48 protein-coding genes (2 of these 48 only partly in view) are annotated in these 57671 nt (G+C 65.1%); 25 read left to right on the top strand and 23 right to left on the bottom strand.

The genetic code is table 11. The features are described 5' to 3' along the window. The 6 genes from AC1C2N_RS08875 to AC1C2N_RS08850 form a co-directional block, all read left to right on the top strand. Positions 1-198, top strand: partial view of a WecB/TagA/CpsF family glycosyltransferase gene (locus tag AC1C2N_RS08875; protein ID WP_483405945.1) — the 3' end only. It extends 651 nt beyond the left edge of the window; only the last 198 of its 849 coding nucleotides appear in the window; its start codon lies off the left edge, out of view; it ends in the stop codon at positions 196-198. Then, positions 195-1169 carry a glycosyltransferase family 2 protein gene (locus tag AC1C2N_RS08870; RefSeq protein ID WP_495433705.1) on the top strand — a complete coding sequence of 325 codons (975 nt, stop codon included), beginning with the start codon at positions 195-197 and terminating at the stop codon, positions 1167-1169. The genes AC1C2N_RS08875 and AC1C2N_RS08870 overlap by 4 nt, the downstream gene beginning before the upstream one ends. Continuing rightward, positions 1169-2008, top strand: a complete 840-nt coding sequence (locus AC1C2N_RS08865; RefSeq protein WP_495433704.1) for a glycosyltransferase — start codon at positions 1169-1171, stop codon at positions 2006-2008. The genes AC1C2N_RS08870 and AC1C2N_RS08865 overlap by 1 nt, the downstream gene beginning before the upstream one ends. A 174-nt stretch (positions 2009-2182) precedes the next feature. Next, positions 2183-3985 (top strand): DUF4082 domain-containing protein, encoded by a 1803-nt coding sequence (locus tag AC1C2N_RS08860; protein WP_495433703.1) that lies wholly within the window; start codon positions 2183-2185, stop codon positions 3983-3985. Next, positions 3982-5379 (top strand): O-antigen ligase family protein, encoded by a 1398-nt coding sequence (locus AC1C2N_RS08855; RefSeq protein ID WP_483405949.1) that lies wholly within the window; start codon positions 3982-3984, stop codon positions 5377-5379. Before AC1C2N_RS08860 ends, AC1C2N_RS08855 begins: the two co-directional genes overlap by 4 nt. Beyond that, positions 5376-6194: a chain-length determining protein gene (locus tag AC1C2N_RS08850; protein ID WP_483405950.1), complete on the top strand. Its 819-nt coding sequence runs from the start codon at positions 5376-5378 to the stop codon at positions 6192-6194. The genes AC1C2N_RS08855 and AC1C2N_RS08850 overlap by 4 nt, the downstream gene beginning before the upstream one ends. Positions 6195-6207: 13 nt before the next feature. Here the strand turns inward: AC1C2N_RS08850 and AC1C2N_RS08845 are convergent, their stop codons facing one another. From AC1C2N_RS08845 to pip, 13 genes are all read right to left on the bottom strand, one after another. Next, complete coding sequence (locus AC1C2N_RS08845; protein ID WP_495433702.1) at positions 6208-7119, bottom strand: DUF6492 family protein; 912 nt, start codon at positions 7117-7119, stop codon at positions 6208-6210. Further along, positions 7116-8123, bottom strand: a complete 1008-nt coding sequence (locus tag AC1C2N_RS08840; protein WP_483405952.1) for a glycosyltransferase family protein — start codon at positions 8121-8123, stop codon at positions 7116-7118. The genes AC1C2N_RS08845 and AC1C2N_RS08840 overlap by 4 nt, the downstream gene beginning before the upstream one ends. Positions 8124-8281: 158 nt before the next feature. Continuing rightward, positions 8282-9550, bottom strand: coding sequence for a glycosyltransferase (locus AC1C2N_RS08835; RefSeq protein ID WP_495433701.1), 1269 nt, complete (start codon positions 9548-9550; stop codon positions 8282-8284). Beyond that, positions 9547-11061: an oligosaccharide flippase family protein gene (locus AC1C2N_RS08830; protein WP_483405954.1), complete on the bottom strand. Its 1515-nt coding sequence runs from the start codon at positions 11059-11061 to the stop codon at positions 9547-9549. The genes AC1C2N_RS08835 and AC1C2N_RS08830 overlap by 4 nt, the downstream gene beginning before the upstream one ends. Further along, positions 11058-12176: a DegT/DnrJ/EryC1/StrS family aminotransferase gene (locus AC1C2N_RS08825; RefSeq protein WP_495433700.1), complete on the bottom strand. Its 1119-nt coding sequence runs from the start codon at positions 12174-12176 to the stop codon at positions 11058-11060. The genes AC1C2N_RS08830 and AC1C2N_RS08825 overlap by 4 nt, the downstream gene beginning before the upstream one ends. Next, positions 12173-12871 carry a NeuD/PglB/VioB family sugar acetyltransferase gene (locus AC1C2N_RS08820; RefSeq protein ID WP_483405956.1) on the bottom strand — a complete coding sequence of 233 codons (699 nt, stop codon included), beginning with the start codon at positions 12869-12871 and terminating at the stop codon, positions 12173-12175. The genes AC1C2N_RS08825 and AC1C2N_RS08820 overlap by 4 nt, the downstream gene beginning before the upstream one ends. 3 nt (positions 12872-12874) lie before the next feature. Beyond that, complete coding sequence (locus AC1C2N_RS08815; protein ID WP_483405957.1) at positions 12875-14050, bottom strand: DegT/DnrJ/EryC1/StrS family aminotransferase; 1176 nt, start codon at positions 14048-14050, stop codon at positions 12875-12877. After that, on the bottom strand, positions 14047-15042 hold the full coding sequence (locus tag AC1C2N_RS08810; RefSeq protein WP_495433699.1) for an NAD-dependent epimerase/dehydratase family protein: 996 nt from the start codon (positions 15040-15042) through the stop codon (positions 14047-14049). The genes AC1C2N_RS08815 and AC1C2N_RS08810 overlap by 4 nt, the downstream gene beginning before the upstream one ends. Continuing rightward, a complete protein-coding gene (locus AC1C2N_RS08805) occupies positions 15039-16103 on the bottom strand; it encodes a Gfo/Idh/MocA family protein (protein ID WP_495433698.1) in 1065 nt (354 codons plus the stop codon). The genes AC1C2N_RS08810 and AC1C2N_RS08805 overlap by 4 nt, the downstream gene beginning before the upstream one ends. 56 nt (positions 16104-16159) lie before the next feature. After that, positions 16160-20614 (bottom strand): DUF4082 domain-containing protein, encoded by a 4455-nt coding sequence (locus tag AC1C2N_RS08800; RefSeq protein WP_495433697.1) that lies wholly within the window; start codon positions 20612-20614, stop codon positions 16160-16162. Between the two features lie 404 nt (positions 20615-21018). Then, on the bottom strand, positions 21019-22143 hold the full coding sequence (locus AC1C2N_RS08795) for an acyltransferase family protein (RefSeq protein WP_495433695.1): 1125 nt from the start codon (positions 22141-22143) through the stop codon (positions 21019-21021). 173 nt (positions 22144-22316) lie between these two features. Beyond that, on the bottom strand, positions 22317-23210 hold the full coding sequence (gene ypfJ, locus AC1C2N_RS08790) for a KPN_02809 family neutral zinc metallopeptidase (protein ID WP_495433693.1): 894 nt from the start codon (positions 23208-23210) through the stop codon (positions 22317-22319). Positions 23211-23273: 63 nt separating this feature from the next. Continuing rightward, positions 23274-24230, bottom strand: a complete 957-nt coding sequence (gene pip, locus AC1C2N_RS08785) for a prolyl aminopeptidase (protein ID WP_495433692.1) — start codon at positions 24228-24230, stop codon at positions 23274-23276. Positions 24231-24394: 164 nt separating this feature from the next. Here pip and AC1C2N_RS08780 point away from each other — a divergent pair, with 164 nt between their 5' ends. Together AC1C2N_RS08780 and AC1C2N_RS08775 are read left to right on the top strand one after the other, a co-directional pair. Then, a complete protein-coding gene (locus AC1C2N_RS08780; RefSeq protein ID WP_495433690.1) occupies positions 24395-25399 on the top strand; it encodes an aldo/keto reductase family protein in 1005 nt (334 codons plus the stop codon). A 62-nt stretch (positions 25400-25461) separates the two neighbouring features. Further along, positions 25462-26124, top strand: coding sequence for an SDR family oxidoreductase (locus AC1C2N_RS08775; protein WP_495433688.1), 663 nt, complete (start codon positions 25462-25464; stop codon positions 26122-26124). 135 nt (positions 26125-26259) lie between these two features. Here AC1C2N_RS08775 and AC1C2N_RS08770 read toward each other — a convergent pair whose 3' ends face one another. Then, positions 26260-27030 (bottom strand): TetR/AcrR family transcriptional regulator C-terminal domain-containing protein, encoded by a 771-nt coding sequence (locus AC1C2N_RS08770; RefSeq protein ID WP_483405964.1) that lies wholly within the window; start codon positions 27028-27030, stop codon positions 26260-26262. A 77-nt stretch (positions 27031-27107) separates the two neighbouring features. Between AC1C2N_RS08770 and AC1C2N_RS08765 the strand changes: the two genes are divergently transcribed. Both AC1C2N_RS08765 and AC1C2N_RS08760 read left to right on the top strand, forming a co-directional pair. Then, complete coding sequence (locus AC1C2N_RS08765) at positions 27108-28097, top strand: ATP-binding cassette domain-containing protein (RefSeq protein WP_495433685.1); 990 nt, start codon at positions 27108-27110, stop codon at positions 28095-28097. Then, complete coding sequence (locus AC1C2N_RS08760; RefSeq protein WP_495433683.1) at positions 28094-28936, top strand: ABC transporter permease; 843 nt, start codon at positions 28094-28096, stop codon at positions 28934-28936. The genes AC1C2N_RS08765 and AC1C2N_RS08760 overlap by 4 nt, the downstream gene beginning before the upstream one ends. Positions 28937-29010: 74 nt before the next feature. On the opposite strand, the gene AC1C2N_RS08755 is transcribed toward AC1C2N_RS08760, so the two are convergent. From AC1C2N_RS08755 to AC1C2N_RS08740, 4 genes are all read right to left on the bottom strand, one after another. Next, positions 29011-31101: an acyl-CoA dehydrogenase family protein gene (locus AC1C2N_RS08755; RefSeq protein WP_483405967.1), complete on the bottom strand. Its 2091-nt coding sequence runs from the start codon at positions 31099-31101 to the stop codon at positions 29011-29013. 478 nt (positions 31102-31579) lie between these two features. After that, positions 31580-33436, bottom strand: coding sequence for a DNA helicase RecQ (gene recQ / locus AC1C2N_RS08750; protein WP_495433745.1), 1857 nt, complete (start codon positions 33434-33436; stop codon positions 31580-31582). Between the two features lie 503 nt (positions 33437-33939). After that, entirely contained in the window at positions 33940-34659 is a 720-nt protein-coding gene (locus AC1C2N_RS08745; protein ID WP_495433682.1) for a copper resistance CopC family protein, read from the bottom strand. A 205-nt stretch (positions 34660-34864) separates the two neighbouring features. Next, positions 34865-35503, bottom strand: a complete 639-nt coding sequence (locus tag AC1C2N_RS08740) for a hypothetical protein (protein WP_495433681.1) — start codon at positions 35501-35503, stop codon at positions 34865-34867. A gap of 120 nt (positions 35504-35623) precedes the next feature. On the opposite strand from AC1C2N_RS08740, the gene AC1C2N_RS08735 reads away from it, so the two are divergent. From AC1C2N_RS08735 to AC1C2N_RS08705, 7 genes are all read left to right on the top strand, one after another. Beyond that, positions 35624-36502, top strand: a complete 879-nt coding sequence (locus AC1C2N_RS08735; protein WP_495433679.1) for an EamA family transporter — start codon at positions 35624-35626, stop codon at positions 36500-36502. A 154-nt stretch (positions 36503-36656) separates the two neighbouring features. After that, the gene (locus tag AC1C2N_RS08730) at positions 36657-36971 is read left to right on the top strand and encodes a GNAT family N-acetyltransferase (protein ID WP_483405972.1); all 315 of its coding nucleotides are present in this window, start codon (positions 36657-36659) and stop codon (positions 36969-36971) included. Beyond that, the gene (locus AC1C2N_RS08725; RefSeq protein WP_495433677.1) at positions 36968-37924 is read left to right on the top strand and encodes a pirin family protein; all 957 of its coding nucleotides are present in this window, start codon (positions 36968-36970) and stop codon (positions 37922-37924) included. Before AC1C2N_RS08730 ends, AC1C2N_RS08725 begins: the two co-directional genes overlap by 4 nt. Positions 37925-38001: 77 nt before the next feature. After that, the gene (locus AC1C2N_RS08720; RefSeq protein ID WP_495433675.1) at positions 38002-38601 is read left to right on the top strand and encodes an ECF transporter S component; all 600 of its coding nucleotides are present in this window, start codon (positions 38002-38004) and stop codon (positions 38599-38601) included. Between the two features lie 8 nt (positions 38602-38609). Beyond that, complete coding sequence (locus tag AC1C2N_RS08715) at positions 38610-40340, top strand: ABC transporter ATP-binding protein (RefSeq protein WP_495433674.1); 1731 nt, start codon at positions 38610-38612, stop codon at positions 40338-40340. A 28-nt stretch (positions 40341-40368) separates the two neighbouring features. Beyond that, a complete protein-coding gene (locus AC1C2N_RS08710; protein WP_495433672.1) occupies positions 40369-41139 on the top strand; it encodes an energy-coupling factor transporter transmembrane component T family protein in 771 nt (256 codons plus the stop codon). 158 nt (positions 41140-41297) lie between these two features. Beyond that, on the top strand, positions 41298-43439 hold the full coding sequence (locus AC1C2N_RS08705; protein WP_495433670.1) for an intein-containing Rv2578c family radical SAM protein: 2142 nt from the start codon (positions 41298-41300) through the stop codon (positions 43437-43439). A 112-nt stretch (positions 43440-43551) separates the two neighbouring features. Here the strand turns inward: AC1C2N_RS08705 and AC1C2N_RS08700 are convergent, their stop codons facing one another. Together AC1C2N_RS08700 and AC1C2N_RS08695 are read right to left on the bottom strand one after the other, a co-directional pair. Then, positions 43552-43980, bottom strand: coding sequence for a GNAT family acetyltransferase (locus AC1C2N_RS08700; RefSeq protein WP_495433668.1), 429 nt, complete (start codon positions 43978-43980; stop codon positions 43552-43554). A gap of 100 nt (positions 43981-44080) precedes the next feature. Beyond that, a complete protein-coding gene (locus AC1C2N_RS08695) occupies positions 44081-46348 on the bottom strand; it encodes a DEAD/DEAH box helicase (protein ID WP_495433666.1) in 2268 nt (755 codons plus the stop codon). 372 nt (positions 46349-46720) lie between these two features. On the opposite strand from AC1C2N_RS08695, the gene AC1C2N_RS08690 reads away from it, so the two are divergent. From AC1C2N_RS08690 to AC1C2N_RS08680, 3 genes are all read left to right on the top strand, one after another. Beyond that, the gene (locus tag AC1C2N_RS08690) at positions 46721-46996 is read left to right on the top strand and encodes a GlsB/YeaQ/YmgE family stress response membrane protein (protein WP_483405980.1); all 276 of its coding nucleotides are present in this window, start codon (positions 46721-46723) and stop codon (positions 46994-46996) included. A 159-nt stretch (positions 46997-47155) separates the two neighbouring features. Next, a complete protein-coding gene (locus tag AC1C2N_RS08685; protein WP_483405981.1) occupies positions 47156-47440 on the top strand; it encodes a Fe-S cluster assembly protein HesB in 285 nt (94 codons plus the stop codon). Between the two features lie 158 nt (positions 47441-47598). After that, complete coding sequence (locus tag AC1C2N_RS08680; RefSeq protein WP_495433663.1) at positions 47599-48240, top strand: DedA family protein; 642 nt, start codon at positions 47599-47601, stop codon at positions 48238-48240. A gap of 16 nt (positions 48241-48256) precedes the next feature. On the opposite strand, the gene AC1C2N_RS08675 is transcribed toward AC1C2N_RS08680, so the two are convergent. Beyond that, positions 48257-51739, bottom strand: coding sequence for an efflux RND transporter permease subunit (locus AC1C2N_RS08675; protein ID WP_495433661.1), 3483 nt, complete (start codon positions 51737-51739; stop codon positions 48257-48259). Positions 51740-51920: 181 nt separating this feature from the next. Beyond that, on the bottom strand, positions 51921-53351 hold the full coding sequence (yczR, locus tag AC1C2N_RS08670) for a MocR-like transcription factor YczR (RefSeq protein ID WP_495433660.1): 1431 nt from the start codon (positions 53349-53351) through the stop codon (positions 51921-51923). 62 nt (positions 53352-53413) lie between these two features. Between yczR and yczE the strand changes: the two genes are divergently transcribed. Further along, a complete protein-coding gene (yczE, locus tag AC1C2N_RS08665) occupies positions 53414-54067 on the top strand; it encodes a membrane protein YczE (RefSeq protein ID WP_483405985.1) in 654 nt (217 codons plus the stop codon). Between the two features lie 90 nt (positions 54068-54157). Here the strand turns inward: yczE and AC1C2N_RS08660 are convergent, their stop codons facing one another. Next, positions 54158-54901, bottom strand: a complete 744-nt coding sequence (locus tag AC1C2N_RS08660; protein ID WP_495433658.1) for a MerR family transcriptional regulator — start codon at positions 54899-54901, stop codon at positions 54158-54160. Between the two features lie 144 nt (positions 54902-55045). Between AC1C2N_RS08660 and AC1C2N_RS08655 the strand changes: the two genes are divergently transcribed. From AC1C2N_RS08655 to AC1C2N_RS08640, 4 genes are all read left to right on the top strand, one after another. Beyond that, positions 55046-55345, top strand: a complete 300-nt coding sequence (locus tag AC1C2N_RS08655) for a rhodanese-like domain-containing protein (protein WP_483405987.1) — start codon at positions 55046-55048, stop codon at positions 55343-55345. 140 nt (positions 55346-55485) lie between these two features. Continuing rightward, the gene (locus AC1C2N_RS08650) at positions 55486-56403 is read left to right on the top strand and encodes a DUF4097 family beta strand repeat-containing protein (protein WP_483405988.1); all 918 of its coding nucleotides are present in this window, start codon (positions 55486-55488) and stop codon (positions 56401-56403) included. Beyond that, the gene (locus AC1C2N_RS08645; RefSeq protein ID WP_483405989.1) at positions 56400-57029 is read left to right on the top strand and encodes a PadR family transcriptional regulator; all 630 of its coding nucleotides are present in this window, start codon (positions 56400-56402) and stop codon (positions 57027-57029) included. Before AC1C2N_RS08650 ends, AC1C2N_RS08645 begins: the two co-directional genes overlap by 4 nt. Before the next feature lie 119 nt (positions 57030-57148). Continuing rightward, positions 57149-57671: the beginning of an APC family permease gene (locus tag AC1C2N_RS08640; RefSeq protein ID WP_495433656.1), read on the top strand. The gene runs 1523 nt beyond the window's last position; only the first 523 of its 2046 coding nucleotides appear in the window; it begins with the start codon at positions 57149-57151; the stop codon falls past the right edge of the window.

Genomic DNA, 57671 nt, shown 5'->3' with positions numbered 1-57671 from the left:
GTACGGCGAGCGCCGAAGTGGGTGTCATCGGCGGGACTCGAATGGGCATGGCGCCTCGTACTCGAACCACGCCGTCTCGGGCGACGTTATCTCGTCGAGGGGCCGACCGCGCTGCTCAGGATCATGGCATCCGGGGCCGCACCGGGTCTTCCGGTGAGAGCGGATACCGCCGTACCGCCGCCGGGCGGTGAGACATGACGCTCACCAACGGCGTGACTCCGCTCGGTTCGACGGCAGACGCAACGTTCGCGGGCCCCGGCACGCGGGCCGACGTCGCCGTCGTCATCGTGACCTACAACAGTGCCGCTGACATCGACCGCCTGATTTCGAGCCTGCGCCACGAAGCAGAGCACTCGCGTCTCAGGGTCATCGTTGCCGACAATCATTCCGTCGACGGCACGCTCGAGATGGTGGCGCGTCATCCGGACGTGATCGCGTTTCGAACGGCGGGCAACGTCGGATACGCGGCGGGCATCAACGCCGCCCGCGAGCACGTGGGAGACGCGGAAGCGATTCTGGTGCTCAACCCCGACCTCGAGGTTGAGCCCGGTGCCATCCGGACACTGCTCGCCCGCGTCGAATACTCGGCCGCCGGTGTCGTCGTGCCGCGCATTCTCGAGGACTCCCGCGTGACCTACGAATCACTGCGCCGGGAACCGACACTGTCCCGGGCGATCGGTGACGCCCTCTTCGGCAGCCGCTGGGCCACTCGACCCGGCTGGCTCTCGGAGATGGTCTATGGCCCTGCGCCGTATCGCCGGGCTCACACGGTGGAGTGGGCAACCGGCGCAGCGCTTCTCATCCGGGGCGACGTCGCCAACCTCGTCGGTGGCTGGGATGAACGGTTCTTCCTTTACTCGGAAGAGGTCGACTACTTCCGGCGAGTCCGCGACGCGGGTGAAGTGGTCTGGTTCGAACCGGACGCCGTCGTCCGGCACAGCCAGGGAGGGTCAGGGACCTCGTCAGACCTCGTGGCACTCATGACCGTCAACCGCGTCCGGTACGTCGAGAAAGGGCACGGACCCGGATATGCGGGCGCGTACCGCCTCGCAGTCGTCCTGCACGAACTGCTGCGCTTCTCACAGCCGGACCACCGTCGATCGCTGCGCTTTGTGATTCGCAGGAAATCGTGGCAGTCCCTTCCCCGCGCGACAGGAGCATCCGAGTAATGGTTCTCACCGAATTCCCGTCTGGCGCGATCCTTATCCCCGCTCACAACGAGGCCTCGGTGATCGACCGCACACTTCGGCACCTCGCGCCCATTGCCGAGTTCGACAACGTCGAAATCTGTGTGATCTGCAACGGGTGCACCGACGATACGGCCGAGCGTGCTCGCAAGCACACGGGGGTACACGTTCTCGAAATTTCCGAAGCATCGAAGACGGCGGCGCTCAACGCCGGCGACGCCTGGGTCACCCGATGGCCACGGCTGTACCTTGACGCCGACATCGAAATCGAGCCGGATGCCGTCGCGCGGGTATTCCGCACGCTCACCGGTTCGGTACCCGCTGCCCGACCGATCTACCGTTACGACACCAGCGGAGCATCCGCGCTCGTCCGCGCCTACTATCGAGCGCGCAGACGGATGCCGTCGACGCGGTTCGCGTTGTGGGGCGCCGGGGTCTACGCGCTCAGCGAGTCCGGGCATGAACGTTTCGAGTCATTTCCCGCTGTGACCGCGGACGACCTCTACGTCGATCGCCTGTTCGCGCCGGAAGAGAAACACATAGTGACGACCGTCCCCGTGCGCGTTCGAACCCCGCGGACGACAGCGGCACTGCTCTCGATCCTGCGCCGCAACCAGCGGGGGGTCTCGGAGTTCAGCGGCACGTCTCCGTCAACGAGCCTCAAGGAACTCGTCCTCAGCATCCGCGGGATCGCGAGCGCCCTCGACGCGCTTGCCTATACCTTTCTCGCCATGGTTTCGCGTTTTCCGCCGCCATGGTCAGGTCGCGGCGGCGCGCCCGGCGCCTGGGAACGGGACAGCACGAGTCGACAGTCGCCATGAGGTACACGCCTTCTCAACCTGAGAATATGTCGACAAAGCCCCCCGTATGGGGGACTATCGAGTGGAGGGAACCCGAATATCTCTTTCGCACGCACCAATTCAGAAGGTCGGATCATGTCTTTATTTCATCGCGCCCGCCAGCCCGAAAAGCGCCGCGCCACCAGCCGATTCCGAGTGACAATCTCATCGGTGGTCGCCGTGCTTCTGGCTCTGGGCTCCTTCCAGGCGGCATACGCGGCGAGCCAGACGGCCCTGGATCCGGCCGTGTCCCCACGCACCATGACTGACCCCGATACCGCCCCTGTCGAGCTTGGAATGAAATTCAGCAGCACAACAGACGGCTCGGTGGACAGCATCCGATTCTACAAATCACCGCTGAACACGGGCTTGCACACCGGCTCGCTGTGGACAGGGGAAGGCGTGCTGCTGGCGCAAACGACATTTGCGAGCGAGTCGACATCGGGGTGGCAAACCGCGACCCTGGCGTCACCGGTGAAGATCCGAGCCAATGAACCATACGTGGTCTCGTACCACGCGCCCGGCGGACACTATTCGGTCACGATCGGCGATTTCGACTCTCCGACGACCCGGGGAGATCTCGCGCTTCCCGCCGGTGCCGGCGTCTACAGTTACGGCGAGTCAGCATTTCCCACGGACAGCTGGGAAAACTCCAACTACTTCGTCGACGTCAGCTTCACACCGTCGCTCGCTTCACAGCCCCAACCGAGCGAACCAGCGACGCCACCGATCGTGACGCCACCGGCAGAGCCGGGCGACCCGACAACGTCCGTCGGCACACTGCGCCAGGTCGACGGCGGCCCGGACTACTTCGACCAGTTCTCCAACTCCCTGCCGACCGACGCGAGCTTCTTCCCGGTCGGCGTGTGGTACGAGAGCATCCTGACTCGTCGCGATGTCCAGCGTGATCGAGACGCCGGGCTCAACCTGTATGTCGAGCTGACGTCAAATTCAGACACGTCCTTGCTGGGTCCGACCGGCCCATACGCCATTACCGGCAATGACATGCCAGGCACGGCCGGGCGGCTCACGACCGATGAAGCGGATATGTGGGGCGGTCCGGGAAGCGCCGCGTGGACCGGAAACGACCCGGGGCAGGGACCGATCTGCGCTCCGGCTGGCGCACAGTGCGGTTACACCATCATGGACACTCTCCGCAGGCAGATCGGTCCGGGCATCCTGGCCTACACGAACTACGGAAAGGGTGTGACTTTTTGGCAGACAGACGACGAAGCAGCTCGATTTGTGAACGACTATCAGGATGTGGTTTCGGTCGACAACTACTGGTTCACTGACCCGAATATCTGCGGCCCGTCCGAGGGCGGCCAAATGGTCGGCGGCCGGTCATTGACCCAGGCCGAATGCCGCCTGGCGAGCAATTACGGGTGGACTGTCGACCGCGTGCGTTCGCTGGTCGAGCCGACGGGGAGCAAGCCCGTGTGGGCTTTTGTTGAAGTCGGCCACCCGTTTAGTGAAAGTTACGCGCCAACGATCACAGGGCCCCAAATCCGCGCGGCCGTCTGGAGCAGCATCATCCATGGCGCTCGTGGCGTTGTGTACTTCAATCACAATTTCGGGGGAAGCTGCCTGTCACAACATGTACTCCGTGACGATTGTGGCTCAGCGGTACGACCGACGGTCACCGCGGTAAACGCCCAGATCGCGAGCCTGGCACCGGTGCTGAATGCACCCTTCCTTGACGGCGTCACCACCTCCGCCGGGGGCGTAGACCACATGACCAAGGTGCACGACGGTCGCGTGTATGTCTTCGCCGGATCGACGCAGCAGGAGGCACAAACGGTGACCATCACGAATGCCTGCGTGGGTACTGGCCCCCTGACGGTGATTGGCGAAGACCGCATTGTGTCCGCAATCAACGGCGCATTCAGCGACGGCTTTGAAGACGGAAACGCGGTCCACATTTACAGTGCCCCGGCAGATCCACGGTGCCTCGAGTGAGTCTGCCTCAGCCGCGCGCAGGAGAAGCGCGTCGGCGTACGTCGCCGCCGCTCTTGCTCCGCTTCGCGGCATTCAGCATCTTCTTCTTCCCCGCGAGCATGATCCTCGAGCCGTTGGGGGCGGCGGGTACAGTTCCGCTGCTTCTCGCCCTGACCCTGTTCGCGCTGTGGTTGGCGTCATGGCTGTTCGGCCTTCATGACCCAGTCGTCTTTCGCCACCCCGGGCGCATCGGGCTCGCACTGCTGATCCTGGGCACCTGCGCGTCGTATGTCGCGCTTTATGCGGGCTGGGTGGGCGAGAGCACCATCGCCGGTCGGGCGTCGGCCGACCGGTGGCTCCTGTTGCTCTTCGCGAGCGCCGGCCTGATCCTGGTCATCACAGAAACCGTTCGCACGATCGACGACGCACTCGTTGTGGTCAGAGCTCTTCTCGCCGGCGGAACGTTCTGCTGCCTCGTGGCGGTGACCCAGTTTTATCTGCACATCAATCCTGTGGAGTGGATTCAGCAAGCCATGCCAGGGTTCGTGTACAACGGCGGTGACACGACCTTCCAAGTGCGTGGTGCCCTGATCAGGGTCGCGGGCACGACCTTTACGCCGATCGAACTGGGCGTCGTCTGCTCGATGCTTCTCCCGATCTCCATTTGGAGGGGGCTACACGATCCGAAGGGCAAGAAGATCGTCCATTGGGCAGGAACCCTCCTGCTTGTTTTCGCCGTTGCGACGACAATCTCCCGCTCAGGTGTCCTCGGAGCGGTTGTGGGCATCCTGACCTTTCTCCCCTTTCTGCCCCGGGCCGCACGGCAGTGGGCACTGGTGCTCTCGCCAGCGGCCATCGTCGGCCTTTTTCTCGGAGTACCTGGGCTCGTCAGCACGCTCACCGGCGCCCTCACCGCAGACGCAAGCGACCCCTCAATCAGCACCAGGACCAACAACTACCCCCGAGTAGCGGAGATGGTGGAGGCCCATCCACTCGTCGGCACCGGCCCTGGGACTTACCTGCCGACAAACGCTCTGCAGATTCTCGACAACCAGTATCTGACCACCCTGGTATCGATGGGGCTTGTCGGACTGGCATGCCTGATCGCCTATCTGACCATCCCAGCCTTCGCCACCCTGGCCGCGGCCAGACGGGCGCAGAGTTCCGAGCTTCGCACCCTCGCCGGGGCCGTTGCCGCGGGCGGGATGGTCGCCGCCGCGTGCTCCGCGACCTTCGATTCCCTGTCATTTCCCGTCTTCGCGCTCCTCTACCCCGTGTTTGTGGGTCTAGGCGGTGCCATTTGGATCATGGTAAAAAAGGAGTATTCCTCAGATTTGGTAACGGCGAGGCCGACCGTCGCTGGAACGTCCACGCGATCCGGAGAACATGATGGAGGCACCCTGTGGACCCGATGAGTGTCTTGAAGACGGTGTGGCGACACAAAGCGTATGTCCTCCCGGTATTGCTCCTCACCCTCCTTGCAGCAGGCTACGTATTCCAGTTCGGCCCGCGGTCCTACGAAGCCAACATGAGCTTCGCAATGGTCAATCCCCGGGTACCAACGGAAACGGAACTCCTCGAGCACCCTGAGCTCGCCGAGCTGAACTCCGACAATCCATACCTGCGCTCGTCCGACCCTGCGCTCATCTCGGACGTCCTGATCACTCGGTTAGGCGACAGGTCGATGATGGAGTCTCTGGAGGACGCGGGCCTCAGCCCTGACTACACGGTGGCCCGCAGCGCAAATGGAAACGGGTTCGTCATCGATATAGTGGGGGTTTCAACGGCGCCCGAAGACGCCGTCGCGACCACGCGGGCGTTGGGCGATGTGCTGGTCAGCGAGTTACGCGCGATACAGACCGTCAATGGGGCGGATGAAACCTACCTCTTCACGGCTCTGGCAATATCGTCGCCAGACCGGGCGGAGGAGCAGTTCTCCAGCCGCCTCCGGTCGGTCATCCTGGTAGCACTCGGCGGCGGCGTGCTCCTGTTCGGAGCCATTTCTCTCGCCCGTTCGCTCGAAATGAGCGGCAGCCGGCCCGCGCCGGGCTCACCGGCCCCTGGCCCAGGCACAGGCGGGCCAGGCGGCAGTGGCGGCACAGGCGGCACTGTTTCCCCGAACCAAATTCCCTACAGGGCGAGGAAAGTGACGAGCGTCCGTCAACCCTCAGAGCCAGACCGCGCCCGCCCGGGTGTTTCCCACCCTGTCGCTTCCACGAAAAGCCACTGACCCCTTCTGGTTGTCAACCGGCCGCCGGCGCCTCAAAGTCTCTGAACGCAGCGCGCCGAACCTCCAACGCGGTACCCGACTTTGCCGAAATCATGACCGCTATATCCGACGGTCGGGTATGTGCAAGCAAATCACCCAACTCTTCTTGGGTCAGCGGTGTCTCTTCGTAATGGTTGACACACCTCATGTCGCCCGTCGACGGACGCAGGCGGTCGCGATCGAAAATCTCATCCACGTACACCCCGTAGAGGATCATTTCGGAGAAGTGGAGTTCCCGCGCAACGGCCGTTTGCCACTGACGGCCAGTAGTAGCCTCGATCCGCCGGAGCATGGACCGCACGATCGTGGGACTCCATGCACAAGGACAGCAGATGTAATCGGGGAGCGGGCCAGGTGGAGTCGCTGAGAGCCCGAGCAGCCGACGAGCGGCGTCATGCCACAGACGATGGCGTGGCAGGGTCCCGTCGATACCCTGTGGCACGCGAAACAAGGCAACAGTACCGTCGGCGCCAAAGGTCTCACCGGTGATCGGACGGATGAGCACCAGGTCGGAGTCGATCAGCAGAACGACGTCGGTCGTCATCGAGGCTGCGACCGCCAGTTTGAGAATCTGCTGGGTGATCCACCCTCTCACAGGCGGATAGGGTCGGCGGAAATTGATCCAGATATTCGCCCGAGGCACCTTGAGGAAGTTTCTCGGCAGATACGCATCTGCTGGCTCGATGACGGTCCGGCGGCTCGCGAGGCCCCGAAACGTCCCGAGGTCCTTCTGCGGAACAATCACGTGATGAACGACCGTGTCGCCGGTATTCCGTAACACACTGGCGACGAGATCAACACAGAGCTCCTTGTCCGGGCGGTAGCTCGGTGTGACAACACTGAGTGACAGGCCCTGGCTCTCACCAGCGGGAAGCGGCCCGGTCACGACAGGTTCCTCTCTCGGGCAAGGTTCCCGCCGTCCCCGCTTGGAGACGGGGAAACCTGTTGGTCCACGAGTTGGAGGAATTGTTTGGCGCGCGCATCCCAGCTGTGCAGTCTGGCAAAGTCCTGGCGCGCCAGGGCCGCGGCGGTATCCTCCGGCTGCTGGAGCGCGGTCTCTACCGCACGCGCGAAGTCGGAAGGCTCGGAACAGAGGGTGATATGAGGGGTGTTCAGCCAACGGGAAGACGGCAGATCGGTTGAAACCACCGGAATTCCCGCTGCGAGATACTCAAGAGTTTTCAGCGGGAAGCTTGCGCGGTTGAAGGCCGAATTCACATAGGGCGTCAGCCCGAGGGCGAGCCGCGACAGGTGCTCCTGCACCTCGCCGCCCGGTACAGCACCGGCCCACTCGACATTGGGTGAGGCCAGGAAGCGGTCCAGCCGCCGCTCAAAGCCGGCGCTTCCGTGCGATCGCGGCCCGATCACGCGGATTGCTACCCCGGTATCCCGCACAGCTTCGAGGACCCCGAGGTCAAGCCGCTCATTGAGCTGTCCAACGAGCCCCACAACGCGATCTCGCACGGCTGGCCGGTAATCGCTGACAGGGAGCGGACTCCCGTTGGGGAGAACAACCGATTCACCCCGATGGTCGACAAGAAGCGATAACTGCTCAAGAAGTTGCGGCGAGACGGCCGCAACAAAGTCCGCTCTCTGGAGATTTTTCGTGAGGATTCTCTTCACCGACGCTCGGGATAGGCCCATGAGCCGAGCCCCTGCTAACCAGTCGTCCGTAACATAGAGCACTCTGATCCCGCCGATGCCCTCGGGAAAGCGAGCCAGAGGGAACGCCACAACCGTTGCAACGACGTGAGCGCTCCTCGCGGCCACAAGCTTCCGGATCTGGTCGCTGAGAAGCCACGACGTTGCGCTTCGGATTACAGGCCTGGTCACGCCCGGCAGGGTCGTGATCGTCAGGCGGGTCACGCCGGGCAGCACGTCTCGCGCCATGAGCCTGGGCTGAGCTCCGCCTAACGGATTCCATCCGACCGGAGGGTCCACCCAGATCACGTGAACAGAGTCAGCGATGGCAAGTACCATTCGCTGGTCTGTTCCGGGAACGTCGTCCCAGTTCGTACCGGAAATCCAGACCACCGTTGCTTCCGCGCTCATCGCACCGCTCCTGTCCATCGCGCGCTATCCAGGGGTGAGGCCCCCGCCACCGGCGCTGAGTTGAAATCGTCACTTTTGAGGGTGCCTTTTACGCGGTCGGCCACCCTGCCCAGTTCGTATCCCGCGAACGCCCGGATGGCACGGACATCGTCACCGACCCGACGGATCCGCCGCGCCGTCGACACCTCGTCATAGATCTCCAGTTGACGGCGCGCCGCCCCCTCGAGTGAGAACCTCTCTCCCACGGTCTGGAGGCCGAATAGTCCGAGCTCGCGTCGCAATACTTCGTCGCTGAGCAGGTCTCGAAGGATTGATGCCAGCACTTCGGGCCCCCGGAGGGCGTCCTGTCCGATCCCATACCAACCGCGCCAGAGGAACTGCGAAAGCGACGACGGCGTCAACAATTCCCAGTATCCCCGCTCCCCTTGAACCACCAACGGCTTTCCGAAAGCGAGGGATCGAAGCGCGGAACCTCCCATACCGAGCGCGATGTCGGCCACCGCATACGCGGCGCGCGGGTCGTCAAGCTGCCCGGTAACGACGACCGTTCCACTGCCCCTCGCGCCATTCACCTGTGCTGCCTCGCGCTCCACACGGGCTCTCGCTGGTCCGTCGCCGACGATAAGGAGGCAGACCGGAAGGTTCACCGATAACTCCCCAATGGCGGCGATGGCGGCAAGCACCCCTTCCAGCTTCAACTCGTCGGCCAGGCGCGTAACGAGCGAAACAACCAACCTGCCGGGGGCAAGCCCCCATGTCGTCCTGAACTGTTCCTGGCCGAAGTCGCCGTCCGGTCGATTCTGTTCCAGATCCACCGGGGGCTCGATGAGCGCAACGGATTCCCGCCCGAAGCCTCGTTCAGCGTGGGCAATTTGATCGGTGCCGACGATCAACGGCATGTATTTCGGAATGAACGGCGCAACCGACATGGACATCACCGTCGCTACCGCCGACCCTCTCCCAGCGGACCGAATCGCTGCGAGGCCCTCGAGCGCTGGCGGCCATTCGTACCCGTGGACGATGTCCACAGCGCGGCCCCTCACCAATTTGGAGAGTGCGAGCACGACGTTGGGAGAAGGCCTTCGGTGAGGCCTCGGTGACTCGATGAATTCGAGACCGTTGCGGTCAATTTGCTGCACGAGAGGCCCGGGACGGCCGAACACAACCACGTCATGCCCCAGGCGCTGGACCGCCCCGGCTATCTCGATCGCATTGATCTGGCTTCCGCCGATCCCCAGGTCATGGGGGTAAACGAGAACTCTCACTTCGCCATCTCCTCGTCCGACGTCGGACTACCTGCCCCGCTGCGCCCTGCGCTACCCGCACGACCGATAGCTCGCAATATCTGAAGGTCTGCGCGGCGCCGATACACCATCGCCAATGAAACCGCTCCGGCCAGCGTCAGTCCCGACATAAGAGCAACGAGTGGGCTCTCGATTCGGGAGGAGAGAAACCAGACAGCGACGCCGACCAGGGCCGCGAGGCTGATCGGCATCCAGACGGCACCCAGCAACCGACGAACCGCGATACCACTGCGCGAGAGGCGCCACGCGTAAAGCGGCAGAATCAGGATGAGTGATGTGATTGCCTGCGCTGCCGCCAACCCCGCCAAACCGTTCGTGAGTGCACCAGCGGTCAAAGCCGGAATCAAAACCACCAGACTGCCGACCTGCACGGAGAAGACCGTGCCCGACTTCCCCTTAACCACGAGGTAGTCGTATGCCAGCTCGCAAAACACCCTGCAGGTAGCACCAAGGACGAGCCAGGAGAGCGCGCTCGCTGCCGGGATCCACTCGCTCCCGTAGACAAAGCTGACCAAAGGTACGGCCGCCCCGGCGATGAACGCGATGAGAGGAAGGATCGCAGCGGCAACGATGCCAACGAGTGACACCAACGCTCCCTGCATTTCTGTCTCCCGGTGTTGCAGCGAAGAGAATGCCGCAGGGGCGACCCGCCGCAGCGGCTGCGACACGATACTGACCGGCCAGTTCGACAGGTTGAAGGCCAGGACGTAGAACCCCAGGTAGACGCCCCCGAGGACGCTCCCAACGATCAACTGATCGGCGTAGCCGACCACGAAAACGATGATGCTCGTGCCGGCGAGCGGCAACCCGAAACGCAGCAAAGGCCCGACGACTGCCCGGTCGAGTCCGAAGCGGTACGGCATCGGCGAAACGACCAAAAATAGCACTGCCGCGATGACGCTGCCCACAAGTCGCCCTATTGCCAGCGACATGGCGCCCATACCCGCGAGCGCGAGAACGACCGAAAGCACCGACCCTCCCCAGACGTTGATCTGATCGATGATCATGCGGGGCTTTTCCCTGAACTCACGCTGGAGAAGCGCGGCAGGTGACGCCACTATGCCGTTGACGAGAACACTGATTATCAGGACGCGTACCACGTCCGTGGCCTCAGGATCTCCCATAGCAGCGGTGAAAACGGGAGCGGCCGCAAAGGCTGCGGCGCAGAAGACCGCACTGCCCAACACAGAGATCGTGTTAACGGTTGGCACGATCCTCTTCGGATCGTCTGGCCATCGCACGATCGCCAGGCTGACCCCCAGCTCATTGAAGCTGAGGACCGCCATCAGCGCGATGAGAGCGACGGCAAAGGTGCCGAAGGATTCGGGGCCAAGCACGCGAGCGAGAACAATACCGATCCCCAGGGTTGCAACCCTGGACACCAGCGTATTTGCCAGGCTCCAGGCGAATGCACTCGAAGCGCCCTGCTGGGCGCGACGGCCGGCGGGATCGCTCCGGGAAGACCTGGTCACTGCTGCAACGCATTCACCAGATGGCGCACCACGTAGCGCTGCTGCTCACGAGTGATGTGCGGGTAGATAGGAAGGGAGAGCATCGTTTCGGCTGCGGCTTCCGTCACGGGAAAGGCGCCGGCACTGTAGCCGAGGTGTTTGAAAGCGCGAGTCCTGTGCACAGGCACCGGGTAGTGGACTCCCACCCCGACGCCGGCTTCTCCGAGCACTCGCATGATCCGATCGCGCTCCGCTACCCGAATGACGTAAAGATGCCACGCGTCGACGTTCCCGGCAGAAGTCTGGGGCAATGTAACCGGGTCGACATCGGCAAGCAATTCGGCGTAGTAAGCAGCCGCCGTTCGACGAGCCTCGTTCCACCCTTCGAGACGGCGTAGCTTGGCGTTCAGGACGACGGCCTGGACCGTGTCGAGGCGCGAGTTCATTCCGATAACGTCGTGTTGGTATTTGACGGCGCTTCCATGGGCGCCGAGGAGTCGGACATGCGCCGCAACCTGGTCACTGCTCGTCGTCACAGCGCCGGCGTCGCCTGCGGCTCCCAGGTTCTTGCCCGGGTAGAAGCTGGTACCTGCCGCCACACCCAGCGAGCCGGCCGCCTTGCCGTGCCTGGTTGCGCCCTGCGACTGCGCCGCATCTTCCACGATCACAGCGCCGCTCGCGAGCGCGATCGGCGTCAGGAGTTCGACCGGGGCGACCTGCCCGAAAAGATGCACGGGAACGATCGCCTGCGTCAGGTCGGTCACGGCCTCCGCGACACGACTCGGGTCGATGAGCAGATGCGTCTGGTCGACATCGACAAGAACCGGTCGCGCACCGATCCGTGAGACGGCTTCGGCTGTCGCGATGAATGTATTCGCCGGCAGAATCACCTCTCCGCCCGGCGTGACCCCGGAAGCCCGGAGCGCAAGCTCGAGAGCGTCTGTGCCGTTGGCAACCCCGACGCAATGGACGGTGCCAACCAGCCGGGCATACGCCTTCTCGAATTCGCCTACTTGCGGACCACCGATGAACGCGGTGTTGTCAAACACATCCCTCAAACCCGCGTTGATCTCTTCACTCACTTCCGCCTGCTGCGCGCCCAGGTCCACGAGCGGGATCCTCTGGAGAACGTTCATGATGACCTTTCGGTTGTTGGTGCCGCACCAGCCGCTGGCGGGATTGGAGTGATGATCTCAGGCGGTGCACCAAGAGCCCTGGCCGGTATTCCGGCCCACGTTTCTCCGTCAGGAAGGTGTTGGAGCAGAACTGCTCCCATCCCGAGCACGGCGTATTGACCGACGTTCAGGCGCTGTCTCACCGAGGCGTTCATCCCGATATAGGCGCCTCGTCCGATTCGTACGTCGCCACCAAACGTCGCTCCCGCCGCTATGGTTCCGAAGTCCTCCACCGTGTCGCCGTGGGTCAGGGTGACGTTCGGCATAACGACGACGTGACTGCCGATCGAGACATCGGCGGTGAGAACGGCGTGTGCCAGCACTATTGATCCGGGCCCCACGGTGGCGCCGCCGTTGTTGCTCACGCTCGGATCCACGAGCGTTGTGTACGCATCCCGCTCAACCCCGAGCAGTGCAAGTCGGTCGACAATCGCTTCCCTGACAGCTCCAGCGCCAACGCAAACGAGGAGCTTGGTGTCGATGTAGTCAACGGCTCGTTCAATGGCACCGAGAACGGGCAGTCCGGCGAAGGACTCGCCCATATCCGCCCAGCCGTCGTCGAGTATCCCGAACACCGTGTGGGATGAGCCAGCCCGTGCCAACGCGAGCGCTTCGCGAGCTAGCCCGCTGGCCCCGATCAACAGAGTTTTCTCCATCCGTCACCTCCTCGCGTCAACGTGACCTCGATCGGCCATCCGGTGACCTGCCGGTTCCTTGATCGCGTCGACCACCCGCCCGATTTCGTCCGGGGTGATCTGATGGAACACCGGCAGAATCAGGGTCGTGTCCGTGAGCAGTTCCGTCACAGAAAGGTCAGCTGAGCCGGTATCCCGACCTCGGTAGGCGGGCTGGCGGTGAGACGCCATAATGCCGCGGCGGGCAGAGATGTCAGCAGCGGCGAGGTGCTCCAGGAGCCCGTCCCTGGTCAGGGGATAGCCGGAACCAACTTCCAGCCACAGGGATTGGAAGTTGCTCGTTCCCCACGGAGGGTCGGTTACGACCCGGATTCCGTCGACATCGGCGAGGGTCTCAGCATAAGTTGCCGCCACCTCCCGTCGTCGCACGACGATCTCGGCCAGTCGACCGAGCTGAACGATACCGACAGCTGCCTGAAGATCGGTCATGCGGTAGTTGAAGCCGATCTCGCTGTACTCCTCGGGCGGAGCAAGCACGCTCGAGTGACGCGCGGTGGCAGACACACTCATCGAGTGCTCCCGAAGTCGCCGCGCTCGATCGGCCCAGGCCTCCCTGTTTGTCGTGAGCATCCCGCCCTCACCCGTCGTGAGAAGTTTGCGGGGATGGAACGACCAGGCCGCGATATCAGCCCCCGCCCCGACCGGGGCACCCCGATAGGTCGATCCCGCGCCGCAAGCGGCGTCCTCGATAACACGAATGCCGCGCTCATCGCAGAGAGCACGGATGGGATCGAGGTCAGCGGGGACGCCGCCCTGATCGACGACGATAACCGCGGTTGTCCGTTCGGTGAGGGCTTCGGCAATCGTGGTTGCTGTCACGTTTCCGGTGTCTCTGTCGACATCGGCGAAGACCGGTCGCGCGCCGACGTATGTCGGCGCATTCGCCGTCGCGATGAACGAGAACGACGGCACGACAACGTCGTCACCGGCACGGACGCCTGCAACCACCAGGGCAAGGTGCAGCGCAGTCGTGCAATTGGACGTTGCGACCGCGAACGACGCGTCCATGGCATCCGCGAAAAGCGTTTCGAAACGCGCGACCTGCGGCCCCTGAGCGACCCAGCCGGACTCGAGAACCGCGGTGACCGCCGCGATCTCTTCCGCGCCGAGCCAGGGCTTCATCACGTTGATGCGGGTCATGCCGGTACCGCCGACTGCGTCGTTGAGATCTCGTCGCGCAGCGGCTGCCACCACGCGACGAGCTGACGGAGACCGTCCTCGAGCGGAACTGTGGCGTCGAACCCCAGGTCCCGGCTGGCGGCCGACGTGTCTGCGAGGCGGCGGGCCACGCCATTAACGGCGCGTTCAGGGCCATGTTCGACCTCGAGGTCAGAGTCCATCGCCCGCAACAGCGTTTCGGCGAGATCGAGAAGACTCGTCTCGGTTCCACTCGCAATGTTGTAGACGCCATCGGTGGTCCCCGACGCTGCGGCGAGCAGGTTTGCCCTGGCGATGTCGGTAGTGAAGACGAAGTCCATGGTCTGCCGACCATCGCCGAAGATCAGCGGCGGCTTGCCGTCGGCGATCCGCTCCATCCAGCGCACAAGCACTTCGGTGTACACACCGTGCACATCCATGCGAGGTCCGTAAACGTTGAAGTAACGCAGGAGGGTGAAGTCGAGTCCGTACATCGCACGGAAACTCCGCAGCATCCCTTCGTTGAACGACTTGGCCGCTCCATAGAACGTGTCGTTGTTGTGGTGGTGGTGGCGTTCCGTGGTGGGGAACTGCTCGGCCATGCCATAGACGGAAGCGCTCGACGCCGCGATGACCTTATCGACGGATGCCTCCACCGCTGCTTCGAGAACGTTGAAGGTACCGTCGACGAGCACCTCGAGCGCCAGTCGCGGGTCTTCGGCGCACTGTGTGATGCGGATCGCCGCCTGGTGAAAGACCAGATCTTTGCCACGCGTGACGTCGTGGACCAGGTCACGGTCGCGAATGTCACCCTCGACGAGGGTGACCCGTCCGGACTGAATGGCACCGTCGAGATTCGCCCTGCGCCCTCGAACCAGGTTGTCGAGCACATCGACATGATCCACCCCGGCCTCGAGAAGCTGATCTACGATGGTCGACCCAATCGTGCCTGCTCCGCCGGTGACCAGAACCTGTGCTCCGTGCAAATCACTCATCGCGCCGTCTCCATCTGTTCGCCTCGTATAGGGATTACCGCGGCTCCGGATTGGGCCAGGCTTCGAGTTGCCGCTTCGAGCACCGAGAGAACCCGAAGCCCGGCTTCTCCGTCAGTGCGGGAGGGCCGGCCGGACCGGATGCTGGAAGCGAACTCCGCCGCCATGGTCGAGAGCGCTTCTCGCTCGGGAAGGGCGGGAGACCAGGTGTCACCGAGTCGGTAAGAAATGTTCGCGTCCCTCTCGTCGGAGCGCCCGGCAGATTGCTTACCGAGATCGACGCCACGGTCGTACACGCTGAGCCGCTGTTGCGGATTGAGGTCGTCCCAGACGAGCGTGCGCTTGCTTCCGCCGATCACCATCTGACGGATCTTGGTTGGACTCAGCCAGTTCACGTGCACGTGGGCGATCGCGCCGCTTTCCAGCGGGAGCGTGAGGTAACCGATGCAGGATCTCCCTGCCCCGAGCGGGTCTGCTCCCTGCGCAGCCACCGCCGTTGGCCTGAGGCCGCCAGGAAGGACAAAATCGAGGATGGAAAGGTCATGCGGGGCGAGGTCCCAGAACACGTCGACATCGGGTTGGATCAGGCCAAGGTTGATGCGTACCGAGTCGATGAAGAGGATTTCGCCAAGTTCTCCATCGGCAATCAGGTCTCGGATTTTGAGGACCGCCGGTGTATAGCAATAGGTGTGATCGGCCATGAGGATGAGGCCGCGGGTGGCCGCTTCGAGGACCATCGCCTGGCCATTACCGCCGGAATCTGCGAGCGGCTTTTCCACGACAACGTGTTTGCCAGCGGCGAGCGCCTGCATGGCAATCGGATAATGCGTTCGCGCCGGAGTGGCGATCGCGATCGCGTCGATAATGTCGGATTCCAGCAGTTCGGTCAGGGACGTGACCACTGACACCTGGCCAGACTGCTCGGCTAGTCGACTGGCCCTCTCCCGGTCCAGGTCGCAGATCGCGACGAGCTCCCACTCGGGGCTTGCCGAGAAATTGCGCGCGAGATTCGGACCCCAGTAGCCAGCGCCGACAACGGCGATCCGGAGTTTCTCCTGTGACATGTGTTCCCCTTCGGGGTGGTGTGGTTTGTGGGTCAAGCCGTGGGCGGAGAGTGCGGTCATGGTGAGGCCCTGAACATCGCGTCGACCCAGAAGTTGTGCTTGATCGGCGCGGTCGGCGCTTCCGTGGAGTAGGAGTATCTGCCGCCGTTCCACACGCTTGTCAGTGGGCCGTTGACCACTTCGCTCTGGAGCCCGTTCGGTGTCACGGAGTATCGACCGTGAGGGGCGAGATAACTGACGGTGTACACGGTTCCCGCCTGCACTGGGACAGGAACGTCGAACACGGCGAATTGCCAACCGCTCGCACTCTCCTGAGTAAAAGTGGTACTCGCGAGCTTGTTCCCGGTGGGACCCCACAGGGCGCCTGTGTGTTCGCCGGTATCGAGAGTGCCCTTATAGAAGCGCACTCCCAGGATTTCGCCGTCGACCGCCGAGGTGAACGACATTCCGACCTGGACCGGGTCAAAATCCTCCCAGTTGGTCGCTGCGGGTTCGCTGTCGGGATGGAAGAGGGAGGTGACTCCCGGCTGGGTAAGCGGGTCGACCGCGGGCTCAGCCGGTGGTGTGGGTGTGGGCGTCGGTGTGGGCGTCGGCGTAGGTGTCGGCGTCGGTGTCGGTGTCGGTGTCGGTGTCGGTGTCGGTGTGGGAGTGGGAGTGGGAGTGGGAGTGGGAGTGGGAGTGGGAGTGGGAGTCGGAGTCGCGGCCAGGGCCGTGAACTCCAGATCCACGAAATAGTTCGTGGCGTTGAAAGAATGGATCGGGAACCCTCCGGCGCTGCCATAGAGGAATCGGCCGGCGACCCCGGTCAGCGGTCCGGATGTGCGCGGAGTCTGGAAATAGGCGCCCGTGTACGAGTAGTGCCCCGTGGGTGCGAGGTACGAGACGACGTATTCCTGCCCGGCGGTCAACGGGACGGGCGCCGGCAAGGACGCGGTCTGCCAGCCTGTGCTTGACTCGGCCTGGAATGTCACTGTTGCGAGTCGTTCACCGGCCGAGTTCCATAGTGATCCAGTGTGAGTGCCGCCGTTTCCCTGGCCTTTGAAGAAACGGATCGCGGTCACCGAGCCCGCTTCACTGGCAGTGAACACCATGCCAAGCTCGACGGGCGATGAATCGTCGGTGGCCGACACAACGACCGGTGTCTCATTCCCGAGGAGCGTGTATCTGGCACTGGTTGCGCCGTCTTCCGCCGTGTGGAAAGTCCACAGGTGATTCGCCAGGGCGATCCCTCCGGTCGAGCGGATCCCTGAGACCTCGACATCGAGATCCTGGTCAGCGGGCAGATCATCGTCCGGAGTGAAGACGATGGTCTTGCGGTTGACACTGACCGAAGCCACTCCACTGATCTCATGCTCGCCAGCCGACACCGTCATGTCGAATCCGTCGCTGATCGCCGTGGAGAAAGTGATGGAGATGCTGGTGTCTCTGGCGACATCGACAGCTCGATCTGCGGGGAGTGTGCTCTGGACAACCAGCGGATCCGGTGTTGTCTCGAAAACCACGTCCACTGAATACGAGGTTGACGTTGCCCGATCGGGAAATGCACTGGTATAGCTGTACAACCCTGAGCTGGCCGAGGTTCGAAGCGGCCCGTTGGCAAACCCTGCTCCGTACGCTCCCGCGGTGGCGGAATAGCGCCCCGAGGGTGCCAGGTAGGACGCCACGTATTCGGTTCCAGGGGTAATCGATACCGGCTGGGCGAAATATGCCGTCTGCCAGCCCGATGAGCTCTCTTCGCTAAAGATCGCTGTCGCGAGCGAGTCGCCCCCCGCGGACCACAGGGAACCAACATGCATCCCGGTATTCCCCGTCGCCTTGTAGAAACGAATTCCCCGGATAATTCCCGGCGCGGTCGCGGAGAAGCGCACGCCGAGGGTCACCGAATCCGGGTCGCCCACCTCGATGATCCCTGGCAGCTCGCTGTCGTTGTACAGGCTGCACGGGCATATCCCCGGCTCCGCGTTTGGTTTCGCTGTGCTGAACGACCAATCGCCACCTGAGACTGGCTCTGCGCCCGCTACACCCCAGACCTTCAGGGAAACGGAATACGTAGCGGAATTGGCGAGGGGAATGGCCGGGGTGAACGTTGCGGTGCGCGTGTCCGGGTTGTACGCGGTGCCGCCGCTCAGCTGGGCGCCCAGGCTGTCCGTCACGGATATGTCGACGGACTCCGCGGCCACGTCCTTCGACAGCACCGCGCGGATGGGCGTTGTCGTTGACACGCTTGACGATCCGGGGTGGGGCGATTGCTGCATCGCTACGAGTGGCGATGTGTCAACCGTGTCGAAGACCACATCAACGAAGTAATTTCCTCGACCAAAGCTTCTCGTTGGATACGTTCCCTCGGTGCTGTGCACTCCCGCAGCGGATGATCCATATCCCCCGTTGACCTTCAGCGGATGGCGGTCGATCGTGGCGTAGTCGCCAAAGTTTGACTCCGCGGCATAGTGCCCGTTCGGTGCAAAATACGACACCACGTATGTTCGGCCCGCCGTTACCGGAACGGCGCTGGCGAAAGTAGCCAGTTGCCAGCCGGACGGACTCTCGTCCGAGAACGTTGTTGACGCGAGCCGAACGCCGTCGTCCCGCCAGAGCGATCCCGTGTGAGTACCGGTATTTGCGCTGCTCTTGTAGAAACGAACGCCGGTTACGAACCCGCCAACTGCCGGCGTGAAGCGCAGCCCGAGTTCTACCGCGGATGAATCGCCCGAGTCGGCCGTGGCAGGGGTTGTGTCGCCGAAGAACGAATATGGGCCGGTGACCTGAATAGTGTGCGACGCTGGTGAACTCGGGTAATTGGCACTGTCGTCGATCGCCCGCACCAGGGTCGGCGTCGCAGCCATGCCCTTCTGCACGTAGCGATATGACCACTCGCTGGTACCTGTCGCGGGATGCCAGGTGGCCCCCTGGTCGGTCGACACTTCGACCCCGGCGACCTCGCCGCCCACGTCTGCAGCTGTGCCTGTCACTTCGACAATCGATCCGCTGTAGACGGTCGCGCCGGGCGAAGGGCTGGTGATAACCACCGTAGGAGCCGTCGTGTCCGCGCTCGCTGTCGCTCGTACAAGCGCCGGATCAAGGGAGGCCGGCTGCGCTCCCATGTCTGCGAGTAGATTCACCTGCGCCTGCTGCATCCGGGGATCGGCAGATGCGCCGTCTCCGTCGTGCTCATCGTCCAGGCCCCACGCCCACTGCACGCTGCCAGCCGAGAATACGAGTGCACCGCTCGGCGCGCGGTACAGGGTGAGGTGATGCTTCGTCGTGCCGGCCTTCACCGTGTTGCCGTAATCCTGAAGATATTCGGGAACGTCGCCTGTCGTCGTTGACAGGCGCACGAGACCGGCTGGGCGGAAGCCGTTGTCCACGTCTTCGTTCGACTCGTAGCCGACAGTGTGCGGGGCCAGTGACGCCGTCGAGCCCGGGGGCAGATTCGCCAGACTTGTGTTCCGCCAGAGACGCAACTTACCTTCGCGTGAGGAAACTGAGACCGGCAGGTCGGAATAGTTCACCTGATAGAGGGTGCCGATCAGTTTGTTCTCGGGCTGGCCTGCACCCGAAGACGCCGGCGCATATCGAGGGTCGCGCCAGGTCCCGGTCCACTCGTCTTTGGGGTCGATCTTCTGGTAGCTCCACGTCTCCTTGTAACTCACGAGCGTGCGGTATGCGGTGGCACCAGCGTCTGCGGACGGTTCGTAGCGTGTGCGCCAGTATCCTTCGTTGCCCGCGAGGAACTGAAGGTTCACACCGGCGTCGCGGGCGGCCTCGATGTTCGCTTTCTGCGCGCCCGACCAGTATTCGTCGTGGCCGACCGAGAGGAAGACGCGGTGGTTGGTGAGGAGGGAGCCGTAACGGTCCGTGTCGATACCACTGAAGTAGCTGACGTCGTACCCGTTCTTCTCCATGAATCGAACCTGTGCGTATTCGCTTGAGAAATAGAAGTCACGGCCTGCCATGTCCGCGCGGGTGTTGAACGGCCGGTTATAACTGACCTTGAACGCCCGCCCGTTGTTGGCGCCCTGATAAAAGTCACTGCCGCCATAGGTGTTGTACGCGTGCCACGTAGGGTCAGACGTTTGGAAAAGCACGTCGGAGGAGCTGTCCTCGTCTCTGACGATGAAGATGATGTGGCTTGAGCCGCCGGTATCGACTCGGGTCAGGAGTGCAATGTAAACGCCGGATACTGCGTCGGGAGGCACGTCCCACGATGCGGACACGTCCCACGTACCGCAGTCGTAAAGCTCCGTCGCTTCGTCAGTGATGCACTCGTCCTGGTGCTCTGCACGGTTAGGGGCAAGAATTGCGCGCTCAATGAAGCGAGCGCCGAGACCCTGGTAATAACCCGTGCGGTAGACGTCGACCGTGTAATCGAGAACCTCGGAATCAATCTTGAAGTCGACGCGAGTGCCCACATTGACGCTGATATCCGTGGCGAATCCCTGGATGCTCGCGTCTCCCGCACGATCGATGTCCCAGATTTCCGGGGCCGTACCCGGCTTTGAGTTCTCGCACACAATGGGATTCGAACCGGGAGCGCACGGCTCTGCGGCGTGTGTGGCCCCGGCACTGAGCGGAACGGCCAGAGTGGCGAGAATGGTAAAGACCGCTGCGAGCGCGACCGACCTGTTCGAGTCGAAAACGCTTGGCCGGGAAGCCGGCTTGCTCGGACGGGGCACTTCAGCACTCTTCTCACCGAAAACGGACCGCGAAAGTCACCACCGCCTGTCCGTGGGCAAGGGAGGAGGAAGGACGGCTCAGCGTGGCCGTAGAACACCGAACGTGATGGAACTTCACGTTCTGTCCTGAAAGAGTAACCCGGAGCAGGTGGCGAGCGATCCCCCCTCTTCGGGTGAGAATTACTCACTTTTGGCTCGCCACGGTGCTGTGATCGACTATCCGCCCTCCGCGGCGCCTACGACTATCCGCCCGCCGCAGTGGGACGCGGCTCACTACCCTGATCCATCACCACAACCCTTCGCGGCGAGAGCACTCGCGCCAGCCACCGATCGCCCACGATGGAGACCGCAATCAGGAGCACGAGGGCAAGGATGAACCCGAGTGGCGACCGCGCAAGCGCCGACTGCATCAGCAAGGGAAAATGAAACACATACAGGCCATACGAGATCGATGCGACGTAAGCGGCGACCGGGGCAGTCGGAGCAAAGAGTCGAGCGAACGCCCGAGCCAGCCCCGATCCGGCGACCACAACGCTTCCGAGGGCGAAAACGAAGAGCGTGAGCGTCAGCGCGAGGATCTGTGACATTGCCGCTCGCTGGTTGAGTAGCACGGCAAGCCCGGTGGCCGCGCAGAGGGCGCAGAACCATCCGAGTAACGGAAACAGGGATCTGACGCAAAGTTCGTCCCGCGCATAGAGGTCGGCAATGACAGCTCCCGCCCACCAGGTGAGCAAATAGGCGAGCACGAGCGAGAAGTGGTTGGGAATGAGGAGGTACGTCAGCAGACCTGCGATACTCGACGCACCCACCGATGCAAGCGCGAGCCAGCGCCCTTTTCGGTAGACCACCATAAGCAGCGGGAAGACCAGATAGAACGCAACTTCGTAGGAGAGCGACCACAGCGGCCCATTCCCGAGAAACGGCAAGACAAGATTTCCCGGTTTAAAGTCGAGATCTTGAAGCGACGCGAGATTGAGAATGAGCGACCACGGGTCGAAGCGGGCAACAAGAGACCCATCGAGAAGAGCCAGTACCGCAGACAGGGCGAATGCGACAAGGAGTGTCGGATAGATTCGCCGTAGACGCCGGGTGTAATAGCCAGCGAGGTCGTTCTGGACCCGGTGCTTCTCGTTGTGAAAAATCACGAACCCGCTCAGGACGAAGAACACCATTACCGCCTCAGGTCCCCACTTGAAAACGAGGTAGACCGGGCCGGCTATCTGGTTGTGAACGACTACGTGGTGCACAACCACGTACACGGCGGCAGATGCGCGGATGACATCCAACGCCGAGCGCATTCGCGGGCTGAGCCGACGACCCTGCGGTGCGTCCGCCGCCGCCACGGGGAGTTCGAGATGGCCCGCCATAGAGCATGATTATGGCCCAGAACCTGAGGAATCCTCACCCCTCGTTCGGGGTGCATTTTGCATTTTGACCGCACCCCCGAAGAGCGCCCGAGCCGAAGCAGTCAGACGAATCCCTCACGGTGCACGAGAATCACCACGTGCACCGGCCCCGCACCTCGAACCTCGGTGCTGATCTAGAGCTGGGAGCCGTCCACCGCGAAGGTATCGCAAGCGCCGGGTCCACCCTCGCGACCGGCGTTGAACCAGCGCTGGCGCTGTTCGCTCGACCCGTGGGTCCACGCTTCGGAGTTCACGCCCTGGCCTGAGCCCGCCTGGATGCGGTCGTCACCGACCGCGGCGGCGGCATCGAGTGCGTCCGCGATCTGCGCCGCTGTCGGCCGCTCGAGGAATGTCACGCCGTTCTTGTCTTTCGTCTCGCTCGCCCCGGTTACCCAGGCGCCCGCAAAGCAATCGGCCTGGAGCTCGATGCGCACGGAATCGGAGTCGGGACCGGTTCCCGTGCGGTCGGCGGACTCCATGATTCCCGAGATCGCCTGGATGTGGTGCCCCCACTCGTGTGCCGCAATGTACAACTGGGCGAGCGGACCGCCCGTCGTGTCGAACGGCGGCTGGCGCAACTGCGCGAAGAATGAGGTGTCGACGAAAATCGTCTCGTCGCCGGGGCAGTAGAACGGCCCGGTCGAACTGGATGCCGCTCCGCACGCGGTGGTCGTCGATGACTCGAAGAGGTCGAAGCCTGGCGTCCGGTACGCGCCGCTTGCGACGGTGCTGTAGTTGTCAATCCAGAAGTCATCGATCGACGACCCCGCCCCTGCCATGAGGCACTCGATGTTCTCATTGGCGTCCTCGCCCGTCTTGCACTGCTCGCTGAGGGACGTGGCCGATGGCGCCGAACCGCCGGCTTCTCCGCCTCCCCCGATGAACCCGCTCAGGTCGATCCCGGCGAACTGGGCGATGAGGAAGACCGCCACGACAGCGAGTCCACCACCGCCCACGCCGATCGCTGTTCCACGACCGCGCTTGCGTACATTGCTGCCGGAGATGTCAGAGTCTGGATTGAAGGTCACCGGGATAACTTACCCGCACCCGATCGCACCCGCAGAACCGCTTGCGCGGCACGAGCGTCATCGCTAGGAGGCGAACCGATCGGTCGCTTCGATGAGGGCATCCAGGATTCCTGGCTCGTCGAAGGCGTGACCGGCATCCGGAATCATCTTCAGCTCGGCGTGCGGCATCCCTTCGGCGAGCGCCCACGCCGTCATCGGCGGCGTGCACATGTCGTACCGACCCTGCACGATGACGGTGGGGATGCCGGCGAGCTTCGGAGCATCCCGAATCAACTGGCCTTCCTCCCACCAGCCGCCGTTCATGAAGTAGTGGTTCTCGATGCGGGCGAACGCAACGGCGTAGGCGGGTTCGGTGAAGCGCGCAACGGTCGCCTCGTTGGGGAGAAGGGTGATGGTCGACGACTCCCAGCGCGACCAGGCAACCGCCGCCGGCTCGTGCACGGCCGGGTCCGGGTCGTTGAGGAGCGTTGAATACGCACGGATGAGATTGCGGCGCTGGTCGACCGGCACCGGTTCGAGAAAACCCTGCCACAGGTCAGGAAAGACTGCGGATGCGCCGCCCTCGTAGAACCAGTCGAGTTCGACCTGGCGCAGGGTGAAGATGCCGCGGAGGACGAGCTCGGACACCCGATCGGTGTGGGTCTGGGCGTACGCGAGGGCGAGCGAACTGCCCCACGACCCGCCGAAGACCTGCCAGGTGTCCACACCGAGGTGTTCACGCAGCTTCTCGATGTCGCCGACCAGGTGCCAGGTGGTGTTGGACTCGAGGTCCGCCTCCGGCGCGCTCGCGTGCGGCGTGCTCTTGCCGCAGCCGCGCTGGTCGAAGAGAACTATGCGGTACCTTTCCGGGTCGAAGAGGCGCCGCTGGCTCGGGGTCGTTCCACCGCCGGGCCCGCCGTGCAGGAAGACGACGGGTTTACCGTCCGGGTTTCCGCTCGTCTCCCAGTAGATCAGCTGGCCGTCACCCACGTCGAGGTGCCCTGTGTCATACGGTTCAATCTCCGGATACATCTCGCGCATACCTCGACAGTATCCCTGTCTGCGCGGTGCGACAGGGGGTCCAGCACCTTCTCTCGAAGCCGCATCGCGGCATCCGCCAGAGAACCTGTGGCACAGAACGCGAGCTGGTGCAAGGTCTCGAACTTCTGTGGCCTCGAACCGCCGGCTGGGCGTAGCGTGGCCGCATGGACAATCGCTATCTCGGCAATTCAGGCCTGAAAATCTCCGAAATTATCTACGGCAACTGGCTGACCCACGGGTCACAGGTTGAGAACGACACAGCGAAACAGTGCGTCGCCGCGGCTCTCGAGAGCGGCATCACGACGTTCGACACGGCCGACGCCTACGCGAACACCGCGGCGGAAACCGTGCTCGGCGAGGCGCTCGCCTCCGAACGGCGCGAGTCGCTCGAAATCTTCACGAAGGTGTACTGGCCGACCGGACCTAAGGGACCCAACGACTCCGGCCTCAGCCGCAAGCACATTATGGAGTCGATCAACGGGTCGCTGACCCGGCTCGGCACCGACTACGTCGACCTCTACCAGGCGCACAGGTACGACCACCACACCCCCCTCGAAGAGACGATGCAGGCCTTCGCCGACATCGTCCGCCAGGGAAAGGCGCTGTACATCGGCGTCTCGGAGTGGAACGCAGACCAGCTGCGCCGTGGCTCTGCGCTCGCGAAGGAGCTCGGCTTCCAGCTCATCTCGAACCAGCCCCAGTACTCGATGCTGTGGCGGGTCATCGAGGAAGAGGTCGTGCCGGCCTCCCGCGAGCTCGGCATCTCGCAGATCGTCTGGTCCCCCGTTGCCCAGGGCATTCTCTCGGGCAAGTACCTGCCGGGCCAGCCGCTGCCGGAGGGCTCCCGCGCCACAGACGCGAAGGGCGGCGCCGACTCGGTGAAGGTGTTCCTCCGCGACGAGGTGCTCACCGCCGTGCAGAACCTCAAGCCCATTGCCGAGGAGCACGGCCTGAGCCTGGCGCAGCTTGCCGTCGCGTGGGTGCTCGCCAACGACAACGTGGCCGGCGCCATCATCGGCGCTTCCCGCCCCGAGCAGGTGCGCGAGAACGTGAAGGCGTCCGGCGTCAGCCTCTCGAAGGAGACCCTCGCGAGCATCGACGAGGTCCTCGGGTCTCTGCCCGAGACCGACCCCGCGAAGACGAAGTCGCCTGAGGAGCGTCCGTCCTGACCGACGGCGCCACCGCTACGACTTCTACGACCGTCACGACTTTTACGACCAGGGAGAAAACAATGAGCCGAATCGTCATCATCGGAGGACACGGCAAGATCAGCCGCATCCTCACCTCACAGCTCGTCGAGAACGGCGACGAGGTCGTCAGCGTCTTCCGCAACGCTGACCACTCGTCGGAAATCAGTGCTCTCGGTGCAGAGCCGGTCGTCTGCGACATCGAGACGGCGAGCGTCGACGACCTCGTCCCGATCCTTGACGGGGCGGATGCTGTCGTGTTCGCCGCGGGCGCCGGCCCCAATTCCGGCGCAAAACGCAAGCACACCGTCGACTATGAGGGCTCGGTGAAGTCGGCGCAGGCTGCCGAGCGCGCCGGGGTCGCGCGGTTCGTTCAGGTGTCCGCGATGGGAATCGACGGCGAGGTCGACACCAGCGACGACGTTTGGGCCGCTTACGTAGCCGCCAAGCGCAACGCGGACATCGAGCTGAAGAAGACGTCGCTCAACTGGACGATCCTCCGGCCAGGTGCGCTCACTGACGATGAGCCGACCGGCCTCGTCACCCTCGCGACCGAGACCGAGCGGGGCTCGATCCCCCGCGCGGATGTCGCGTCGCTGATCACCGCAGCGCTGACCTTCCCCGAAACGGCCGGCTTCACCTGGGAAGCAATCTCGGGTGAGACCCCAATCCCAGCGGCGATTGCTGCCGCGGTCGCCGCGGGCTAGTTCGTCACCTCGACCGCGCCACATCCATGCGGGCGCTGCAGATACTTCTGCAGCGCCCGCATGTTTGTGTAGCGCCCAAGATGATGGCGGGGCGGATGCCGTCCCGTCGCCGGGCGCGGAGGTTCAGTTCGCCCGCTACCGATCTGACGCGACGTAGGCCATGATCCCGTCCAGCACGCGGGCAAGCCCGAACTCGAACGCCAGCTGCGGGTCGCTCGCCGCCTGGTACACCTCTCCGACGGCCTGCCCGACGCGGCCGGCGAGCGGGTACCTCGACCCGTCCATGACCTTCTCGAGCACCGGCGCGTTGGCCGCCCACCACTCGGCGTCGCTCACACCCGACCGCTGCTGGGTCTGATCCATGTCGCGGGCCATCCGGGCAGCGCTCAGCACGAACCCGGCTATCAGAGTGACCACCTGGTCCATGTCGATGTCACTGAGACCGATTCCCTCCACGGCGGAGAGCTCCCACTCGTAGCGGTCGGAGATGTGCGGCCCGAGCGCTGGCCGCGACGTATCGACCGACAGCAGCCACGGGTGCCTCCGACACTCAGCCCACAGGTGCCGCGCAACGGTATCCAGCCGGGAGCGCAGGTCGCCCTCCAGCGGCGGGTGTGGAACTTCGCCGGTGACCTGGTCGACCATGAGCCCGATCAGGTCCTCCCGCCCTGGCACATAGGTGTACAGGCTCATCACGCCCATGCCCATGCGCTCGGCGACCTTGCGCATCGAGAACGCCTCGAGCCCCTCCTCGTCAGCGAGGGCGATGCCGTTCGCGACGACGGCGTCCACCGTCGTCTTCTGCTTCGGCCCGCGAGCGCCGGATTGTTCGCCGAGGGTGTGGCGCCAGAGCAGCGCCAGCGTGCGATCCGGGTCTGTGTGCCCTGGGTCATCGTTCGCGGTCATGCCCCTAGTGTACTTACCCCGTATGGTGTACGCTCAGTTTCCTCATTAACTCCGTACGGCATACGACAAGGAGTATTGTGAACCTTCCAGCCTCCTCCCGGCCCGGCTCCCCTCCCGCCCGATCCCCGCAGGCACCTTCGCTCAGCGCCACCCGGCTGCGCAAACGCTATGGCGCCGTTCACGCGCTCGACGACTTCGACCTCACCATCCCGGCTGGCAGCATCCACGGCCTGCTCGGGCCGAACGGTGCGGGCAAGAGCACGGCCGTTCGCGCACTCGCAACCCTCATTGACCTGGACTCGGGCGAGGCGACCGTCGCCGGGTACGACCTGCGCTCCCAGCCGGCCGGTGTCCGGGCGAGCATCGGCCTCGTCGGGCAGAGCCCCGCTGTCGACGAGATCCTCGGCGGCAGGCAGAACCTCGTCATGTTCGGCCGGCTCTTCGGCCTGGGCAAGCGCAACGCGGGGGTCCGCGCCGACGAACTGCTCGCGGCCTTCGACCTCACCGAGGCAGCCACCCGGCCGGTGTCCGGGTACTCGGGCGGCATGCGGCGACGCCTCGACATCGCCGCGAGCCTCATCCTCTCCCCCGCGGTCCTCTTCCTCGACGAACCGACGACGGGGCTCGACCCGCGAGGACGCAACGAGGTCTGGCGCACCATCCGCCGAATCGCCCGCGCGGGCACAACAGTCCTCCTCACCACCCAGTACCTCGACGAGGCCGACCAGCTCGCAGACACGATCTCCGTCATGAACGCGGGTCACGTCATCCGCTCAGGAACCCCGGACGAACTCAAGAAGCAACTGGGCGCCGACCGCATCGTCGTCACGGTTGCGGATGCCGCTGATCTCGCGGCAGCGGCGGAGGCCATCCGGAGCGGGGGCGAGCCCACCCTCGACGAGGCGGCGCGCACCCTGACGGCAGAGGCGCCGTCGGGCACTGCGGCGCTCATGGCAACGGTCCGCGCTCTCGACGCCGCCGGCATCCAGCCGGTCGACCTCGTGCTCCGCCGACCCACCCTCGACGAGGTGTTCCTCGCACTCACCGCACAGGAGAACCCATCATGACCACGCTCACGGCCTCCCCCGCGCCGCACGCGCCGGCATCCCGCTCGTCGGTTCCCCGCTCGTCGGCCCTGCGCAATGGCTGGATCCTCACCCAGCGCGAGCTGATGCACTGGGTGAGGCAGCCCGCCCTGCCGATCTTCGGGCTGTTGTTCTCGATCATGCTGCTCCTCATGTTCGGGTTCCTCTTCGGCGGCGCGATCGAGGTCCCCGGCGGCGGCGACTACATCAACTTCCTGCTCCCCGGCATGTTCACGCTGACCATGCTGTTCGGACTCGAAGGCACGATGCTGGCGATGTCGACGGATGCCGCCAAGGGCATCACCGATCGCTTCCGGTCGATGCCGATCCACAGTTCGGCGGTGGCGCTCGGGCGCAGCGGAGCGGACATGGCGTCGTCCATCCTGAACCTCGCCGTGCTTCTTGGTGGAGGGCTGCTGATCGGGTGGCGCATCACCACAGACCTCGGTTCAGCGTTACTCGCCGTCCTGCTCCTGTTGTGGCTCAGGTTCGCCCTGCTCTGGATCGGCATTTTTCTCGGGCTGGTCTTTCGCGGGCCCGGTGCGACAGTGGCGGTTCAGGTCCTGATCTGGCCGATCGGTTTTCTGTCCAATGTCTTCGTTGCACCCGAGACGATGCCGGGCTGGCTCGGCGCCGTCGCCGAGTGGAACCCGATCTCAGCCACGGCCACAGCCACGCGCCAGCTGTTCGGCAATCCGACCGGCATCACGTCGGGCTGGCTGCCGGATGCCGCGCTCGGCATGGCGCTCGGCTGGCCGCTCCTGATCACGCTTGTGTTTTTGCCGCTGTCGGCGAGGGCGTACCGCCGTTTGCGCCGGTAGCGCCCGCGCCCGGCGACAGCGCCCCCACACAACGAAACCGCCCTCCCGGTCGGGAAGGGCGGCTTCGTGTGAACCTACTTCTTCTTGGCCTTGAGCGACTTCTCCTGCACCGGTGCGGTGCCCGACGCGCGAAGATCAGCGAAGTACGCCGCGGCTTCGTCCTGACGCTCGGCTTCGATGCCGGATGCGACCGGCGCCCGGAGGTGCTCCTGGGTGTACCCGAACGCCTCGACCAGGTCGAGTGCGTGCGGACGGAGCCGCGCGAGCAGCCTGTCGATGTACGCCGTGACGGCACCGGCGCGCTGGCCGGACAGCCTGCCGTTGATCAGGTACCAGGAGAGGTTCTTCTCGATCAGCCCGAGTCCGAACAGGTCCCTGAGCCAGGTCAGCACCTTCTTCGTTCCCGGGTCGGTGACATCGGCGAGCGCCTCGGTGAACGCCTCCCACTGGAGCAGCTCGGTGTGCGCGCGAGCCGCTTCAATGAGCTGGTTCTGGTTGGCATTGAAGAGTGCAGCGGCATCCGTTGCGCTCAGCTTGCTGGCTGCCCGCAACCGACCGGCGATCCCGGCAACCATTCCCTCGACACGGGCCGTGAGCAGCTCGCGCTGTGTTGCCTCGTTCTGCAGGTGCCCGACGGACCGTGCCGTCGAGCCGAAGTCGGCAACGGTCTGCGCGAGAGAACGAAGTCCGGTGCCGTGCACGACCTTTCCGCGAGCCTGTTCCGCCGCGAATCGGGCGAGCGTCGCCGCGTCAGCGCCCTTGAACCGCTTGGCGTAGTCGCCGAGGAGCCGCTTGCCGACGAGCTGAAGCAGCACGTTGTTGTCGCCCTCGAAGGTGACATAGACGTCGAGGTCGGCGCGCAGGCTCGTCAACCGGTTCCCGACCATGAAGCCGGCGCCACCGCACGCTTCGCGCGCTTCCTGGAGGGTGTCGAGTGCGTGCCAGGTCGACAGCGACTTGAGGCCGGCCGCGAGCGTCTCGAGGTCCTGCCGATCGTCTTCGGTGTCGGACTTGCCACTGAAGACACCGTCGAACTTCACGAGCAGCGTGTCGTGGGCGAAGATCTCCGCGTAGGTTGTGGCGAGCTTCGGCAGCAGCCGTCGCTGGTGACGCTGGTAGTCGAGGATGACCTCTTCCTGCGTGTCGCTGGCCGCGTTGAACTGACGCCGCTGACTTCCGTAGGTGATCGCGATCTGCAGGGCGACAGCGGATGCCGCGACAGCGGCTCCGTCAAGCGACACACGCCCCTGCACGAGGGTGCCGAGCATCGTGAAGAACCGGCGACCCGGGCTCGAGATGGGCGACGAGTACGTGCCGTCCTCGGCGACGTCGCCGTATCGGTTGAGCAGGTTCGTGCGAGGGATCCGGACGTGCGTGAAGTGGAGCTTGCCGTTGTCGATGCCGTTGAGCCCGCCCTTGATTCCGTCGTCTTCACCGCCGATTCCGGGGAGGAAGTTGCCCTCGTCGTCACGGAGAGGAACCCAGAAGCAGTGAACGCCGTGGTTGACACCGTTGGTGATGAGCTGGGCGAAGAGCGTTGCAGCCTTCCCGTGCACCGCCGCGTTGCCGAGGTAGTCCTTCCAGGCCGCACGGAACGGCGTGTGGATGTCGAACTCCTGCGTCTCTGGGTCATAGGTGGCCGTCGTCGCGATTGAGGCGACGTCGGAGCCATGGCCGACCTCTGTCATCGCAAACGCCCCGGGGATGTCGAGGCTCATGATGCCTGGCAACCACTTCGCGTGGTGCTCGGGAGATCCGAGGTGCATGACGGCCGATCCGAAGAGGCCCCACTGCACACCGGACTTGATCTGCAGCGACGGGTCGGCGGTGACGAGTTCCTCGAACCCGGCGATGTTTCCACCGTGGTCGTCTTTGCCCCCGAGCGCGACGGGGAAGGCGCGGTGCACCTGGCCGTTCTCGACGAGGAGCTTGAGCTGGCCGAAGACACGCTCGCGGTGCTCGTCGACGCTCTGGCCCTCGATGCGGTGGAACTCCTCGCGCGCGGCGAGTGCCCTGGCATTCAGCCGCTGCTCCGGCCAGGTACCGAGCAACCGGTGTGCGAGGTCAGGCACGTTCACCCTGGATCCGTCCGGGCCACCCGCAGGAAGGTCAGCGAGCACGTCGTCGCGGGTAATCTCATCGGGGCGGATGGTGGTGTCAGCCATGGGAAGGTCCTTGTCTTTCGGCACTGAAGTACGTCTGAATAAAACCTACGAGCGGCACATGCCGATACGAAAAATGCCGTTCCACCGCTACAACTGGAGAGAACAGGCCCCACACTGGCGCTGTGGAAACCTACAGTCAGGGGGGTGATTCCTCATTCAGACCCCACAAGGTGCAGCGCGAGATTCCGTCGAGCGATCGCAGACGTGCCCTTCGCGCGGATACAGCGTATGGTCAAGAGACACAGCCGACGCGGCTGGCAGGTCGAAGGAGCACTCATGCCAAGCAAATCACCCCAGAAAAACTCCGCTAAGAAAGAACCAGCGAAGTCACTGAAGGAGAAGCGCGCCGACAAGTCGGCGAAGCGCGAAGACAAGGCTCGCAAGGGCTAAGCAGCCGAATACTCTTTCTCACTCAAGCGCTGTGCCCCCGGGCACGGCGCTTGAGTGCGTTAACGGCCGTGAGCCGAGGAGTGGCGAGCTACGGAGCAGACAGCTCGTGCGGCTCGGCGGGTTCACGGCCCGCAACGACGTCGAGCAACGGCTGCCCGTATGTCGCCCGCTTCTTCTCGCCGATACCGGTGATCGTCGCAAGCGCATCGAAGGAATCGGGCCGCGCGGCGGCGATGGCGCGCAGCGTTGCATCGCCGAAGACGATGTACGCGGGCACACCCTGCTGCTTCGCCGTCGCCGCGCGCCACGCGCGGAGCGCCTCGAAGAGCTCGACATCCTGGGGGGCGAGGTCGGATGCCGCCTGTCGGCGCGCCTTACTGGCGGACGCTCGCCGCTCCGGCTCGGTGCGCATGGGCACCTGCTGGGTGCCGGAGAGCACCGATGCGCTGTCGTCGGTGAGACCGAGGGTGCCGTATTCACCGCGCGTTGCGAGCAGGCGCTTGGCCAGGAGCTGCCGGATGACGCCACGCCACTGCTGCTCGCTGAGGTCCTGCCCGATTCCCCACGTCGCTATCGACTCGTGTTTCCACTGAGTGGTGCGCGGTGTGGTCTTTCCGCGGAGGATGTCGATGAGGTGGCCGGCACCGAACTCCTGGTTCCGCTCGCGCTTGAGCCGGACGATCGTGGAGAGCAGCTTCTGTGCCGGGATCGTTCCGTCCCAGACCTGGGGCGGATCCAGGCAGGTGTCGCAGTTGCCGCATGGCTCTGACGGCTGGCCGAAATAGCTCAGCAGGTTGGTTCGGCGGCACTCGACCGTTTCGCACAGTGCGAGCATCGCGTCGAGGTGTGCGGACATGCGCCTGCGGTGGGCGAGGTCGCCGGGTGACTCGTCGATCATGCGGCGTTGCTGCACCACGTCCTGCAGCCCGTAAGCGAGCCATGCGATCGAGGGTTCTCCGTCACGGCCGGCGCGACCGGTCTCCTGGTAGTACCCCTCGACGCTCTTCGGCAGGTCGATGTGGGCGACGAACCTCACGTCGGGCTTGTCGATGCCCATTCCGAAAGCGATGGTCGCGACGATGACGATGCCGTCCTCGCGGAGGAACCTGGCCTGCGTTTTCTGGCGAACCGATGCATCGAGGCCTGCGTGGTACGGCAGGGCGTGAATGCCGTGTGCCTGCAGGTGGGCCGCGGTCTTCTCCACAGTGTTGCGGCTGAGCGCGTAAACGATGCCGGCCTCGCCCGCTCCTTCTTTGGAGATGAAATCGACGAGCTGCTTGCGCGGCTCGTTCTTCGGCACGATGCGGTACTGGATGTTGGGCCGGTCGAAGCTCGCGACGAAGTGCGCGGCGTTCTGCAGGTGCAGGCGTTCGGTGATTTCGCGGTGCGTGGCATCCGTCGCCGTTGCGGTGAGTGCGATCCGCGGCACGTCGGGCCAGCGCTCGGCCAGCTCGCCGAGGGCGAGATAGTCGGGGCGGAAGTCGTGCCCCCACTGCGATACGCAGTGGGCTTCGTCGATGGCGAAGAGCGCGATCTTTCCGTTCGCGAGGAACCGCTTGGTGGCCTCGGAGCTCAGTCGCTCGGGGGCGACGTAGAGCAGATCGAGTTGCCCGGCGAGGTACGCCTGCTCGACACGATCACGCTCGACCGAGTCCTGGGTGGAATTGAGAAAGGCTGCCCGGACGCCGACGGCCAGAAGTGCGTCGACCTGGTCCTGCATGAGGGCGATGAGCGGCGACACGACGATGCCAGTGCCGTCGCGCACGAGTGAGGGCACCTGGTAGCAGAGGCTCTTGCCGCCGCCGGTGGGCATGAGCACGACGGCGTCACCGCCGGCGATGACCTGGTCGACGATCGCCTGCTGCTCACCGCGGAAAGAGTCGAAGCCGAAGACCGAGTGCAGCACATCGGCTGCGGTGGGGGCCCTTGACGCTTCTGGCAGCACGTTTGTCACCTCGCAAACGATAGCCGCTGCCGCTGACAACGGTTAATCGCGGGAGCTGTCCCACGGCTGGCGCACCCCCACCGCTGCAGTCCCATGCGGACGCTACAGATACTTCTGCAGCGCCCGCATGCATGTGCAGCGCTCGGTAATCGCGGGGGGGGTGCCTCGCGGCTGGCGAACCGCCACCGCTGCAGTCCCATGCCGGCGCTACAGATACTTCTGCAGCGCCCGCGTGCATGTGCAGCGCTCGGTAANCAGCGCTCGGTAATCGCGGGGGGGGTGCCTCGCGGCTGGCGAACCGCCACCGCTGCAGTCCCATGCCGGCGCTACAGATACTTCTGCAGCGCCCGCGTGCATGTGCAGCGCTCGGTAATCGCGGGGGGGGTGCCTCGCGGCTGGCGAACCGCCACCGCTGCAGTCCCATGCCGGCGCTACAGATACTTCTGCAGCGCCCGCGTGCATGTGCAGCGCTCGGCGCGGGCGCGTTGAGCGCTGCGCCCTCGCTAGCCCGGGTCCCGTGGCGAAGAAGCGTCAGCCGCGTCAGCTTCGCCAGCCTCGTCGGCACCGGGGACGGCGGGCGGACCCTTCTTTCGCCGCACCAGGACGACGGCAACAACTGCCGCGATCACGAGAACGGCGAGCGCCCCGCCGATCCAGAGGAAGTCGTTCGGCGCGGCGGTCGTGTCTTCAGACTCGATCGGACCCGACGGAGAGGCGGTGTCTGTTGCCTGGGTGGTGAACCTCGGCTCCGGCGAGGCCGATTCAACCGGCGCCTGGGCCTGCCCGCACACCGGCACGGCTGGCACTCCCGCCGCGAGTTCCTGCCCGGATGCCGGCTGCCAGGTGAACGTGAATTCGCCCGAGATCGGATGCCCGTCAGCGGACACCACCTGCCAGAGGACCGTGTAGTCGCCCGGCTGGCCGAGCTGCACCGGGGTATTGAGCGTGCTGCCCGAAACGGTCATGCAACCGTCACCGTAGTAGAGCGCCTCGGCACCTGGACCGCGAACCTGGATGGCATTCGACGTGCCGCCCGCCTCGAGGATGGCGTCGTTGGTAGTGACCGAGAATGTACCCGGCTGCTCCGTCACGACGGAATCGGCAGCGGGTGTCGATGAGACCAGCGCGTTGTGCGCCTGCGCGGGCGCCCCGGCGAGGCCGAGGCCGGCAACCGCGAGCAGCCCGGCGAGTGTCGAGAGTCCAAGAAGGCGGCGAATACGCATCTGCCCAACCTTCCATGCTCTGGGCGCGGGTTGCCCCTGCGCGTGGGCCAGCTGTGTGCCTGGGTGGACTGTGTGAGTTCGATTCATGAGTTCCGAAATTCGTTGGGGTGCGACCGGCGCGCAAAGCGGCGGTCGGCGAAAGAAAATGGTCTGCGGGTGTGCCGAACGGATGCTCCCCGTCGGGGAGGGCAAGCCCCCTCCGTTGTCAGGCGAACGAGCGGGTCCGGCGAACGGGTGCGGGAGGCCCGCGATGGCGCATGGCTGAGAGCAGCACGCGCTGACGGGCAATCAGCACGGGCAGCCAGTCGACCGCGGTGCGAACCCCGCCGCCGCCAATAGGGACGACACGGGCGATGATGAGCGCGCGAACGCCCATCCGGAGGGTCTCGGACAGAGCGACGAGCACTCGCTCGCCGCGAACCAGGGCCACAATCGTGACACCGGCGGCGAGCGCGTGACCGAGCCACATGGCCGCGGCGGGCGTCGCGTGGGCGTGGGTCACGGCATCCGTCGACAGCAGAACCATTCCGGGGTGGTGCCCCGCGCTGGACGCTGTGCCCGTTGTCGCTGTGCCCGTCGTGGCTGTGCCCGTCGTCGCTGGCGCGAGCGCGAAGAGGAGGTGGTAACCCAGCTGGCTGAGCACGACCGAAACCGCGAGACGCCAGGGCGAAAGCGCTCGACCGGCGAGGGTGATGCACACGAATACGGCGAGGACGGATGCCACGGCGAGCGCGAAGATGCCGGGAGCAGCGTCGCCGGAAATCGTGTGGGAGAGCGCGGCGGCGAAGGTGGCCAGTGCGGCCGCGAGAAGGCCACGGAGCACGCGGGTCCGCCGAGCGCGCATGATCGTCCTTCCCGCGGGAGTGTGGGCTGACTGGCCCTCCCTCCACTGTACGTTGCCCGCCGGGCAGGGGGGTCCCGGGACCGCGGCGAGCGCCTGTGGCGGGTCAACTACGCTTTCGTCATGCTCACCGCGGTCATCGGCCTGTTCGGCGCTCTCGTCTATGGCGCGGCCGACTTCCTCGGCGGCCTCGCGTCGAAGCGAATCAGCCCGCTCAGGGTCACAGCGCTCGCGGCGGTGTCCGGTCTTGTCGTTCTCCTCGCCGTCCTGCCTCTCGGCTTCGGGCGCTGGTCGGCGGAAGCCGTGCTGTGGGGAGGGCTGTCCGGCGTGACCGGCGCCATCGCCATCTCGCTGCTCTACGCCTGCCTCGCGATCGGACCGATGTCGATCCTGTCACCGCTCACCGCCGTCGTGTCGGCGATAGTACCGATGACCTGGGGGCTGGCCACGGGCGACGAGTTCGGCGTCCTCGGATTCTTCGCTCTCGGACTCGCGCTCGTCGCCGTCATCCTGGTCGGTTTTGTTCCCGAAAAGGGCGCGGTGCGACCGAGCATCCGTGGTGTGCTGATGGCGATCGGCTCCGGCGCGATGATCGGCGCGTTCATCATCCTCATCGACCAGACGCCCGAGGATTCCGGGGTCGTTCCACTCGTGATGAACCGGGCCGTGAACGCCGCGTTGATGTTCACCGCCGTGTTCCTGGTCTGGCTGCGTACCAGGAACCCCGGTCGCGGTCGGCGCCCCTCCGCACCAGCGCGGACCGGGTGGCGCCAGGGCCTGGGCCTCGCCGTCGCGTGTGGCATCGTCGACGCGCTCGCCAATACGCTGCTGCTCATCGGCATCCGGATCGGTGATCTCTCGGTGATGAGCGTGCTCACGGCGATGTATCCCGCAGGCACCATCCTTCTCGCCGCCGTGGTGCTCAGGGAACGGATCGCCCCCGTGCAGTGGCTCGGACTCGTGCTCGCGCTCGTCGCAGCAGGAATGCTCGCTCTCGCCTGACCGGGGCCGTGGCCGTTCGGCTCGGCCGTGCCGTGACCGGGCGCGCCGTGACCGGACCCGACAGGACCGGATGAGGCAATCCACTCGCGCCCCGACGACGACAGGAATAGGTTGGAGTGAACCCCTTCCGTCGTTCGTGAGAAAGCAGGAACCTGTGGCTGATGATGCCGACCAGACCACCAGCGTCACGAGGAACGACGACGAGTCGAGGTATGAGATCCGGGTCGATGGCTCGCTGGCCGGATTCGTCGCATTCCGCCAGAACCCCGGCCGACTGGCCTTCACTCACACGCTCATACAGCCGGAGTTCGAGGGGATGGGCCTTGGCTCCACCCTCGTGCGGAGCGCCCTTGAGGACGCCTCCACTCGCGGCGAGACGATCGTCCCCTTCTGCCCGTTCGTTCAGTCCTGGCTGAAGCGTCATCCCGAGTTCGAGGGCACCGTCGACTGGGAACCAGTCCAGCAATGACGCGACTCGACCAGCCGGTGAGCGAGTCGCTCAGCTCGCGCCCCGGTGCGACGGGGCAGACGACGCGCCGGCTCGAGTCTCGCGAGGTCCCGCTCGGAGGCATCCGTGGGATCGTCGTGCACCGGTCGCTCCCCCAGCGCGCGCTGCCCATGGTCGGCGCGTGGTGCTTCCTCGACAGGTTCGACGACGAAGAGGTCGGGATGAAGGTGCTGCCGCACCCGCACACCGGACTGCAGACGGTGACCTGGCCCGTCGAAGGCAGCATCCGTCACCGTGACAGCGTCGGCAGCGACGTCGCCGTCGAGCCGGGCGAACTCAACATCATGACGAGCGGGTACGGCATCTCCCACTCCGAGTTCTCGCTCGGCCCCGTCGGCAGCCCGCTTCGTGGTCTCCAGTTGTGGGTGGCGCTCCCCCGCGACGTCGCCGACATCGATCCGTTCTTCGAGCGCCATACCGAGCTTCCGGTTTACCGCGCGGAGGGCCTCACCGCGAGCGTCCTCGTCGGCAGGCTCGGCGACGTCGTCTCGGAGGCAACCGTGTTCACGCCACTGGTCGGGGCGGATGCCGTGATCGACGCTGGTGCGCGCGTCACGCTCCCGCTCGAAGGGCACTACGAGTACGCGGTCATGGTGCTCTCGGGCACGCTCGAAGTGGCCGGAGAATCGCTCACGCGCGGGCCGCTCCTCTACCTCGGGACCGAGCGTGAATCGCTCGACATCGCGAGCCCGGACGGATGCCGGTTCGTCCTGCTCGGAGGCCCGCCGTTCGCGGAGGAACTCATCATGTGGTGGAACTTCGTGGCACGGAGCCACGAGGAGATCGTGAGCGCACGGGACGCGTGGGAATCGCGCAGCATCCGTTTTGGTTCGGTCGAGGGCCACGGTGGTGAGCGGATCCCGGCACCGCCGTTGCCCGGAGTGCGATTGACGCCGCGTCGCCGACAATCCTGAGCGCGACTCCCAGACGACACGCACTAAACTTAGGGTTACCTCACCCCTGAACCAGCTCACCCGAAACCGAGATCGACATGCGAAACGCGAGCACCCGCCTCCTGCTCACCTGCGCAGCCATCGGCGTCGCCGGTGGCCTGGTTTTCGTGGTCAGCGGGTATCTCAACGGGCTCATGTCTGCGACTATCCCGGTTCTCTACGGTTCGCTTGTCGGCGTGTACTTCCTCCCCGGCGTTGTCGCACAGTCGCTCCTTCGACGCGGCGGAGTCGCGCTGCTCACCGGTCTCTTCGCCGGGCTCATCGCCGCGGCCTTCAGCCCCCAGTGGTTCCTTCGCTACCTCGGCGCCGGCCTTGCGATCGGGCTGCTGCAGGAACTGCCATTCCTCGTCAGCCGCTACCGGTACTGGCGGGCCTGGGTCTTCTACCTCGCTGCGGCGATCGCCGGGATCATCTTCGGCGCCGGGGTCTATCTGGCCATCGGCGCCGAACAGTTCAGCGCGGTCCTCAGTGTCGTGTACTTCGGCCTGTTCGCCGTGAGCCCGATTATCTTCACCTGGCTCGGGCGGGTCATCGCCAGCCGAATCGACAAGACCGGGGTGGCGCGGGGGCTGCAGCGTGAGGTCGACCGCAGGCCACACGCCCCGGATTCGGCCAACGCACCAGTGACCTCCGCGTGACCAGCTGAATGCCGGATCACACCGCCGCGCTGCGGCTCGACGATGTGCGGATCCGCTATGACGGGAGCGCAGACCACACCCCCAACGGTGTGAGCTTCGACGTTCGCACGGGAGAAGTCGTCCTGCTCCTCGGCCCGTCGGGTTGCGGCAAGTCGACACTCGCCCTGTCACTCAACGGCCTCGTCCCGCACGCGGTCGCCGCGACGCTCTCAGGGTCCGTCACGGTGCACGGCATCCGAACAGCGGATGCCACGGTGTCGCGGTTGTCGCAGGACGTCGCGATGGTCTTCCAGGACCCCGATTCGCAGCTCGTCACCGGCACGGTGTTCGACGAGGTCTGCTTTGGCCCGGAAAACCTCCTTCTCCCCGTCGCCGAGGTGCTCGAGCGAGCCGAACGCGCACTGAATGCCGTCGGGCTCTGGGAGAGACGTCTCGACAACCCCGACCTGTTGTCGGGCGGTGGCAAGCAACGACTCGCCATCGCCTGCGCCCTCGCGATGGGCACCGGGGTACTCGTACTCGACGAGCCGACCGCGAACCTCGACCCGACCGGTATTGCCGATGTCTACGCGGTCCTTCGCAATACCGCAGCGGCGGGGATGCACGCGATTGTCCTGATCGAGCACAACCTTGACGCGGCCATCGACCTCGTCGACCGGGTCATCGTCCTCGATGGCACCGGGAAAATTGCCTTCCAGGGCGACCCGAGAACAGTGCTCGCCGGGGCCGCGGACCAGGTCGCGAAACTCGGAGTCTGGCTGCCCGTCGCCACCCTCGCCGCGCTGCGGTTGAGGAGCGCCGGAGTGGTACTCGATCCGCTCCCGCTCACCCCGGACGAACTGACGACCGCGCTCAATGGCATCCGTTCTCTTCCCCCGCTCGCGGAACGCAGCCCCGAGCCAACCTTCGTTCCGAGGGACGCGGCCGTGAGCGTTCGCGGTCTCACCCTGACCCGCGGCCGCACACCGATCATCCGTGACGTGTCGCTCGAGATCGGCCGGGGTGATTTCGTCACGGTGATCGGCGCCAACGGAGCGGGCAAGACCACGCTCGTGCAGGCTGTTGCCGGAGTCGTTCCGCCGCCGAAGGGCCGGGTCCGCGTCGGCGATCTTGATCCGGCGACGAGTGATGCGCGGATGCTGGCGGACCACGTCGGGTTCGTCTTCCAGAACCCCGAGCACCAGTTCATCGAGAACACGGTGTTCGACGAACTCGCCCACGGGCTGCGGGTGCGCCGCGGACGTTCGGGCGGCGGGCTTCGCGAGGATGAGATCGAGGCGCGAGTCACAGCGATGCTCGAGCGGTTCGGTCTGGAAAAGCACCGCGACGCTCACCCCTTCCTTCTCTCCGGCGGGCAGAAGCGCAGGCTCTCGGTCGGCACGGCGCTCATCACCGGCGCCCCGGTCCTCGTCCTCGACGAACCGACCTTTGGCCAGGATCGCCAGCGAGCGAACGAGTTGCTCACCCTGCTTCGGGACCTGCACCGCTCGGGGACGACGGTGATCACCGTGACCCACGACCTCCAGCTGGTTGCGGAGTATGCGAGCCACGTCGCTGTGATGCACGACGGGCGGCTGCTGGCGTTCGGGCCGGCCGCTGAGATCCTGGGCGACGGCGAACTGCTCTCGATGGCCGGGCTCACTCTTCCCCCACTCGCGCGGGCGATGCGGGGCGTGACGCGGCATCCGTCGTGGATGTCACTCTCCCGGGTCGCTGACCTCCCGGGCAGCCTCCCGTGACGGCGGCGCTCGACCCGTACGGCGAGGGGTGACGGGTCGTCACTTTCTGCACAGGCTCAACCCGCTGGCGAAGATCGCGGGGCCATTGCCGTTCATGGTCTACCTGCTGTTCGTGCGCGACATTGCGACTCCGCTCGTCTTTATCCTGCTTGCGCTTCTGCTCATCACCGTCGGGGCAAAACTCAGTGCCCGGCTCGCGGTTGCGCTCTGGCTCGGCCTGCCGGCGATTGTCGCGGTGCTGTCGCTCAGTTTTGGGCTGTGGACGGATGCCGCACGCGTCGACGACACGCCGCTCCTGTTCCAGCTCGGCGAGTACCGCTTCTATCTCGGGGCCTGGCTGATCGGGCTGGCCACGGCACTCCGACTCGGGGCGCTGCTGTCACTCGCGCTGATCGCCGGGCTCACGATGACCGGTCCCGACCTGGTTCGGGCGCTGGTCCAGCAGCTGCACGTGCCCTATCGCATCGGCTACACGGCACTCGCCGCCTATCGGTTCGTGCCCCGGTTCCGGCTGGAACTCGAGCAGATCAGACGGGCGCACCGCGTTCGGGGAGTGTCAGGCGGCAGGGGGCCGCTCGCCGGCATCCGTCGTGGTCTCGGCTACATCGTGCCGCTGCTCGTCGGGGCCATCCGTCACGCTGAACGGGTTGCCCTCGCCATGGACGCGCGGGCGTTCGGGGCGCACTCGTCCCGGACGGAGCGCTACCTCGTGCCGTTCCGGGCCCGCGACTGGGTGTTCATCGTGCTGTTCTGGGCGGTTGGCGCGGGCCTCCTTGTCGTGGCCGCGACTCTGCTTTAGCGCGCCTCTTCACCGAGCGCTGCACGTCCATGCTCACGCTGCAGAAGCTTCTGTAGCGCGGGCATGGATCTGCAGCGGTCGGCGCACATAGAACGCGCTCGCGCACTTTCGCTCCACAGATAGCCCGCTATTCTCGAATCCATGTTCTAATGGAGTGCATGAGGTGGGATGGTCAGCAACTCGGCACCGAGGAGCCCTCGGCGCTCCCGGGCCTCGCCAAGCTCAACAACCTCGTGCGCAGCGTGCAGACGCCGGAGTTCGCCGGAGTGACGTTCCACGAGGTGCTCGCGAAGTCAGCACTGAACAAGATCCCGCGACAGTCGCAGATGCCGTTCGGCTGGACCATCAACCCCTACCGTGGCTGCAGTCATGCGTGCGTCTATTGCCTCGACCCCGACACCCTCATTCTGATGGGTGACGGCCGGCAGAAGCCGTTGCGGCTCGTGCAGGTCGGGGACGAGGTTATGGGAACCGAGACTCGCGGTTCCTACCGCCACTACGTGAAGACTCCGGTTCTCGCGGCCTGGGGCACTGTGAAGCGACCGTTCCGCATCACCCTCGCCGACGGAACCGAACTCATCGCCAGCGGCGACCACCGTTTCCTCACGGAGCGCGGCTGGAAGTACGTGCAGCGGGCGACCGACGGAACCCAGCGCCCGTACCTCACCACCAATAACAAGCTCGTCGGGTTCGGACTCAACGGCCTGCCACAGGCCACGTCGGTGCCGATCGAAACCGAGGCTTATCGGCGAGGGTACCTGGCGGGCATGATCCGCGGCGATGGGATGATGCTCCGGCGCACGTACACCCGCCCCAATGGGCGACCGAACAACGTCAGCATGTTCCGCCTCGCGCTCGCGGATACTGATGCATTGACTCGAACGCGCACGTTCCTGGAGCTGGAAGGCGTACCAACACGCCTTCGTCCTTTCGTCGCAGCCGGGGGTACGCGACGAGCCATGACGGCCATCCATACCGCACAAGCCGGACACTTCGACCGAATCAACCAGCTGATCGATTGGCCGGATTCCAACGACGCCGTGTGGTCCGCTGGATTCCTGGCTGGCGTGTTCGACGCGGAAGGCAGTTGCTCCCGAGGAGTGCTCCGCATTTCGAACAGCGACCGAGCAATACACGGCCAGATCAAAAGGTCAATGACACTTCTCGGGATCAGGTATGTCCATGAATCCGAACGACCAAACGGAGTTTCTTCGATTCGTGTCACTGGCGGCCTGCCCATGCGATCGCGTTTCTTCGCACTTACCAACCCTGCAATTACGCGAAAGCTCGATATCTCTGGTGCCGCAGTCAAGTCGGACGCGAGCCTTCAGATCGTCTCCATCGAGGATCTCGGCTCTGAGATCAACATGATCGACATCACAACGGGAACCGGTGACTTCGTCGCGAACGGGGTCATCAGCCACAACTGCTTCGCCCGCCCCACCCACAGCTACCTCGACTTCAACGCCGGCGACGACTTCGACAACCAGGTCGTCGTGAAGATCAACGTCGCCGACGTGCTCGCGAAGGAGGTCGCCAAGCCGAGCTGGGGCAAGTACCCCGTCGCGCTCGGCACCAACACCGACCCGTACCAGCGCGCAGAGGGCAAGTACTCCCTCATGCCGGGCATCATCACCGCGCTGGCGAACTCCGGCACACCGCTGTCGATCCTCACCAAGGGCACGCTGCTCCGCCGCGATATCCCGTTGCTGGCGGATGTCGCCCAGACCGTGCCCGTCGACCTCGCCATATCGATCGCTATCTACGATGACGAGCTGCAGAAGTCGATCGAGCCGGGCACGCCGTCGGCGAAGGCGCGACTCGCCACCGTCACCGCGGTGCGCAACGCAGGGCTCGACTGCAGCGTGTTCCTGATGCCGATCCTGCCGTACCTCACCGACACGAAGGCCCACCTCGACGAGGCACTGCGGCAGGTTAAGGCGGCGGGAGGAACGAGCGTGCTCTTCACCTCGCTGTACCTCAAACCGGGAGTGAAGCCGTGGTTCATGCACTGGCTCGAGCGGCAGCATCCCGAACTCGTCCCGAAGTACACAGCACTTTACGCCCGCGGGCAGTACGCGCCGAAGGAGTACCGCACCTGGCTCGCCGCACGCATTTCGCCGTTGATCCGCGCCCACGGGCTCGAACGCGGCCGCGAAGATCCGGCGACGGGCGGCATCCGATCGAAAGCGCTCGGGATGCTGCGAAACGACGCCGGAGAGCGGCCCGCGTTCGCGAGCGATGACGGATCGACAGGCGCGCGCATCCTGCCGTCGACCGAACAGCCGATGCTGTTCTGAGAGGTCACGATGACGAGCGGATGCCTGTCGTCACGCCCCTGAAACGGAGGTGGGCAAGGCTCGAAGAGGGACTGGTTGTACGCGGATCCGCAACGGGTCTCTGCGGCCGGTCTCAGTCTGCAATGAGTCGCTTACCGAGCACGGTCACGTCGTCGGCGGCATAGCCGAGCGTGTCGTAGAAGGCGAGCACGTCGGTGTTGGTCGACCGCACCATGAGCATGATCTTGGGGCAGCCGCGATCGGCGAGAAGCCGTTCCGCCTCGGCCATGAGCGCGCGACCGGAACCGCGACCGCGCTGCGACGGATCGACGGCCAGGTAGGAGACCCACCCCCGGTGACCATCGAAGCCCACCATCGCAGTCGCCGTCACCGTGGCATCCGTCTCGCCCACGAGAAACAGCTCGGGCTGCGTCGTGAGCTTGCGCTCAATGTCGCGGTGGGGATCGTTCCACGGGCGGGTCAGCCCGGAGGCACGCCAGAGCGCAACGACCGCCTCGGTGTCGTCGACCTCGGTATCGGCACGGAAGGGGCGAATGTGCATCCACTCATTCTGCCGGGTACACGAAAACACCCGTTCCGGTCGAGAACACACGTGCGAACGGGTGGTCTCGACCGGAACGGGTGTTCTGGCCACTCAGCTGTTAGGCGGTGAGCTTCTTGTTGGTCATGCGACCGGCGAGTTCCTCGATGATCTCGTCACCGGGGCGAGCCTGAACGTAGTCAGCCTCGATCTCGGCGCGACCGAGCAGGTCGGTCATGCGACGCTGGCGCGCCTTCGGGATGATCGTGACGACGGTACCGACCTTGCCGGCGCGGCCCGTACGGCCCGAACGGTGGAGGTACGTCTTGTACTCGTCGGGCGCGTCGGCCTGGATGACGAGGGTGATGTCGTCAACGTGGATGCCACGCGCGGCGACGTCGGTCGCAACGAGCACGTTCACTCGCCCGGAGGTGAGCTGCGCGAGGTTGCGGGTACGACGGGCCTGGTTCAGGTCGCCGTGGAGGGACACTGCACGGATGCCTGCATCCTCCAGCTGGTCAGCGAGGCGCTCGGCGTATGCCCGGGTGCGCGAGAAGATGAGCGTCTTCTCGTTGCGGTTCGCGAGTTCCTCGATGATGCGGTCCTTGTCGCGGTGCTCGACCACGAGAACGCGGTGGTCGATCGTCGCTGAGGCCTGGTCTTCACCGGCGACCTCGTGCACGGCGGGGGACGACAGGAACTCCTTGACGAGTGAAGCAACACCCTTGTCGAGGGTTGCCGAGAAGAGCAGCTTCTGGCCACCGTTTGCCGTGCGGCGCAGGATGCGCTGCACAGGCTCGAGGAAACCGAGGTCGCACATGTGGTCGGCCTCGTCGAGGACCGTGATGGTCACTTCGGAGAGGTCGAGGCGTCCCTGCTCGATGAGGTCTTCGATCCGGCCCGGGGTGCCGACGATGATGTCGACGCCGCGCTGGAGAGCGCCAACCTGGCGGCCCTGCGGCACTCCGCCGTAGATCTGCGTGGTGAAGAGGCCGACGCTGCGGGCGATCGGCTGCACTGTGCGGTCGATCTGCAGCGCGAGTTCACGGGTCGGTGCGAGGATCAGCGCGCGGGGCTTGCGACCCATGGCACGCTTCTTGCCCCCACCGTTTTCCATGAGCTTCTCGACGAGCGGTGCGCCGAAGGCGATGGTCTTTCCTGATCCGGTGCGACCGCGGCCGAGGACATCCTTGCCGGCGATGACGTCGGGGATGGTTGCTGCCTGGATCGGGAACGGGCTCGGCGCGCCGAGTTCAGCGAGAGCGGCGACGATGTTGCCACCGAGGCCAAGGTCGGTGAACGAAATACCCTCGACGTCAACGGCCAGCGTGGCCTGTGCCTCGAGGCGCTCGAGCACGACGTCATCTTCTGGAGTGAAGTTTCCCTTGGCGTCGCGGTTCGGGTAGAAGTTCTTGTCTGCTTCGGCGTCGCGGGGACGGTCGAAGTTGTTGTCGCGGCGCGGTGCGCGGTCGTCGCGGCCCGCAGAGATGCGACGCGTCGACGGACGCTCGATGCGCTCGCCACGCGTGAACGGGCGGTCGTTGTTGTACGCGGGGCGCTCAGAGCGGTCGCTACGGGGAGCGCGGTCTTCGCGGTTGTATGACGGACGCTCCGTGCGGTTCTCGCCACGGTTGTACGCGGGGCGCTCGGTGCGGTTCTCACCACGGTTGTACGCGGGACGCTCACCATTGCTGCGCGGGGCGCGGTCGTTGTACGACGGACGCTCGGCGCGGTCACCGCGAGGTGCACGGTCATCACGGTTGTACGCGGGACGCTCGGTCCGGTTCTCACCACGGTTGTAAGCGGGACGCTCCGTGCGGTTCTCGCCACGGTTGTACGCGGGACGCTCACCATTGCTGCGGGGCGCGCGGTCGTCGCGGCCGTAGGAGGGACGCTCGGTCCGGTTCTCGCCACGGTTGTACGCGGGGCGCTCGGTGCGGTTCTCACCACGGTTGTACGCGGGACGCTCACCGTTGCCGCGCGGGGCGCGGTCGTCACGGCCGTACGAGGGACGCTCGCTGCGGTCACCGCGGGGTGCACGGTCATCGCGGGGAGCACGGTCGTCGCGGCCGTAGGCCGGGCGCTCGGTGCGGTTCTCACCGCGGTTGTAGGCGGGACGCTCGCCGCGCTGCGGCTGGGCGCCACCGTCGTAACGGTCGTCGCGGGGAGCGCGCTGTTCGCGCGGCTCGTCGGAGTGACGACGCTGGGCGCGCTCGTCGGCGTTCCAGCGAGCCTTCTTCGGTGCGTCGGATTCTGCGGCGCGGTATCCGCGGTGTCCCGGGCTCCTGCTGCCAGCTGTGGTTCCTGCCGGGCCGCCGCTCTTACGGGCGTAGCTCGGGTCGAAGTTGCGGGCGGGGCGGCCGCCAGCGGGTTTATTGTTCTTGGGCATAGTACTTTCCGGGTTTTAGTTCATGCATGAATCGAGAAGCGCACAGCAGAGCTGCGGCATTCATATACCCGGGCAGTCGATGGCCGGGACCGTTTCACATCAAAGTGAATACAAGTCGCGTTTTCGCGATGTATAACCGGCCCACCAGACTTACAAACCCTTCCGCGGTACATCCACGGTGTCCAGAGCCGACTTGGCTACATTACGGCACAAAGGCGGAATTGTCACGTACTTTTCTCTATTTCGCAATGACTTTGCGGCAATTCCCCAGATAAACACCGAACGCGGTACTCTCGAGTTACACCAGCCTAACCGGGCGGGTTCAACGGGACTCCGGCAACGGAGATCCATCGGACAAATGGAGGTGGAGCCTTGAGCTTCCTGGCATTTCTTCTTCTCGGTCTGATTGCTGGCGCAATCGCAAAGGCCATTCTTCCTGGCAGACAGGGCGGCGGCTGGCTCATCACACTGCTTCTCGGTGTCGTGGGCGCACTTCTGGGCGGCTGGCTCGGTGGCCTGCTGTTCGGCATCGACATGAACGAGTTCTGGAGCATCTCGACCTGGCTCACCGCCATCGTCGGCTCCATCGTCGTGCTCCTGATCTACGGCCTCGTCACGCGCAACTCGCGCAGCGGCAGCCGGGCCTAACGGTCCACGAACCAAACGAATGCCTCCTCGCCTCGCGGCGGGGAGGCATTCGTCGTTTCCGACCTCCGTCTTTCGTGTGAATGCCGGGCTCCAGCTTGAGGTCGGCCGACAGGTTCGGAAGGGTGGGACACTCCTCACCGCCGATCGCAAAGGACGCTCATGCTCACCCTCACCGATAACGCAAGCACCATCGTTAAGACCATCACGCTCCAGAGCGCGGGGACCGAGGATGCCGGCCTTCGGATCACCAGCCCGGAACCGTCGTCGACCGACCTTTCCGTCGCGGTCGCCACGGCACCTGAACCGACGGATGCCGTCGTCGAGTCGAGCGGCGCCCGCATCTTTGTCGACGAGAACGCTGCGGTCATGCTCGACGACAAGATTCTTGACGCTGAGGTCGACGAGGCCGGTGCCGTGCGCTTCGCCATCGGCACCCAGGCCTGACCTCCGCGCACCACGGTTTGTCGAGATAACGCCCTCCCGGATCTCCTCCGCTGGGGTGACGTCACCCAATACCTGAGGAGGATGCCGCGACCGTCAGGCCTTCGTAGCCTCGAAAACGGTGCCGCACTTCTGCGACGCCGTGATCGAAACGGACCGTCATGGACTTCCTCTCCGACGCCCTTCTCTCGACGGCCACCTCACCGTGGGTCTATGCGGTCGTCTTCGCCGTCGTCGTCATCGACGGGTTCTTCCCACCGGTTCCGAGTGAAACCGTGGTTGTAGCCGCCGCCGCGATCGGCGTCTCAGCCGGAGCACCGAACCCGATCCTGATCATCCTCGTGGCCGCAGTCGGGGCGTCACTCGGCGACAACATCGCCTACCTGCTGGGACGCATCGCCGGAACCACCCGATTCGCGTGGATGCGGCATCCGCGAACCGTCCGCGCCTTCGACTGGGCCGCTCACGGCATCCGTTCCCGACCGGCAGCGCTGATCCTGACCGCACGGTACATCCCCATCGGCAGGATCGCGGTGAACATGACAGCGGGAGCCACCGGGTTCCCCCACCGGCGGTTCTGGCCGCTCACGGTTCTCGCCGGCGTGTCATGGGCGACGTACTCGGTTCTCATCGGCCTGCTCGCGGGGCACTGGGTGAAGGACCAGCCACTCCTCGGCGCGGTGGCGGGAATCGTGATCGCCATCGCGCTCGGGTTCATCATCGACCGGGTATCGAGCGCGGTGGCGCGGCGGAGGGCCGCAGCGCACGCGAGCGCTGCGACCGTCGACGTCGTGCCTCGGTGACGTTGCCGTTCAGCGTCTAGCTGACGGATGCCGCCCTCGCCGGTTCCGACTGCTCAGTCGTCGCTTCCGCACGCTCGGCGTTCCGCTCGGGCTCCGCCCGCCGATCGAGACGCCGCTCACGCGCACCCTCGACCAGGTTGTAGAGCGTCGGCAGCACAATGAGCGTCAGGAGCGTCGACGAGACGAGACCACCGATCACGACGATTGCGAGCGGCTGCGAGATGAAGCCGCCCTCGCCGGTGAGTCCGAGCGCCATGGGCACCAGGGCAAAGATCGTCGCGAGCGCCGTCATGAGGATCGGGCGGAGCCTCCGCGAAGAACCATGACGCACCGCATCGGTCACCGCCATGCCGCGCGATCTGTACTGGTTGACGAGGTCGACGAGCACGATCGCGTTGGTCACGACGATACCGATGAGCATCAGCACACCGATGAGCGAGGCGACACCGAGCGGAACACCGGTGATGACCTGCAGGCCGATGGCACCCGTCGCCGCGAACGGCACAGACACGAGCAGAAGCAGCGGCTGGCGAAGCGACCGGAAGGTGGCCACCATGACGATGTACACGATGAGGATCGCGGCGAGCATGGCAAGCCCCAGCTGCTGGAAGGCGTTGCCCTGGTCAGCGGTCACGCCGCCGAGCGTCGCAGTCGTACCCGCGGGCAGGTCGATCTCATCGAGAGCGGTTGACACCTCGGTACTCGCCGTACCGATGTTGTCACTTGCCGGAGTAATGGCGACCGTGGCTGAACGCTGCCCCCGCACCGAGGTGATCGTCGACGGGCCGTCGACCTCCTCGACAGTCGCGAGGGTGTCGAGCGGCACCGGTCCGAGCAGGGTGGGAACCTCGAGCGCTGACAGCTCATCGATGGTCGCAGGCGGGCTGTCGGTCGCGATGTAGATGCTGACGCTGGTCTCGTCGAGCACGATCGAACCAGCGGATGTCGGTTGCATCGCCTGCGAGATGTAGCCGCCGAGCGCAACCTCGCTGTAGCCAGCCGCAGCGGCGTCGAGCCTGTTGACCCTCACCTCGATGTACGGCCTGGATTCGCTGAGGTTGTTGGTGACCTGGCGCATTCCCTCGAGGTCCTTGGCGGCGTCGGTGACGGCATCCGTCGCCTCCCGCAGCGTCTCCTGGTCAGGCGCCGTGATGTCGACTTCGATGTCACTCGACGCGCCGAAACCTCCGGCGGAGCTGAGCTCGATCTCGCCGGCGTCAGCGATGTCCTGGAGCTCTGAGCGCACGGTGGACTGGAGCGCTTCCTGGTCCGCGTCTTCATCCGTCGTCACCGAGTAGGTGATGCTGCCTTCACCGCCGCCGCCGAACGCGGAGAGAAGCCCACCGGACGAACCGATCGAGACCTGAACCGTGTCGATTCCTTCGATGTCGCGCAGGGCATCTTCAACCTTCGACGCCGCAGCATCCTGCGCGTCGAGGCTTGAGCCAACGGGGAGCTTCTGCGAAACGCTCAGCGTGTTCTGCCCGGAGTCACCCAGGAAGTTGGTCTTCATGAACGGCACCAGGGCCAGGGTGCCACCGAGCACGAGCACCGAAAGCAGCAGTGTGACGACCGAGTGCTTGAGCGTCCAGTTGATGATCGGCAGGTATCCCTTTTGCAGAAGGGTCGGGTGCTCGAGTTCGTCTTCGTCTTCCACGCCGGTCTTGCGACCACGGCGGGTGGCCACCGCGACGGCGGCAGCGGAGGCATAGACGGCGGGCTCGGCCTCGCGGTGCCCCTGCTGCTGTGCCTGCTGCTCGCCCGAGGCATCGCTCGGAACCGCGCTCTGAGTGTGTGCGGTCTCGCGAGCGGTGACGACCTCGGATGCCGTCGCGTCTGACCCGGCAGCGTGCGGGGTGACGGCGCCATCGGTGACGGCATCGGCGGTGACGACGTGCGCCGCCCCCGGCTCAACGGCCTTCTGGTCATTTGTCGCCGTGGCTGCCGTGACTGACGTGGTCGCCGACTTGGCGGCCTTCGCCGGTTTCCGCTCCTTCGCGCGGAGGAACCAGTACGCGAGCACCGGCACGATGGTCAGCGAGACGAAGAGCGACGCGACGAGGGCGATCGTGACGGTGAGCGCGAACGGGCGGAAGAGCTCACCCGTCATGTCGCCGACGAACGCGAGCGGCAGGAACACCGCGACAGTGGTGATCGTCGACGCGGTGATGGCTCCGGCAACCTCGCGCACCGCGGTGACGATCGACAGGGCACGACCGTCAGCCGTTCGGTCGCGCGCGGCGGCCATGTGCCGCTTGATGTTCTCGATGACGACGATCGAGTCATCGACGACGCGCCCGATCGCGATCGTGAGCGCACCGAGGGTGAGGATATTGAGGGTGTAACCCGTCGCCTGCAGGCCGATGAAGGTGATGAGCACCGACGTCGGGATGGAGATGGCCGTGACCAGGGTCGCACGCACATCGAGCAGGAAGACCAGGATGATCAGAACGGCGAAGACCAGTCCGAGCAGGCCCTCTGTCGCGAGCGACTCAATGGACTGCTCGATGTACGGCGCCTGGTCGAAGACGATGTCGAGCTGAACGTCGGAACCGAGCGCTTCCTCGAGGTCGGGAATCAGTGCGCGAACGCCCTTGGACACATCAACGGTGTTGGCGGCGGGAAGCTTGGTCACGGCGATGGTGAGCGCCGGCTTGCCGTCGACACGGGAGATGCTCGTCACCGGGTTGTCGGTGAGTGATACCGACGCGACGTCACCGATGGTGAGCACGGCCGAACCCGGTGCCCCGGGCGCATCCCTGACCAGCGGCAGTCCGGCAAGCTCCTCGACGGAGCCGAGTTTTGAGCCGGTCTGGACGGAGAACGTACTTCCGTCTTCGGTGATGTCACCGGCCGGGATGAGCACACCGTACTGTTCGAGGGTGTCGCTGATCGCGGTCCGCTGCACGCCCTCCTGTGCCAGCCGGACGGCATCCGTCACGATGGTGACCCGCTTGCCGACCTCACCGATGAGAGCCGCTTCGCGCACACCCTCGATATCTTCGATGTCGGGCACGGCCGTTGCGTTCAGGCTGTCCGCGAGCGCGTCGGTGTTCTCGCCGGTTGCACTGGCAGCGATCTGAATCACCGGAAGGTCGTCGAGTCCGCCGGAGAGGACCTCGGGTTCAACGTCTTCGGGGAGTGTCGACTTGATCCGGTTGATCGCCTGGTTGATCTTCTGCTCGGCGGTGGCGAGGTCGGTGCCGTAGGTGAAAGTCGCGGAGATGAGACCGAGGTTGGTCGATGAGGTTGTGCTCGTCGACTCGATACCGGCAACGCCCTGGATGGCGGTTTCAATCGGGGTGGAGACGTCGTCGTTGACCACCTCGGGCGATGCGCCGGGGTAGCTGGCAACGATGGCGAGCTGTGGGAAGCTCACGCTCGGAGCGAGTTCCTGCTTGAGGCTCGACAGGGCAATCCCGCCGAAGACCGCGGCGACGATGGTGACGAGTGCGATGAGCGCACGGTTCTTCATGCTTAGAACGGCAAGGACGTGCACGGGTCTCCTGAGGGCGATGCGGTGACTGCCGCGAGCGCGGCGGGAGAAACGACGCGTGGCCGCTCTACACAGCAAATTCTGTCACAGCGCCCGTGCAGGAACTGCACGTACGACAAATGCTCAGCGTTCCGTTATCGCCCGGGTCATGGCGTAATTCCGCGGGCGAGATCCACTCGGTCGATCACACCACCTCGGCGAGGAGCGCCGACTCGGGAACAGGCGCGCGGAGGATCGACTGCCACGCCGTTGCGAGGGCGTCGATTGCCCGCTCGGTGTCGTCCACCCCGTAGGTGATCGGGATGCGGATGAACCGCTCGAAGGCGCCGTCGATGCCGAACCGTGGCCCTGACGCGATCAGCAGACCCTGGTTGCGTGCGGCGAGCGCGAGTTGTGAACTGACGGGCACTCCGAGGTTGACCCAGGCCGACAGCCCGCCGTTGACGTGCGGCACGTCCCAGTACGGGTAGCGATCGCCGAGCAGGTCCTCGAGGCGATCACGCGTTGCCCGAAGCTGTGAGCGTCGCGTCTCGAGGATGGAGGTCATGTCTGGCAGCAGTTCGAGCACGGTGAGCTGCTCGAGAATCGGAGTGCCGAGGTCGCCGATCGACCGGGCGGCCACAAGTTTGCGAATGACGCCCCGGTCGGCGCGGATCCAGCCAAGACGGATGCCGCCCCACACGGTCTTTCCCACCGAACCGACCGTGATGATTTTGGCTCCGGCGTCATCGGACGCCGCGAACGGAGGGAAAGAACCCGGCCTGTCGATATCGAGTTCGCGCGTCGTTTCATCGATGAGCAGCACTGTCCCCTGCCGGGCGGCAGCACGACACACGCGGCGGCGGGTCTCCAGCGGCATGCTCGCGCCGGTCGGATTGTGAAAGTCAGGCATGAGGTAGGCAAGGGTCGGCGACGAGTTGTCGAGCGCGTCCTCGAGGTCGTCGGCGTCCCAGCCGTCCTCGGCGGTTACCGGGATCGGCACCAGGCGTGCCCCGGCTGAGCGGAGCGCGTCGTGGGCGTGCGGATAGGTGGGGTGTTCGATGAGCGCCCGATCCCCGCGCGACAGGTGGGTCCTCGCGATCAGTCCAATCGCGTGCTGCGCGCCGAGGGTGACCATGATCTCGTCCGGCGAGGTGGGCAACCCCGCTTCGATGTACCGGTCCGCGATCGCCGCGCGTAACTCGGGCAGGCCGATCGTGTCGTAGTCGAAATCGTCGAGGTAGCGCGGCAGCCGGGCGGCCGCGCGCACGGCAGCTCCTGTCATCGCTCCGATGGCGGGCAGCGCCGCCTTGCTGAAGTCGAGGTAGCCCGATCGGCGGGCCGTCACGGGTCCCGGCCGAACCCCGGGAAGCTGGGCGACGCTCCCCGACCCGCGGACGCTCTCGAGGAATCCGTTGTCCCTGAGCTCACGGTAGGCGGCGGTCACCGTCGTCCGGCTGACGTCGAGGCGCTCGGCCAGGTCCCGCTCCGCCGGCAATCGGGTGTCGGCGGGAATGCGGCCATCGAGGATCAGCAGGCGGACCCGGTCGGCGAGGCTCCGGTAGGCCGCGTCCCCGCTGCGCCAGGGGCCAAGCAGGGAGGAGAGCGCGCGGGCCGTGATGTGGACATCAACCATGGGGCCACTATAGAGAGATTGGCCTCTTGCCAGAAGGCCAATCGTGAAATTGGATTGAAACCATGACCCGCCGCATCCTCCAGCTCCTCATTGGCCTCTTCCTCTACGGGATTGCAATCGCGCTCATTGTGCGTGCGGGGATCGGTGTTTCGCCGTGGGATGTCCTGACCCAGGGCGTCTCGCTCAAGACCGGCTGGGGTTTCGGACTGATCACGATCCTGATCGGTGCACTCCTCCTTCTGCTCTGGATACCGCTGCGGCAAAAGCCGGGGATCGGCACCGTCCTCAACGTGCTCCTCGTCGGACTCGCCGCGGATCTCGGCCTCTGGCTGATCCCCGAGGACCTGGTGCTCTGGGCCCGGATCCTGCTCTTCTCCGCCGGACTTTTCACGCTCGCTCTCGCCACGGGACTCTACCTCGGCGCCCGGTTCGGCGCCGGCCCGCGCGACGGCCTGATGACCGGTGTGCACGAACTCACCGGGTGGCCGATCTGGGTCGGCCGCAGCGGCATCGAACTCACCGTGCTCGGCATCGGCTGGCTCCTCGGCGGTAACGTCGGCATCGGCACCCTGCTCTTCGCCGTGCTCATCGGCCCGCTCTGCGGCATCACGATCCCGTGGTTCCGGATCGAACTGCCGCGCGACCAGGCATCGGACAACCGCCTGTCGGGCTCGGCCGAACCGAGCGCACCCCTGATCGACTCCCCCGCGAGCTGACCAGCCGCCCCCCTGACGCTGCCGTGCGCGCGGCATCCGCTCGCCTCAATCACGACGAGCGGATGCCGCTGGCACAGGTTCACCACGCCGTTACAGGTTGTGGTCCGCGAAGAGCGCGAGGGCGTCGCGCACGAATTCAGCGCCCCTGATGCCGCCGTAATTGGCGGCGAAGCGCTCGTCGACGACATACATCTCGCCGAGCCCCGTCACGTACTCCTTGATCGCCCCCGGGGTACCCGGGATCGATGTGAGCCACTCGACATGGCGCCGGGCCAGCTCCTGCGCTTCGCGGCTGTCGGGAGCGACCCCCGATTCGGCCGCCGCGGTCCAGTCCGAGCCGAGCGCTGCTGAGCGCGCCTGCCACTCGGTCTTCTCCGCATCGCTCAGCGACCTCCACCAGGAGTCGCCTGCCGCATAGGACTCCGTGCCCCAGCATTCCTCGACCTCTTCCTTGTATTGCGTGTGGTCGAACCCGTCAAACATGTTCTCTGCCATCAGGTGTTCACCCCTTTCCAGTTTCCGTATGGTGTCTTCGACCGACGCGACCTGCAGCTCGAGTCGGTCCTGTTCTTTTCGCAGCCACGCGAGGTGACCGCGGAGGGCGCCAGTGGCATCCGTCGCCTGTGCAAGCACCTCGCCGATGGCGGGCAGTCCGAGCCCGAGATCGCGAAGAAGCAGGATGCGCTGCAGGCGCACGAGTGCCGCTTCGTCGTAGTACCGGTATCCGTTGTCGCCGATCCTGGTCGGGGTCAGCAGCCCGATATCGTCGTAGTGACGAAGCGCCCGCGAGGTCGTGCCCGCGTGGCGTGAGATCTCCTGAATCGACCACTCCATGACCGCTGCTCCTTCTCTGTCCTGTTCGAGGCCACGCTAGAGGTTGACGCTGCGTCAAGGTCAAGCGGGATCCCGGATCGGTTTTGCGGATGCCGCGCGGCAAGCGGAGAATCGCAGGATACGTTCTGATCGATTGGACCCCACATGGACACCATCACCGTCTCCGAACTCGCCGCGCTCGATGGCGCCACAGTCATCGATGTGCGCGAGCCAGACGAATTCCAGCAGGTGCGCGCGGCTGGCGCCATCAACATCCCGATGAGCCAGATCATCGACAGGATCGACGAACTCCCCGAAGACGACACTCTCTACCTCATCTGCGCCCTCGGCGGGCGGAGCGCGAAGGTCGCCGAATACCTGGAAAGTCGCGACTACGCCGTCGTCAACGTCGAGGGCGGGACCCACGCCTGGACCGACGCCGGCCTGCCGGTCGAACAGGGTTGATCCGGCTCCTCAGCTGAATCCTGAGTATTGCTCGAGGCCTCTTGCCCTCCGCGAAAACGCGATATATCGTGTTCGGAACGAGATATATCTCGTCTTCCACAGACGGCGACCCCTGATGGTCGGCAGGAGAAGGATCAACAATGTCACTCGAAAAATGGATAGTGCTCCCCGGGGAATCCCGGGTCATCGACGTGGAGCTTGTGCGCAAGCTCAAGGTCGGCATGATCGGCGGCCAGATCGACATTCTCGGCCACGATGAGCCCGGCGCCCGCGTCGAGGTGCACAGCGTTTCCGGCAAAGAGCTCAAGGTCTCAATCGACGGCGACGTGCTCGAAATCGACCACCCTCAACTCGGCTGGGACAACTTCCTCGAGGTCTTCAAATCGTTCGGCTCGAACTCCGCGAAGGCGCAGATCAGCGTGCTCGTGCCTCGGAAGATCGCGCTGACGTTCGGCATGGTGTCGGCGGGAGCGTTGATCTCCGGCCTGACGACCAGTGCGCGCCTCTCCACGGTCAGCGGGGAACTTCAGATCGAGTCGGTCACGGGCGACCTCGACCTCAACAGTGTGTCCGGTGAGATCAGCGTGCAGTCCCACGTCGGCGCGATCAACGCGCACAGCATCTCGGGCGACATCACTGTGGCGGGCGAGATCAGCCGGTTCACGAGCGACACCGTGTCGGGAAACGTCTTCATCGACGCCTTCGGCCGGTGCGACCGGATCTCGACGAACGCCGTCTCCGGCAGCCTCACCGCACGGCTCCCCGCGCACACAGGCACGAAATATGTCGTCAATACGGTCTCTGGCACCCTCCAGCTCGACAACTCAGTGATTCGGGGCACGCGCGGTCGCGGGTTCTCAAGCACGACAGAGGGAGACGGCAACTTCTACACCGACGTGCTCGCCAATTCCGTTTCCGGCAGCGTCTCCGTTGTACGCAGGAGCGACGCGGAAGACGGTCAGACACCCCAGTCGGGCGCCTCGACAGGTGCCTCGACGGGTGCCTCGACTGAACCGGAAAGCGATGACGATGCCTTCATAAGTGGTGGCCACGCATGAGCCCGGTGTTCGGCCACGGCAGCTTGCGCCTCTACCTGCTGAGCCTCCTGGCCGAGGGCCCCAAGCACGGCTATGAGCTGATCCAGGCACTCTCGGAACGGTTCGGTGGCACCTACTCACCGAGCGCCGGCACGATTTATCCCCGGCTCGCGAAGCTCGAAGAAGAAGGGCTCGTCACCAAGTCGAGCGACGGCCGCAAGACCGTTTACTCGATCACGGACGCAGGCCGCCACGAACTCGAGAACCGTCGCGTCGACCTCGACGCAATCGAACTCGAGCTGACGGATTCGGTCCGCCGCCTGGCCGACGAGGTTCGTACCGGTGTGACGCACGCGATGCGCACCCTCAAAGCGGATCTGGCATCCGCCGCCCAACAGGCCAAGCAGTCGGCAACGAGTGCGCCGTCCGTCTCCACCGACGACGCGGCACCGCGCACGGCGAGTCGCATCGCTCTTCACGACGCCGACACCGTGCTCGCCGACTTCCGTCAGGCCATCCGGTCGGAGTTGCGCGGGCATGTCAGCGCCGGGGGCGACGTGACCGACGACGTCGTGCGGCAGTTGAAAGACGAGCTGGACCGCGTGCGCGCCACGGTGAGGGAATCACTCGGCGGACTTAAGAGCTGATGCCCCGCCGCCAGGGAGCCGGTGACCCACTCATCGAGATGCGTCACCGGTTCCTGATCGTGCGCTGAACGCTTCAGCGCCGTCACCTTCCCGCTCTTGACTCTGGGTGGCGAAGGAGTATGTTCGCGCTCGTGACTATTCCGGGTAAGAAACCTGGGTCTGACAGCCGACAGGTCAAACGCATCCTCATCGGCGAGCCTCTCCCCACAGCACACCTGGACGGACAGTTGCTGCCCAAGCGACTTGCCCTGCCCATTTTTGCCAGCGACGCGCTGTCGTCGGTGGCATACGCCCCTCAGGAACTCCTGATGATCCTGACACTCGGCGGACTCGCGTTCCTGAGCTTCGCGCCCTGGGTGGCGGCGTGCGTCATCGTGTTGCTGCTCGTCGTCGTCGCCAGCTATCGGCAGCTCATCAAGGCCTATCCGTCCGGCGGCGGTGACTACGAAGTCGCGCACAAGAATCTCGGTGAGAAAGCCGGACTCGTTGTCGCCGCGGCTCTTCTTGTTGACTATGTGCTCACCGTGGCGGTGTCCGTGGCATCCGGCGTCGACAACATCATCTCCGCCCTCCCCGTGTTCAATCCATGGCGGGTCGAGCTGGCCGTCGGATTTGTGGTGCTCCTGATGGCGGCGAACCTTC

It is taken from the genome of Mycetocola sp. Y791 (assembly GCF_059445325.1).
This window is presented reverse-complemented; position numbering and strand designations above follow the sequence as displayed.

What these genes read in the sequence shown, in the direction of transcription:
- AC1C2N_RS08870 (WP_495433705.1), top strand. Translation starts at nt 195, where the DNA reads ATGACGCTCACCAACGGCGTGACTCCGCTCGGTTCGACGGCAGACGCA.
- AC1C2N_RS08865 (WP_495433704.1), top strand. Translation starts at nt 1,169, where the DNA reads ATGGTTCTCACCGAATTCCCGTCTGGCGCGATCCTTATCCCCGCTCAC.
- AC1C2N_RS08850 (WP_483405950.1), top strand. Translation starts at nt 5,376, where the DNA reads ATGAGTGTCTTGAAGACGGTGTGGCGACACAAAGCGTATGTCCTCCCG.
- AC1C2N_RS08840 (WP_483405952.1), bottom strand. Translation starts at nt 8,123, where the DNA reads ATGGCGCGAGACGTGCTGCCCGGCGTGACCCGCCTGACGATCACGACC.
- AC1C2N_RS08825 (WP_495433700.1), bottom strand. Translation starts at nt 12,176, where the DNA reads ATGAACGTTCTCCAGAGGATCCCGCTCGTGGACCTGGGCGCGCAGCAG.
- AC1C2N_RS08820 (WP_483405956.1), bottom strand. Translation starts at nt 12,871, where the DNA reads ATGGAGAAAACTCTGTTGATCGGGGCCAGCGGGCTAGCTCGCGAAGCG.
- AC1C2N_RS08815 (WP_483405957.1), bottom strand. Translation starts at nt 14,050, where the DNA reads ATGACCCGCATCAACGTGATGAAGCCCTGGCTCGGCGCGGAAGAGATC.
- AC1C2N_RS08810 (WP_495433699.1), bottom strand. Translation starts at nt 15,042, where the DNA reads ATGAGTGATTTGCACGGAGCACAGGTTCTGGTCACCGGCGGAGCAGGC.
- AC1C2N_RS08805 (WP_495433698.1), bottom strand. Translation starts at nt 16,103, where the DNA reads ATGTCACAGGAGAAACTCCGGATCGCCGTTGTCGGCGCTGGCTACTGG.
- AC1C2N_RS08795 (WP_495433695.1), bottom strand. Translation starts at nt 22,143, where the DNA reads ATGGCGGGCCATCTCGAACTCCCCGTGGCGGCGGCGGACGCACCGCAG.
- pip (WP_495433692.1), bottom strand. Translation starts at nt 24,230, where the DNA reads ATGCGCGAGATGTATCCGGAGATTGAACCGTATGACACAGGGCACCTC.
- AC1C2N_RS08780 (WP_495433690.1), top strand. Translation starts at nt 24,395, where the DNA reads ATGGACAATCGCTATCTCGGCAATTCAGGCCTGAAAATCTCCGAAATT.
- AC1C2N_RS08775 (WP_495433688.1), top strand. Translation starts at nt 25,462, where the DNA reads ATGAGCCGAATCGTCATCATCGGAGGACACGGCAAGATCAGCCGCATC.
- AC1C2N_RS08770 (WP_483405964.1), bottom strand. Translation starts at nt 27,030, where the DNA reads ATGACCGCGAACGATGACCCAGGGCACACAGACCCGGATCGCACGCTG.
- AC1C2N_RS08760 (WP_495433683.1), top strand. Translation starts at nt 28,094, where the DNA reads ATGACCACGCTCACGGCCTCCCCCGCGCCGCACGCGCCGGCATCCCGC.
- AC1C2N_RS08755 (WP_483405967.1), bottom strand. Translation starts at nt 31,101, where the DNA reads ATGGCTGACACCACCATCCGCCCCGATGAGATTACCCGCGACGACGTG.
- AC1C2N_RS08745 (WP_495433682.1), bottom strand. Translation starts at nt 34,659, where the DNA reads ATGCGTATTCGCCGCCTTCTTGGACTCTCGACACTCGCCGGGCTGCTC.
- AC1C2N_RS08740 (WP_495433681.1), bottom strand. Translation starts at nt 35,503, where the DNA reads ATGCGCGCTCGGCGGACCCGCGTGCTCCGTGGCCTTCTCGCGGCCGCA.
- AC1C2N_RS08735 (WP_495433679.1), top strand. Translation starts at nt 35,624, where the DNA reads ATGCTCACCGCGGTCATCGGCCTGTTCGGCGCTCTCGTCTATGGCGCG.
- AC1C2N_RS08725 (WP_495433677.1), top strand. Translation starts at nt 36,968, where the DNA reads ATGACGCGACTCGACCAGCCGGTGAGCGAGTCGCTCAGCTCGCGCCCC.
- AC1C2N_RS08720 (WP_495433675.1), top strand. Translation starts at nt 38,002, where the DNA reads ATGCGAAACGCGAGCACCCGCCTCCTGCTCACCTGCGCAGCCATCGGC.
- AC1C2N_RS08715 (WP_495433674.1), top strand. Translation starts at nt 38,610, where the DNA reads ATGCCGGATCACACCGCCGCGCTGCGGCTCGACGATGTGCGGATCCGC.
- AC1C2N_RS08705 (WP_495433670.1), top strand. Translation starts at nt 41,298, where the DNA reads ATGAGGTGGGATGGTCAGCAACTCGGCACCGAGGAGCCCTCGGCGCTC.
- AC1C2N_RS08700 (WP_495433668.1), bottom strand. Translation starts at nt 43,980, where the DNA reads ATGCACATTCGCCCCTTCCGTGCCGATACCGAGGTCGACGACACCGAG.
- AC1C2N_RS08695 (WP_495433666.1), bottom strand. Translation starts at nt 46,348, where the DNA reads ATGCCCAAGAACAATAAACCCGCTGGCGGCCGCCCCGCCCGCAACTTC.
- AC1C2N_RS08685 (WP_483405981.1), top strand. Translation starts at nt 47,156, where the DNA reads ATGCTCACCCTCACCGATAACGCAAGCACCATCGTTAAGACCATCACG.
- AC1C2N_RS08680 (WP_495433663.1), top strand. Translation starts at nt 47,599, where the DNA reads ATGGACTTCCTCTCCGACGCCCTTCTCTCGACGGCCACCTCACCGTGG.
- yczR (WP_495433660.1), bottom strand. Translation starts at nt 53,351, where the DNA reads ATGGTTGATGTCCACATCACGGCCCGCGCGCTCTCCTCCCTGCTTGGC.
- yczE (WP_483405985.1), top strand. Translation starts at nt 53,414, where the DNA reads ATGACCCGCCGCATCCTCCAGCTCCTCATTGGCCTCTTCCTCTACGGG.
- AC1C2N_RS08660 (WP_495433658.1), bottom strand. Translation starts at nt 54,901, where the DNA reads ATGGAGTGGTCGATTCAGGAGATCTCACGCCACGCGGGCACGACCTCG.
- AC1C2N_RS08655 (WP_483405987.1), top strand. Translation starts at nt 55,046, where the DNA reads ATGGACACCATCACCGTCTCCGAACTCGCCGCGCTCGATGGCGCCACA.
- AC1C2N_RS08650 (WP_483405988.1), top strand. Translation starts at nt 55,486, where the DNA reads ATGTCACTCGAAAAATGGATAGTGCTCCCCGGGGAATCCCGGGTCATC.
- AC1C2N_RS08645 (WP_483405989.1), top strand. Translation starts at nt 56,400, where the DNA reads ATGAGCCCGGTGTTCGGCCACGGCAGCTTGCGCCTCTACCTGCTGAGC.